This is a genomic window from Nocardia sp. NPDC051570 (genome assembly GCF_044454005.1).
In the GTDB taxonomy this organism is placed as follows: domain Bacteria; phylum Actinomycetota; class Actinomycetes; order Mycobacteriales; family Mycobacteriaceae; genus Nocardia.
The window spans coordinates 1-54,835 of the sequence record NZ_JBITDI010000024.1 but is presented as its reverse complement, the minus strand read 5'-3'; the positions used below and the strand labels follow the sequence as shown (position 1 = coordinate 54,835).

Here is a 54,835-nt window from a genome sequence, read left to right as displayed (position 1 = left end):
ACTTTCGGGAGGCTGATCGCAATGACGAATTCGATGACGAATTCTCAGTCGGAGATCCAGGGCGTCGATGACCCGTATCGGGATTCGACGCTCGTCGTCGACGAATCGGATTCCTTCTTCTTCGACCATCCGCTCGACCATGTGCCTGGGATGTTGTTGTTCAGTGAGCTTCTGGATTTGGCATCGAGCGCGGAGCACGCTCGCGAGGAGTCGCTGCCGGGACGGGTCCGGGGAGAGGTCCGGTGCACCAAGATCTGCGAGTCCGACCAGCCGACGACCATGAGATGTGTGGCGCGAGAATCGGGTTGGCGGACGACCGCGACGCAGGGCGGATATGACGTCTGTGTCGCCGACTTCGAATTCGTGCGCCCCGCCCCGATGGTCTGCGCGCTCGGCCGGATCATCGCCGCCGTGCCGGCCCCCGCCGAGCTGGTGCACCGGCACCGGTCCTCGAACATCCTTGTCGGCCAGGCGTATCCGGGCCCGGACGGAGCGCCCCAAGCCCCGGTGCTGACTCCGCCGCAAGGGCATCCGCTGCGGGTTGCCGAGCCGGAGTACCGCACGCCGGTCGAGATCGCCGAGGCCGCACGGCAATTCGGGATCTACCTCGAGCACACCGAGGCCGGGGCGCCGCTCGACACCCGAATGCTGGCGCTCTCGATGACGATCGATATCCCCTTCCGGGTGCCGCGGAGCGTGCCGCTGCTCCTCCGCTGCACGCAGCATCAGAATCCGACACGGCGGGCGATCAGCTCGATCGCGTTGATCGACGCGGTTACGCAGACCCAGCTCGGCACGCTGACCGTGATATCGACCAACGTCAGTCCCGGCGACTACGCGCGGATGCGAGCGACAGCATGAACCGGCGAACCCTGTTCCTCGCTGTGCCACAAGCGCTGTCGTTGTTCGGCGTAGCCATGGCAATCGCCGGGATCGTGCGGTACTCCAGGCCTGAGCATGCGGGCGCCGTCGGAGCCACGGCGACCGGACTGTTCGTGATCTATCTGGCGTGGTTGATTGTGGAGTGGCGGATCACCTTCCGGCACATCGGTGGTGAGCCGAGCGAGGGATGGACGTTCTATCCCTACGCACTGGGGCGGGCGGGAGTCGGCGTCGGTGCGGCCGTCGGACCGCTGCCGTGGTCCGGATGGTCGCCGCTGCTCCTGCTGCCGGTCGTGCTGTTCCTGGCCGGGATCGCCGAACGGCAGGTCGCGATCGGCACATTGGGCCGCTTCTATTCCCATCATGTGGTGCGACAGGACGACCACAGCGTCGTGACACACGGGGTGTATCGGCTGGTCCGACATCCGGCCTACGTCGGGATGTTGCTCGCCAACGTCGGCTTCACCGGGTTCTTCCTCAACCCGTTCACCGTGGTCTCGCTGCTCGTGCTGGTGTTCGGCGTGGTTGCGCGCATCCGCGTCGAGGAACGGGTCCTGTGGACGATCCCCGCGTATCCGCAGTACGCGCACGGTCGGGCGCGGCTGCTTCCCGGAGTGTGGTGACGTGGACGCCGTCGAGATGTTGACCACGACCCGGACAGTGCGATTGCGGCTGGACCTTTCCAGACCGGTGGACTTGGACGTCGTTCGGGACTGCGTCCGGATCGCCCAGCAGGCACCGACCGCGGGCGACCGGGAGGCGGGGTGCTGGATTGTCGTGACGGACCCGGCACTGCGAGCGAAGATCGGCGCGGTCTACCGCGAGGTCTTCGAGGCCAGATATGCCGGTGCCGACAACAACACCCCGCTGGCCCGTAGCGCCCGGTACCTCGCGGAGAACCTCGGCGCGGTCCCGGTCTTGGTACTGCCCTGCCTGCACGTACCCGGTCGTCGGCTACCCACCGGCAGCCAAGCCGGGAGGTGGGGATTGATCCTGCCGTCGGCCTGGAGCTACATGCTCGCGGCTCGATCGGCGGGATTGGCCACCGCGTGGACGTCCCTGCACCTGGACGCCGAGGACGAGATCGCCGCGATCCTCGAGCTGCCCCCCGACGTCCGTCAAGCCGCGCTCATCCCGACCGCGCACCCGCTGGGGAACGGATTTCGTCCGGCGCGCCGGCGCCCGGTCGATGAGATTCTCCACATCAACGGTTGGCAGGAGGCCACGCCATGACGATCTCCGCGGCATCGCCGACGCATGCCTTCAACCCGCTTCAGGTGGGCCACAAGTTCGCCCGCCTCGAGCAATTGCGCCGGGCCGACTTCCCCGTACCGGAATTCTTCTGCCTTCCGGCCGCGGAGTTCGACCAGGCGCTCGAAGCGATCCACGATCAATTGCCCGACCGCGGTTCGGATCCGGTGACGTGGTGCGCCGCCGCTGCGCGGGCTGTGGCCGCGGCCGTGCCGACGGGTGACCTCGCCGAGCGCCTCCTCGCCGAGTTCGACGCGGTGATCGGTGTCGGGGAGCTAGCTGCCGTCCGGGCGTGCGTGGTCCCGGGGCTGGATGGGGTCGGTGAGGACACCGCCTCGGATCCGTTCGCCGGGATGAGCGAGAGTTTCCTCTATGTGCCCCGCTCCGATCTGCTGTCGGCGGTGGCGCGATGCTGGGCATCGGCGTTCAAACCCGAAGCCGTCCAGTACCGGCTGCTGAAGGGCATCGATCCGACCGGTGCCCGGGTCGCCGTGGGTATCCAGCGCATGGTGCTGGGCACGCGATCCTTCGTCGCCTTCACCCGGGATCCGCGCGACCTCGACAAACATGTCGTCATCGCGGCGGCCCATGGCATCGGCGAGGGTGTCGTGCAGGAGAAGGCCGATATAGACCACTTCTTCGTCGATCGCGCGACCGGCCGGGTTCGGGCGCGGACCGTGACCAAGCGGTGGATGGTCGGCCCGCCGCCGGAGCCACGGGTCCCGGTGCCTGCCGATCTGGCCGACACTCCAGTGCTCACCGAGCAGCAGGCTCGGTCGGTCGCGGAGCTCGCGCAGCGGGTGGAACGGTATTTCGGTGTGCCCCAAGACATCGAGGGGACCTTCTCCGGAGACGGTGCGCTGCACCTGGTGCAGGCCCGTCCGATGGTGATCGCGTCCGATCCGGACGAACGGCCGGTCTACTGGGGCAATCACAACATCACCGAAAGCTATCCCGGCATCTGCGGAGCACTGACCTACTCCCAGGCTCGCATCTTCTACCAGGCCGCGTTCACCGATCTGTATCGCCGACTGGGCATCTCGGAACGCAAGCTGCGAGCCAATGGCCACCGGTTGGCCAGGATGGTCGGTTATCTCGACGGACACGTGTACTACCGGCTCGACGATTGGCAGGTCCTGCACGACCAGCTGCCGGTCTTCGACCTCGTCCGCGCCGACTGGGAGGAGTCCATGGGCATCACCGGCCCGGCGCGAGGTGAGCGCCGCTGGTCCACTGGCCGCATCGCGGCTCACCTGCCGGTTGTCCTATGGCACGCGGCCGGGCATCGGCGTCGGATCGCGCAGTTCTTCCGCTGGTGGGATCCGCTCATGGCAGAGGTCTACGCGGTCGAGGGCCGGTCCCCCGACGATCTCATCGCCCTGTATCGCCGGGTGTGGGCCGAGGCCGATCGGCATTGGGGTGTCACGCTGACGAACACGCTGTACACCGGGTTGGCGCTGCGCGCCGGGACCGCCCTGCTCCGGCGCTGGACGGGCGGCGGGCCCGAGCTGTTCGTCGCCCTCTTGTCGGGTGGGCCCGAGAACCGGTCATTGGCCGCGGCACGTGCGGCCATCGCGCTCGCGGAGCAGGCCGCGGCGATGCCGCAGCTGCGCGCGGCGATGTTCGCCGCCCGGACCGATGACGACGATCGTCGGATCTGGGAAGACATCGACGCCGGACGGTACGGCGCACAACTGACAGCGGCCGTTCGGGCGTACCTCGATCGTTACGGGGACCGCGCACTGCACGACCTGAAGCTCGAGGAGCCGACGCCCCGGCAGCGGCCCTGGATGCTTGTCGGCGTGCTGCGCCCATTCGTCCGGCAGGGTACGACGGTCGCCGACAACCGTGCGGCCGAGGCGGCGACTGCCGCGGATGCGAGACAGCAGCTGCGTCGAACCTGCCGAAACCCGCTGCGACGCTTGGTGATCAACAGGCTGCTGGCGGTTGTGCGGTGGTGTGTCAAGGCCCGGGAAGACTCCCGCTTCTGCCGGACTCAGCTATTCGGTATTTCCCGAGAGGTGATGTGGCAGTTGGGCACTGAGCTCGCCGAGGCGGGCCAGCTGCGCGACCCCCACGATGTCGTCGACCTCACCGTGGAGGAGGTCATCGGCGCCTTCGACGGGACGCTCGCGGGTCCGAGTCCGGAAGCCCTGGCGGCACTGCGGCGATCGGAACGCGAACGCCACGCCGCGCAGGCGCCGCTGCCGATCCTGATGGCAACCCCCAGGAATCGGCCGCTCGCGGTCGGCCTGCGCGAGGCCGTGCCGATCGGCATCCCGGCCGGCGACGACCCACCCGGGGCACTGCATGGTCTGGGGTCCAGTGGCGGACGCGTCCGCGGCCGGGCCCTGGTCGTCCTGGACCCGGCCGTCGCTCCCGACACCTGCCGGGACCGGATCCTGGTGGCCCGCGAAACCGATCCGGGCTGGCTGCCCCTGATGATCGCGGCCGCCGGACTGATCGTCGAGCGCGGAACCCTGTTGTCGCACACCGCCATCACCGGCCGACTACTCGGCGTGCCCACCGTGGTGGCCGTACCGCAGGCAACGATCCGCATCCCCGACGGCGCGTGGATCGAGCTCGACGGGAGCACCGGCACCATCCGCATCCTCGACGACCCGCCTCCCGACAAGACATTCGAACACTGACCGAACGGAGACCGTCATGCACTACCCGTTGCAAGATCGGCCCGGGGTCGCGCTCGATCCCGACTATCTCGAACTGCTGCGCAAGGAGCCGCTCGTTCCGGTGGAGCTGGCCGGTGGCAGGCAGGCTCTGCTGGTCACCCGCCACGCGGATGTCTGCACGGTGGTGACCGACCACCGGTTCAGCCGCGAGGCGTGGAATCACGGCACCCTGTTCGCCCGGCGCAGTGACGGGCTGGCGCTCCTCGCCAGCGATGCCCCGACACACACCCGGCGACGCGCGGCCGTGCAGGGCTGGTTCACGGGACGCCGGGCCGCGGCGGCTCGTCCGCGGATCGAGCAGTCGGCCGAGCGCCTGATCGACGAGATGGAGCAGGCCGGTCCGCCGAGCGACCTGATCGCCCGGTTCATCCAGCCGCTGTCGTACGGGGTCACCTGCGACATGCTCGCGGTTCCGACCGCGGACCTCGAGCTGTTGCTCCCGTCGATCACCGTGATGATGTCGATGGGCCGGTATTCGAAGGAGGAGGTGGACGCGGCCCACAACACCACGTACACCTACTCCGAAGGCCACGTCGCCCGACTCCGTCATGCCATGGACACCGGCGCTCCCGGCCACGACCTCCTCACCGCACTACTCGCCGCGGGCGAGCTGTCGGAGGAGGAGATCATCACCTTCGGCTTCGGGCTGCTGATCTCCGGCGGCGAGACCACCACCCATTTCCTGTCCAGCTCTATTCTGCAGCTGCTGTCCCAGCCCGGCCTGGCAGAGACGCTGCGCGACAACCCATCACAGATCCCCGCCGCGATCGACGAATGCCTGCGCTGGGTCTGGTTCGGAGTCTCCGGTGGTCGCCCGCACGTGGTGCTGGAAGAGGTCGAACTCGCGGGCGTACGACTGGCCCCCGGGCAGGTCGTCATCCCGATGGCCGAACCCGCGAACCGCGATCCATCGGTATTCGAGGAACCCGACGAGTTCCGGCCGGACCGTTGCCCGAATCCGCACGTCGGCCTCGGATACGGACGCCATCGGTGTCTGGGCGCCCCACACGCCCTTGCCGAGATGGAGATCGCGATCGCCACCCTGCTGCGCCGGCTGCCCGATCTGGCGATCGCGGTCGAACCCGAACGGCTCGATTGGCGGGACAAGATGTTCATCCGCGGCGTCTGGTCGCTGCCCGTCACCTGGAGCGTGCGATGACCGGGCCGAACACCATGACCACAGGCGACCTGGACGCATGGGGCGCGAAGTTCGAAATCGGCTGGCGCAGCCGGGATCCCGAGGCGATCGCCGCGTTGTTCACCGAGGACGCATGGTATCGCCAGGGGCCCTTCGCTGCCCCGATCATCGGACGGGAGGCGATCCTCGCGCAGTGGACCACGACATTGAACCGGCAGGGCGACCCCCAGGTCTGGGTGTCCGAACCGATCCTAGCGGGCGACCGCGCCGCCGCGGAATGGTGGTGCGTCGCACACGATCCCGTCACCGGCGTACCCCGCACCGCCGCGGGCTGCGTGACGGTCTGGTTCGCCCCGGACGGACGATGCCGCGGACTGCACGAGTACTGGCACGGACAGCCCGACACAGCTCTCCCACCCCACGGCACCTGGCCGCATCGCCGCGCTGAAACCGAAACACGATGAGCGCCCCCGCTTCTGACACCGTGTCGACCTGGGCCGTCGCGGACGTACTGTTCTCCCCCGAGCAGGTTGCCGCCGTCGAGGGCGTCATCGAGCACCGGCTCGGCGGCGTGAGCCGGATCCGGCTGGCGTTCCTCGGTGGCAGTCTCGCGGTCGGGCTCGGGCACGGTACCTCCGATGTCGACGTCTACGTCGTCGGCGACGGCCTGCCCACCGGCGAGATCGTGCACACCTACGACGGCATCCAGGTCCACGTGAACCCGATGACCGCCGATAAGGTGCGTCGGCTGCTCGACCTCGGTACCCGGTTCCGCGCCACCGGCGCGGACCGCGAGCAGGTCGGGATCGAGTGGATGACCCTGAACGCGCTGATCCGGCTCGCCACCGGTATTCCGCTGCGTATCGGCGAGGAATGGCGGCAGGCCTTGTCCGCCTTCGATTTCGACGTGGTTCGCCGGATCCTGATCGTCCGCAACGGCAATATCTGCGCGGCCATGGCCGAGGACGCCTTCGGCGCGCTGGAGATCGGCGACCTGCTCACCGCCACGACGGCGGCGGCCATGGCACTGGAGGCGGCGGGCGAGGCTACCCTCGCCGCCGCGGGCGATGTGTACTTCGGCCCGAAGTTCCACTACCGGCGGCTGGCGCGGACGGCAGCGACCGCGCCCTGGCTCGACCATCTCTGGCAGCTCGACCACCGCGACCTGCACCCCGCCCGGGGTGCGACGGCGCGGGAGGTGCGGGCCGTCGTCGAGGAGCGGCTGTGGGCCGCCGGGCAGCTCATGGCCAGTTGTGTTCTCGACGGCTGGGACAAGCCCCTGTCGGAGCTCCCCGCGCCGACGCGGCCCGGCGGCGACAGTGTTCGGCGCGACGTTTTCTTCATTCCGCTGCGATTCGCCGATGGTTGGGCGCTGATCGGGCCCGCCGAGGGCTACGAGGTCAGCGAGGCCGTAGTCCGCCTGTGGCGGGCGCTCGATGGGCGCCCTTCGACAGAGCTGACAGCACAGGATGTTCCGGCAGAGATCGGAGACATCGAGGCAGCGGTGGCGAGTCTGGCCGCGGTCGGCGCGGTCGAGGCCCTCCCGGTCGGCACCGCGGAGCCCGACCCCCGCTACGTCATGGTGGCGCCGCACTTCGGCTGCCACCCTAAAGCGGCGGGATCATGATCGTCGCGATCGTCGGAGCGGACGGCGCGGGCAAGACGACAGTCACCCGCGCCGCCGCCGAAAGACTGGGTACGAGCGCCACTGTCGTCGACCGCTGGGACATCGTCGGCAGTCCTCACTACCCGACCGCAGCCTTCCTCGAGGCCGACGTTCGGCGGGTCCGCAGCTGTGCTGTCGGCATGGCTCCGGAGTCCCGCCTGCTGTTCCTTTTGTGGGCCGCCGTCGCGTCCGTGACAGATCGTGTGGCCGAATCGGAGACGGACTCGGTGCTACTGCTCGACGGCTATTGGATGAAACACGCTGCGAGCGAGATCGTCTACGGCATGGACGAGTGCTGGGTAGAGGCGGTCGGAGCCGGGCTGCCGGGCGCCGACCGCGTCGTGTACTTGCGCTCGGATCCACAGACCGCCTGGGACAGGATCGGTGCCCGGGCCGTGCCGTACGAGTGCGGTCTGGATCCGAGCTGCGCCCAGTCGAGTTTCCTTCACCACCAGGGGAGGATCCACGAAATCTTCGACTCCTGGGCGAATCGGCAGAATTGGGCCGTCGTCGATACCAGGCGGCCGTTCGCACCGGTAGTCGACGCAGTGGTCGAAGCCGTCCTTGCATGATTGGTTCGGTTAACCGGCAAGCAGTTTGGCGAGCTCGGTATACATCTCGGTGATCGCGGCGTCGATGGCCGGAGATACGCTGGAGAAGTTGAGAAATCCGTGGATGAGCCCGGCATAGACATGCAGGGTCACCGGCACACCGGCAGTGGCGAGCTTATCCGCGTAGGCCGCGCACTCGTCGCGTACCGGGTCGAATTCGGCGGTGGCGATGATGGTCGGGGGCAGGTTCGTGAAATCGTCGGCCAGCAGCGGGGAGGCCGGGGCGTGATCCTTCGCGGTGGGATCGCTGGAAAGGTAGATCCTGGAGAAGATCTCGTCGTCGACCGGACTCATCACGTTCCCGGTGATACTGATATCGCGTGACGCGTAGTGAGTGCGGCCGGAGAGGTCGGTACTGGGGTAGGCCAGCAATTGTGCGTCCAGATGCCTGCCCTCGTCACGGAAGCCGAAAGCCACACCTGTCGCGAGGTTTCCACCCGCGCTGTCTCCGGCGATTGCGAGCTTTCCGCCGCCGTAGTCGTCGATATGGTCGGCGACCCACCGAGTCACCGCCAGGCAGTCGTCGTATGCGGCAGGGTACAGATATTCCGGGGCGCGCCGGAAACCGACATCGATGACCGTCACGTTCGCATCCCGGCACAGCCTGCGGCTGACGTGGTCGTAGGTGTCGAGGTCACTGAGGACGAAACTGCCGCCGTGGCAACAGACCACCGCGGGCGTCTCGCCGATCACATCCGGGCGATAGACCCGTACCGGTACTCCGGCCAGGGTGTCGTCGTGGACCGAGCCGACCGCGAGCGGTGGGTTCGGGGCGAGGGACAGCGCCAATCGTTGATGCGCGACCCGCTTCTCGTCGAGAGACAGCGGATCCGCCGCCGACGGGGAGTCGGCAACCTGCTTGATCAGTGCCCTGATACCGGGATCCAAAGGCATTGCTCCACCGTCCTTTCGGAGGCATTCGGCGCGCGGTACGTCCAGGTACCACAATAACGACGGTACGCTGATGTACCATCGGTGCGCAAGGCCAGATTCCCGACACCGAGGCGATCACGTGACAACCAAGGAAACCGGCAACGACCAGAGCGTCGTGGGCGACCCGGCAACGGATGTGTTCCGGCGCCGGCTGCTCGAGGGCCTTGCCGCCTCGATCGAGGAGCGTGGGTACCGCGACAGCACGGTCGCCGATGTCGTCCGACATGCCCGGACCTCGCGGCGGACGTTCTACCAGCACTTCGACGGCAAGGAAGCGTGCTTTGCCGCGCTGCTCATGGATACCAGCCGCCAGATCCTCGCGTCGGTCACCGCGGCGATAGACCCGACCGCGCCGTGGACAACGCAGATTCGGCAGGCGATCGAGGAATGGTTCCGCGCGAACGAGGCGCGGCCGGCGCTCATGCTGGCGTGGGCTCGAGACGCGCAGGGCCTGGGTGCGGCGTCCCGCCCACTGCAGCTGGACATGACCGGAGGGTTCGCCGACCTGGTTCTGGCGGTGTGCGATACCGACGAATTCCGCGCGACCGGTGCGGCACCGGTGTCGCTGCCGCTGGTCATCCTGCTCCTGGGCGGCCTGCGCGAGCTGACGACCACCATCGCCGAGCAGGGTCTGCCCATGAGCGATATCACCGAGGTAGCGGTCGACGCCGCGATCACACTGCTCGGTCCACGGGCCTCGTGAGCCACGATGCTCAGGGCCGCGGACCGAACCCCCGCCATTGCGGCCCCGCCAGCTTCAGATGCGCGGGGTCGGGCAGCTTGTGTGTGCCGAACAGGAGCTGGGCGTTCCGGCCGAGAATGTTGTCGCGGGCGGTCTCGGAGAGCCCGTCGATGGTCATGATTCGCCCCGGTGGGTCGAAATCCCAGTGCGGCCAGTCCGAGGAGTACAGCAGCGTATTCCCGGCGTCGATCATCTCCAGCGTCTGCGCCAAGGCCTTCGGGTGGGAGACCTCGAGGGGCTGGGAGGTGTAATACATCTGCCGCATGTATTCGCTGGGCCGTTTCGTCAGCAGCGGCGCATCGGACGTGCGCAAGAGGAATTCATGATCCAGGCGCTGCATGAGGAACGGCACCCACGCGAGACCGCTCTCGATCCAGATGACCTTCAGCCTCGGAAAGCGTTCCGGCAGACCGTTGAACAGCCAGTTGCTGAGGTGAGCCATATTGCAGGTGACGAACGACATGGCGTGCACGGTGGTGAATCGGTTCATCGTGCGCGTCCACGAATCACCCCAGTTGGGTCCGGCGTGGAAGCCGAGCGGCAGGCCGACCCGCTCCAATTCGGCATAGACGGGCATGTTCTGGTTGTCGTGCACACCGAAGGAGCGCTGACTGGTGATCAGGAATCCGAGCACATCGGGGTGGTCGTGGTAGAGCCGGATGGTCTCCACCGCCGCGTCCGGATCGCTGATCGGTAGCGACAGCATGGATTTGATCCGCGGATCCTTGCCCAGCACGGTGCCGACGAACCATTTGTTGTAGGCCATCGTCAGCGCCACGGCGATGCCGTCGACCGGATGCAGGCCCAGATCGAGCATCGTCTGCGGGAACACGACCTGATAGTCGAGACCGAGCGACTCGATCGCCCGCTCGGTGACGGCCACGGTGTGTTCGGAACCGGACGGTACCGGTTCGTTCCGTTCGGCCGAATGCGGGATCCGCCCACCGATCTCCTGGAACCGCAGACCCGGCGCATGGCTGGTCAAGGCGAATTCGGCGCCGCCGGGAACGGATCCGGCGATGCCCTTGCCGTAGTCGCGCAGCACCTGGTCGTCGAGGTTGTCCAGGACCTCGCTCCACTCCAGTGATTCCTCGTGGTGGGAGTCGATGTCGACGATCAGCCGATTGCGCAGGTCGTAGGTGTCGATATCACGTGCCGCGTTCGCGAGGATCTCCCGGGTATCGGACTGAAAACCGAACTCCTGCACCGGATTCACACGAACACGCTGTCGTTCGGGTGCCGCGGTCATGACGGGTCCTTCCTGTCGTGGTCCAGGCGCGACAGCCACAGCGCGAGGTCGAAGGTGTTCAGGTTCTGCGCCCGCATCAGGGCGGCGATCAGCTGCACCGCGTCGGTCGCCGACATCGCGCCCGGCTCGATCGCGACCTCCCGTCCGGCCGCCGCGCACGATGCGGCATACAGCCGGGCGGTGTCGGTGACCAGACCGGACAGCGCGGTCGACGTCAATTCCGCAGGAGAACCGGTCCACAACCGGTCGACGCATTCGTGCAGTCGAGTCGTCGCGTCGAGTAGGTCGCCGCCGCCGATCATCGTGTCAGACGCTGACATAGATCTCACCGTCCCGTTCCCGCACATCGACCGATGTGAGCCGCAGAGTGGAGATGCCCGCGTGGACGCCGGTGGCGATGACGAATTCGGCGCCGTGCCAAGGGCATACGATATGCATCTCCGAACGGTCGTAACCCATCCCGTGCGCCTTCTTCTCCGCGTCGATGTTTTCGCGCACCTTCGGCATGACCCGGCCTTGGCACACCGGCCCGCCCTGATGCGGGCACACATTGTCGTAGGCATACAGCCGGCCCTGCACGCGGAAGATCCCGATAGTGCGATCCCCCACATCGACGACCAACCTCCCGAGCTCCGGAATGTCGTCGGTTCCGCCGACTCGAACTGCGGTGATGCCGGAAGTGGTCATTTGCGAGATCCCTTCTGTTCGACCGAATCCGATGAGCCATTTCTCGGTACGATTACGTACCAATCGACGGTACGCCGATGTACCATCGCGGACAAGGGGCCGACTCCGCTACAGGTCGCGACTGCGAGTCAGTCTGAGGTAGATCTGTTCACGCGCGGCTCGGGCTTCGGGTGACGGAGTCAGAACCCAGACATGAATCATCTGCGGTGCCTCGTAGTATTCGAGGTCGGTCCCGATGAAAGCGGGCGCCATGTTCGCATACTCACGTGCCTGACAGTTCAGAATCTCGTGGGTCCCACTCAACAGGAGCACTCGGCCGAGATCGTCGTTGTTTCCGAGCATCGGACTGACACGCGCGTCGGTCGGCGGCAGATCGCCGCGGTACAGGTCACCGGCGTAACGACATCCGGCCGGGCTGAGGAATGGGTCCACCTTGTCGAGCTCATCGAGTTCCGGCTCGGCGAATCGCGTATCGAGCGTGGGGGACATCAGGACGGTCAGATGCGGATTCGGCACGCCGCGGTCGCGCAGGATCTGCGCCACCGACAGCGTGATCGTCCCGCCCGCCGAGTCGCCCATGATGCTCACATTTCCCGCACCCTCGTCCGCGATGATCCTCGCCACGATATCGGCGATCATGTCCGGCACGAATTCGCCGGTGCCGTCCGGCGCCAGCGGATAGAGCGGAATGACCACGCGTGCGGCAGTATTCGTGATCAAATCCCCGCAGAAGAACCAATGACCGGCCGACATCCCCAAGACGAAAGCACCACCGTGGGTGAAAACGACGGTGCGCTCGGGCTCACGGTCACGTGGGGTCGCGGTATGCACCACCCACTCGTTGCCACGTGGATCGATGATCGCCGTAGTGCCGACCTCGAATTCCGCTACGAAATCCTGCGGTGGATCGTTCGATGCCGGATGTGCGCGCACCTGCTGGACCGCGGCTCGCGCGGCCTCGACCGACGACATCATCTGCTTCACACCCGACTTACGAACCTCGGCGGCGAACCGCTGCGCCTCCGGACTCGGGTGAAAACGGTCCGTCATTTCCCGACCCTCCGATCCTGGTGGGACATCGAAATCGTCATGCCCGCCCGTGTCATCGCCACGGACTCCACTCGATTCGAATTTAGTCATGGTACCTTACTAAAAGCCGAGTGGAAGCCAGGGTGAAAGATGTCCGCCGAATCACGTGCACCGGGGCAGCAACCGTTGCCTGTGTTGCTCGAACAGGTCAGGGCCCTCGCCATCGACACTCTCCATGAGCGCATGACCGCGCAAGGGTTCCGAGGCATCAGCTACCGGCACGGACACGTCTTCCGGTTCATCGACGATGACGGCTCGCGGCTCACAGATCTCGCCGAACGCGCCGAAATCACCAAACAGGCGCTCGGCGAAGTGGTTACCGAATTGGAGCAGCTCGGATACGTCGAGCGGACAGGAGACCCGCGGGACGGTCGCGTGAAGATCATCCGCCTGACCGCGCTGGGCAGAGATTGCCAGGCCGCGGGCACGCGAATTCTCGCCGACATCGAACGCGAGTGGGCACATCAGGTCGGCCGCGAGCAGTTGGCCACCCTGCGCACGACGCTGGAGCACCTCCTTCGAACCGAGGGCGCCCCACCCCGTTACCGGTGAAGAACACCGACACCAGGAGACAACCCCGAATATGCCGAGATCCCAGCCGAATTCGATGGGGTCCGGTGCGCGGGTACGGCGGTACGGGTGGCGAAGGTGGCGCGGTATTCCTTGGGTGTCACACCGACGATGCGGCGGAAATGGTGGCGCAGTAGCGGTCCGGTTCCCATTCCCGTTGCCCGGGCGATCTGCTCGACATCCAGTGTGGTGTCCTCCAGCAGCTGCTGGGCGTGGCGGATGCGTTGCAGGGTGAGCCAGCGATGCGGGGTGGTGCCGGTTTCGGCGGTGAAGCGGCGCAGCAATGTTCGGGTCGACATGTGCGCGCGGCGGGCGAGCTCGGCCGTGGTGTGCTCGACGGTCAGATCGTCGAGGATGCCGTCGAGAACGGGCCGCAGGCTGATATCGGCGGTGTCGGGCACCGGCCGTTCGACGAACTGCCGCTGCCCGCCCTCCCGGTGCGGCGCGACGACCATCCTCCGCGCGATCAGATTCGCTGCGGCGGAACCGATTTCGCGACGAACCAGATGGAGGCAGGCATCGATGCCCGCGGCGGTGCCCGCGCTGGTGACGATCGATCCGTCGTCGACGAACAGCACGTCCGGATCGAGGTCCGCGCGCGGGAACCGGCGCCGGAAATCCTCGACGTAGCGCCAGTGCGTGGTGCACCGACGCCCGTCCAGCAATCCCGCGGCACCCAGGAGGTAGGCGCCACTGCACACCGACAGCAGCGTCGTCCCCCGGCCCGACGCGTCGCGCAGCGCGTCGATGACGGCCGGTGGATAGTCGCCGCGCACCGCGGCCGCCGGGACGACCACGAGATCGGCATCGACCAGTCCGGCCAATCCGACCGCAGGAACAAGTGCGAATCCCTGGTCACAGCGCAGCGGCTCGCCGGGGCATTCGCCGCACACCCGGAAATCGAACGACGGGCCGCCCTCCGCGGTGCGGTCGACGCCGAAGACCTCGCAGACCACACCCAGTTCGAACGGGGTGAAATCCTCGACCACGATGGCGGCGATCGTGTGCAGCATGGCCTCACGCTAACCCCGAGCGACGGTTCCTTCGCGGTGATAGAGCTTGGACACGATCATCCAGCGCCCCTCGACCGACAGCAGGTTCAGGAAATCGACCATGATGTCGTCCCCGAGCCGGAGCCGCACCTTGGCGAGCGCCATCTCCGGCGAGAGCGCATCGATCCAGAGCACGGCGTCCTCGCGCGGCGCGCCGTTCTGCTCGGGTGAGCGCCGGGCCCGCATGAGCACCCGGTACTCCTCACGCGGACGCACCACCACGACACCGTCCTGTGCGGAATAGAGCACCGCCGCCGGATGGAACACCCGGTCGAACAGGTCCATGCGCTGCGTATAGAGCAGATCGAAGTAATCCCGCAGCAGTTCCTCGATACCGGCGGTGGTGGACTTTTCGGCGGTGCTGGTCATGGCTCATCTCCTCGATACTTGTCGACCGTGGACGGGCTGCGCCGCGATATCGGCGCCTAGTGATTCTCAGCAATCGCGGTAGCCGTCACCAGTGGCGAAAATGCCGTCCACTGACAAGAAATTGCCACCTGCCGATACCGGTGTCGCTTCTCACAGACGAGGACACACGTGTTTCGCGTCACGTCGAAATAGACTGCAGCACAACGTATTTCCCGCAACTCTTCACTCGGACTTTACAGTCGCGCACGGCTGGCGAAACATCTCGGCACCACTCTCTGTCCATGAGGCGATCCCCGGAACGAACTCGTGTCGGCGCCCTGGCATGCGAAGTGTGCGGTCGTCTGCCCCACCCCCGCCGCGCACGTCTGACGCTGGCCAAGCTCGCCGCGGTATTCCCCGTCGAACTCGCGCTGCATGCGCTGGTCGTGCACTACCAGCTCCCCTATCTGCTGACGGTGCTGGCCTTGACCGCGAGTACCACCATTCTGATCATCTGGGTGGTGGAGCCGTCGGCCATGCGGTTACTCGCTCGATGGATGCACGGTCCGGATCTACGCCACCGCGACCGTCTCGATCAGGCCGCCGAGTTGTGGCGCATTCGAGTGCGCATCAGGGACACACCCGGGCAACTGCAGTCGCTGGCCAAACATCTCGCATACATCCGCGTCAACATCCTGACCGTGCACGTGCACCACCTGGGCTACGACGTGCTCAACGAACTGGTCGTGGCCACCCCGGCAGGCACCACCGCCCGCACGCTCACCGATGCGGTGACCCGGGCCCGCGGATCCACGGTAGGGGTCTGGCCGGCCACCGCGGTGACATTGATCGATGGACAGACCAAGGCCCTGACGCTCGCGGCACGAGTAGTGTCGGATTCGAGCGAATTACCGCTGGCCATCGCCGAACTCCTGGGTGCGCACTACATTCTGTCCCCGAGCGCGCCGGATCCCGCACCCGATGACAGCGGCACACTGCTGGAACTCACCCAGCCGGCCGGCGCACCACTGCGATTCCATCGTTCCGGTGAACCCTTCACACCCGCCGAAATCGCCCGCGCACACCGCCTCAGCGATCTTGCACAGATCCTCGCACGGCGCGACTGAGCATTCCCTGCGACCGGTCACCGCCCACGGCCCGTGGCCGGTTCAGTCGGAAGCCGCGTGTGACTGCGTGCGACGCCGCACCCAGCCCTGCAGTGGCGCGGTCAGAACCAGGAGCAGCAGTGAATACAGTCCGGCCGGCGGGAACGACAGCGTGACAATCAGCGCGACCATGGTGAGACCCACCGGGATCCATTGCGCGGCAAGAACTGTCGTCATGCGCAGGTCGGCGAGCAATCCGGCGCGGTGGAGGATGATCTCCTCCAGCCGTGCCAGCGACATGACCACGATGATCACGGTCACGTAGATGCCGGGGGCCAGTCGGTCGCCGTGGCGAGAGTAGGCGTCCAGGGCCGTGGCCACGGGAACGATCACGATGCCCGCCAGCCACAGCATGTTCACCCGCATCAGCAGCGGGGTGTAGCCGGTGGCGCGCTCGTAGAGTCGGTGGTGGTGGCGCCAGAACGAGCTGATGACGACGAAGCTGATACCGGCCGCCGACAGCGCGGAGCTGTTGTCGGACAAGAATTCCGCGGTGGATCGCGAGGACACTTCGCGAGCACTGTCGACCAACGGCAGCACGATGAGAGTGATGGCGATGGCGACAACGGCATCGCTGAAGGAGATCAGACGCTCCAGCCCGCGGTCGGTACGTCCGGAGACGGGATCGGCATCGGTCTGCTCGCCCACGTCGCCGGCCCCTATCGGGGCAAGACCTGCCGGGACTTCCCGGCGCTCACCCAATCCATCGCGCGCTCACCGAATGCGATGCCGACGAGTCGGTCGAGACATGTTCGCCCACAGGGCTGTTTCCGGAGCCCGCGGCGATCAGCACATCGGAACGCAGATACCACCGGCGATGCTCGATCGCGACCACGTGTACCGCTCGGTCGACGGAGCTGACCGCCCATGGTGCGCAGTCCGCACTGCCGCAACTACCGAATTCGATCCGAACCGTATGTCCGACAACGCCTTCGACCAACGCATGGCCCGAGGCGGCCGGAACGATCACGTTCCCCTCGGGCAGCAGGTGGCAGATCATCGGCACCACACACCCGTCATCGATCGAGACAAGTCCGATCCGGCTCGCCGGACAAGCGCCCGGCCCGAAACGACACGGCTGGTTTGTGTTCATGAAGCCCCTCCGGGCTGAGATGACGCTCGATGAGCGAGAAGGGTGTTCAGGTCAGTGCTCGAAGGCTTTCTTCACCTTCCCCCCAGCCTGTCCGAGATCGCCGGAGACCTGATCTGCGCGTCCTTCGGTCTCCATGCGAGAGTTCCCGGTGAATCTGCCGAAGAGTCTCGTGATCATGCCTTTGCCGGCTTTGTACCTGTGCGTGAACATCGCGTTGGTCATTCCGTGCTCCCATCCCGCCGGAGACCGCGGGCCGATGGTGAATTCGGTCCTCGAATCGGATCCGGCAGACCTCAAGTAGACGCTCCTACCCGCCGGGTGTCAACACTGTAGGCCTACGGTGGTAGGTGTCATGATCAGACCGGCCGAGACAACTTGTCTCGCAACGGATTCACGGCTTCGGACAGGACACTCGGAGGTTAGGGCATGACATTGGGACTAGATGGCGTTGCGGCGGGTCTAGACTGTGGGCGGACCGAGCATCGATCCGTCCTTGGGCCGCACAGCAGTGGTCCTGGACTCCATACGTCGGTCACGAACTCGCCAGTAGAGCGACACAGCGTATGTGCCTGGTCCCCGCACATCGGTCGAAGGTGCCACTTCCTGACGCTTTTATGGCCGTGCCGAAATCGAGGAACGATCATGACTGTTTCCACGAAACTACCCGCACGCCGTGTGCTGGCCCGGATTATTGTGACGGGATCGCTCGCCGTGTTACCGATGGGCGTGTTCGTCGCGCCGGTGCTGGCCGCACCACTGACGTTGGTGGACGACAATGGCTGGCAACAAGACTGCGACCACTCCGGCCAATTCAGTTGGCAACAGAACCGAGGCCAATGGCAGATGGGTGACTGCGACGGAGGTCGCGGCCACTGGGAGCAGCATGGCAACGGCGGTCAGTGGCAGTGGCACCACGACCGCGACTATTCCCCGCCGCCTCCCGCACCGATGTCCCCGTTCGGCAGCGGCTAACCGACAGACTCGTCGCCACCGGCGGCCAGGCACTGAAACTGGGCAGCGACAAGCTGAAATAGGCTGTAGTGCAACGGCGCTGCTCACCGTGTGGGCTCAGATGCTGCCCTTGCGCTCGATCACCAGAATCCGCGCCTCCGGGACCGGGTGCGCGACATGCTCATCGCCGACCTCGGCAAAGCAGATCTGTCCGGGAGTCAGCCGTTGCACCCGTTCCTCGCCCTGCTCGCGGTAATGCATGTCGACGGCGCCATCTAATACCACGAACACTTCCGGACCGTCGTTGACATGCCAGATGTAGGGCCGATCGGTCCAATGCAGCCGGACCGTGGCGGTGTCGATCTCGGTGATATCGACAGCACCCCATGGACGATCAGCGGTGAACTCACCCGCATCGAGGAAACGCACAGCCGGATCATGCCACCCACGACCGCCTCGGTCACAATGACGAGGATCCGATTCAGGTCCGGCTCTGCTGGGTGAAGACGAAGCCGTCCTCACCGTTGGGGTCGACTCCGGTGTCGAGGACTCTGTCGTCCAGAAATGCGGCGGCCCGCTGGTCCAGGAAGATCCGTGATCCTTCGACATCCAGGACACGGTCGTATTCGCCCGGCGTCGCGGTGACCGCGAGTCGCAGGGTCTTGGCGCCGCCCGTCATGGAGATGCGCAGCCCGGCATCGAAGGGGGTGCCGTCCGCGGAGGTGATACTACGAACGACCTCGATGGCAGTGGGGGTGAGCATCAACATGGTCTGGTTCCTTCCCGCTGACGGCGTTCTCCCACGAATAGCCATTGGCTGCTTCGCGAAACGTCAGCCTTCCGAATCGGCCTCATTCCCCTGCTCGGAGCGGTGGACGCGATGTCGCCGCCCGGCGTGGTGAGTTCAGCCGTTGAATAGCTGGGCGAGCACCTCGCGGGCGGCGGCGTCGCGGGCGGCCAGTTTGTTCAGCTCCTCGGCCAATACCACGAGCCACTCGTCGATATCGATCTGCCTGCGGCTGATCACCACACCGCGCACGACGCTGCGCACCTCGGCCTCGACACCGCCGCGCCGACCCTGGCGCAGTTCGAGTTCCCGCTCCGGCGCGTGCACCCGGACGGCGACGGCCTGACCGGGCTTGCCGCTCATCCGGTCGGCCATCGTGCGCCGATAGTCCACCTCGACCATGCCCTCGGGCAGTGCGTCGCCCAATACAGTGGTCAGGACTCGACCATAGGATTCGACGTCGCTGCGGTCGGCCCGCAGCGTCGCGATCATCATGTGCATATCCCAGAGCGGGCTGAGCCCTCCGTCGGTCATGAGTCCACCAGCGGCAGCACGAGTTGCGGCTTGGCGATGTGGTGGTCGTCGCGCAACGGCCGAATGGCGGTACCGATGGAGAAGAATTCGGTGGTGTGCCCGCCCCAGCGGTGCGGCAGCGACAGCAGCTGTACCCCGACGATGCCCTCCGCGTGCAGGCTCTCCGCCTCCGCCTGCATCCGGGACATGGCAAGCTCACGCGCGTCGTAGAGCGCCTCGGTGAACTGCGGGATCTCCACATTCTGTCCGATATTGCCCATCGCCTGCCAAAACCGTTGATGCGCAATGTGATACACGCACGTACCCATCACCATGCCCAGCGGCGCATATCCGGACTGAATCAGCGTCCAGAAGTCCTGGCCGGACAGATCGGAGGTGAACGGTTTGTTCCGGTTGTTCCGCCAGGCGCCCGGCTCGTCGGCCTTCACCGCGGTACCGATCGCGATGAACTCGGCGAGATCGCTACCGAACTCCTTGAATTCGATATCGAGCCGGACACCGACGATCCCGTCCGCGCCCAGCACGTCGGCCTCGGCTTCCATCCGGGTCATCGCCAATTCCCGCGCGTGATACATCGCGCCCGACAGCGTATCCAGCTCCTGATTCTTACTCCACCGGCCGAATTGGAAGCCGACATGGTAGATACTCGAGCCCAGCACCATACCCAACGGGCGGAAGCCGGCCTCACGGACCAGCAGGAATTCGTTGACGCTCAGGTCCGAGGTGAACAATGTGGTGCTCTGGCCGGGTCGCATCTCGCTCAGGCGGCGCATCGCATCCTCGGGAATGCTCTGCGGCCCTTCGGGACTGCTCATTCTCACCTCTGCTTTCTCGTGATGGGCTGCTGCGACACAGGCCGCAGAGGTATGACGGTCAGAGCATTGCCGGGGGCTCGCGGGCCGGTGTGGAACCGGGATATCGCGGTGCCGAAGACCTTCGACTCCGCGCCCAGCAGGATGGCGTTGTTGTCCTCGCGCTCCCAGGTTTGCAGCTGGACATCCGACACGATGGCCGCGTCGGCGTGAGCATCGCGGGCATGGCGTTCGAAGGTGTCCCGGGCCAGGTGGCGAACCCGGGTGATGAGCTCGGTCGGACCGGCCACCTCCATATTGCCGGACATGATGCTCATCTGGTTGCGGCTGCGCCAGTCCAGGTACTGCGCCTGAACCGCGATGCCGATGGCGATCCGGGCCGGCACCCACCCGGCATGCATCAGCTTTGCCACGTCCTGACCGGGAAGCGCCGTGGTGAACGGCTGCCGGGGCCGGTGCCGGGACCGGGCTCGCACCGCGGTGCCCAAGGCGACGAATTCATGGTTGCTCTGGCCCAGATGACCGCAGGTCAACCGCACTGCGACCACGCCGTCCGCGCCCATCGCGGACGCCTCGGCGACCATCCGGGCGAGAGCGGTGTCGTACCCGCGATACAGCGCCTCCACGTAGGGCCCGAAGTCCACCGCGCCCAATCCGTAATAGGACATGCCCACCCCGTACCCGGCCGCCCCGATCCAACCGATCTGCTGCACGATGCAGCCCATGACCTCCCCCACCGGGGTCAGCCCCACCGATTCGACACCGACCGCACCGGCGACCGGCAGCAGCGAGGTGCGCACTCCGGAGGACGAGAATCGGGCCAGCCGCTCGCGCGCCGCCGCCGGCAGCCACACACCTTCCCTGCCCGTCACCGGCAACCTCCTACTCGCACTGCCCGATCCGACTCCATCCTTCCACGCCGTCCACGGTCGGCCGACTCGATCCGACGATCACATCAGGAGGACGTTCCAGACGAACGATCGTCCCGCAGCAGCCCGTTCGACCAATGTGCGGGCGTTCCAGCGCCTGCGGGTCACGGTGTTCCGCGGCCAGGGCGCCGGAGCTGCAGGACCCGAACGCCGCGGAGCGGGACTTCGCAACTGCCGCAGACGGTCCGACATGAAACCTGGATTCGGATCGGGCCCCGGCGGAAGCCGTTTCAGCGGACGCCCGGCCGCAATACCTCGGCGATTCCCCACTTGTGCAACACCTCCGGCACGCGGACGCTGCCATCGTCCTGCTGGAACTGCTCCAGAATCGCGGGCAGCAGTCGGCTGGTCGCGAGCCCGGAGCCGTTCAGCGTGTGCACGAAGCCGCCCTTGCCCTGGCGAGGCCGATAGCGGATGTTCCCCCGTCGTGCCTGGTAGGCACGGGAATTCGAGATCGAGCTGACCTCCATGTATGTCTCGACGCTCGGCAGCCACACCTCCACGTCGATCGTCTTGGACATGGCGCCGCTCAGATCCTCGGCCGCGAGCTTGCTGACCCGATAGTGCAGGCCCAGGCCCGACACCAGCTGCTCCGCCTTGGCCACCAGCTCCTCGTGTGCGGCGTCGGAACGGTCCGGATGCGTGAACTGCACCATTTCCACTTTCTGGAACTGGTGACCACGCAGGGTTCCTCGCTCGGTCGAGCGGTACCCTCCGATCTCTCTGCGATAGCAGGGCGAATAGGCGAAATACCGTAGCGGCAGAGCCTCTTCCGGCAGGGTGTCATCTCGGTGCATACCGATGAGTGCGGTCTCGGAGGTAGGAATGAGGAATCGGCCCGCTGTGTCGGAATCCGCTCCGACGTGGAACACATCCTCGGCGAACTTGGGGAACTGACCAGCGGCGTATCCGGCTTCCTGGCCGAGAATATGTGGGGGCAGGATGAATTCGTACCCGTCGCGCCGGTGAGCCTCGATGAAGTAGTTCAGCAATGCCCACTCCAGCATGGCGCCGTCGCCGGTGTACACCCAGAAACCGGTACCCGACAGTTTCGCCCCGCGGGCATAGTCGACCAGCCCCAGGCTTTCCGCGAGTTCCACATGGTCCTTCGCCGGGAAATCATGCCGCGGTTGCCGACCGGCCATGCGGAGCGTCTCGTTGGCCTCCTTGCCGCCGGGCGCCACATCCTCGTCCGGAAGGTTGGGCAGTGGGTCCAGAAACTCACGGCGCGCGGAATCGAGCTCGGCGAGCCGGTCCTCGAGCTCGGTGATCCGAGCCCCGATCTGCTGAGACCGCGCCCGAACCCGGTCGAGTGCACCCGCATCCGCGGTCGCGTGAGCAACCCGCCTGGACAGCGACTTGCGTTCGGCGCGAAGCTGTTCGATCTCGGTGTGCGTCCGGCGGAACTCACCGTCGATCGTCAGGAAGGCGGACAGATCGACGTGCACCGCACGTTTGGCCAGAGCTTGCCGAACCTTCTCGGGTTCCTTGCGAATCAGCGCGATATCCAGCATCGGTGGCGGCACTCCACTCCGTTGTCGGGCCGGAGGTTCCGGCGTCGACCCTGCGGAGCGTGGGCGAGCAGGGTAACTCGCGGTGCCACCACGCCTTCGCCGACAGTGCGGCCTCGATTCGGCCCGATCACGGGGGCAAGCCGTCAGGTCATTGAGCCGACCGGGGCCGACCGTTCCTACCTGCACTCGGGAGTGGATTCATCCCAGGGGATCCCCGGGACTACTTGTCTCCGTCAACGCTGTGAGATCAGCTTAATGAGCACACCCCTACGAGAGCAATCGCGTAACACCCGCATGACGTGAGCGGTTCGTGCGGAAGTAATGTCGGACGACTGTTGTTCCACGCGAACAGGGACCTCACCACCCGACGAGGAGCTGCACATGGCCGCCGAAGAAGTCCTGCTCAGCACATCGAGGCTTCGTCTCACCCCCTGGGCTGCGGCGGACGCGCCTGCGGCACTGGAGATCTTCGGCCGCCCGGAGGTCGCCCGCTGGCTCACCCCCGCCGTCGAACCGATCCACTCCGAAGCCGACATGCGGACCGCTCTCGAACAGTGGGCCACCGACGACGCAGTGGCCGACACTCCCGTCGGCCACTGGGCGGTCCGGCGCCGAGACGACGACGCTGTCGTGGGCTCGATCACCTTGCGCCGGATGCCCCCACACCACGAAGATCTCGAGCTCGCCTGGCAGTTCACCCCGGAACACTGGGGACACGGCTACGCCACCGAGGCCGCGCGAGCCGTCGCCGCGTGGGCGTTCGGCAACTCCGCACGCGAGTTGTTCGCGGTGATGCGGCCGGCCAATGAGCGCGCGAAGAAGCTCGCTCGCCGGTTGGGTATGCAGTGGGTCGGCGAGACCGACAAGTACTACGACCTCAGACTCCAGGTGTTTCGGCTGCAACCTTCCGAACTGGTTGTGCCAGCGGAGGGCTGAAATCGCGATCCGCGCCGAATCAGCAGTGGTGCTGTACGAGAGTCGCGAGGTTGGCCGTCTTCGCGGTGGTCGCGGCGATCGCGCCGCCCCCTGCCGTGAATCGTGTCTCGCCTCGGCGGATGGTCTCCAGAATCCGCACGCCGTCCCATGATTCGAGGATCTGCGGCTCCGGCAGGGCGAGCGGATTCACCGACAGGATCACCAGATCGGCTTGTTTGCCGGTTTCGATACTGCCTTTCCGGTTCTCTTCGAAGTACTGATAGGCGGCGTTGGTGGTGATCGATCGCAGCGCATCGGGCACCGATACCCGGTGATGTTCGCCGATCACCTTGCCCGACCGGGTGATCCGGGTGGCCTGGCTGGACAGGATGGCGATCGAATTGGCCAACGCGACCGGCGCATCGTGGTGCGCGGTATAGCGCAAGCCCTGTGCCAGTGCCCAGCCCGTCGGCGAAATGTTCTGTGCGCGTTCCTCACCCAGTACCGTCTCGCGATACCAGTCGCCCCAGTAGAAGGTGTGCATGGTGAAGAAGGAGGGGATGATGCCGAGCCGGGCGAAGTCGACGATCTGGTCCTGCCGCGCGGTCTGCGCGTGGATCGCCACCGGGCGCCGATGCGCGGCATCCGGCTCCCCCAGCCTCCGGCACGCCGCCTCGACCGCCATGATGAACTGATCCACCGCCGCATCCCCGTTGACATGCGCGATGACGTGGATGTCACGCCGAAACGCCTGGTACACCTGCTCTTTCGCGACGTCGTCGGTCACCGTGCGGTAGCCGCGGTATTCGGAGTCCTGCTTCGGCGGTGGGGTGAGATACGGCTCGGTCAGCCATGCGGTCCGCCCTTGCGGTGAACCGTCCAGCAACAGCTTCACTCCCGCCAGCCGCATCCCCCGGTAGTAGTTCGCGGCGATGTCGAGCCGGTCCCAATCCGCCTCGGTCTTCAGCTCCGACGCCTTGATGTACGCGGCCAGATCGATCTGAAATCCCGTGGTGCGCTGGAGGACCCGCAGCGTATCGAGCAGCTGACGAGCCGCGCCGCCTTCCTGTGCGGTGGTGAATCCGAACCGGCTGTACTCGTGGCGTCCGACGGCGTAGAGGCCGGCACTGTCGGTCGGCGACAAGCCCGCCACCGCCTTGTCGAAGGCCGGATTGAACGCCGTCTCCTCGAGCACACCGTCGGGGGTCCCGTAGGGCTCCAGTTCGTCCTCGCGCCCGATGTGACCGCCGTCGGGATCGGGTGTGGCGTGGTCGTATCCGAGCAGTTCCAGTGCCCGATCGTTGACCGCGCCCAAATGCGCGGATTGGTGTACGGCCAGCACCGGCCGCTCGGTGGACACCCGATTCAGATCCTGGCGCGTGGGATGCCGCCCGATCAGCGCATCGTCGTATCCCATCCCGACGATCCACTGCGACCGCCGCCCCACATCGGATTGCCCCCACTCCGAAAGCTTTCCGACCACATCATCGACCGAACCGACCGAACCGTCCGGCGCGGCAAGCAGATTCGCCACCAGCGCCTGCAATCCGACACCGCCCATATGACCGTGCGCGTCGATGAACCCGGGCAGCAGACACGCACCCGCGAGATCGTGCATCCACGTCCCGCTGCCCTGCCATTGCGATCGGGCCTCGGCCAGATCCCCGACGAATACGATCGTCTCACCCCGAATCGCCACCGCTTCCGGAGCTGACGCCTGATCCTCGACCATCGTCACGATGGGACCGTTGAAGAAGATCCGATCGGCCTTGCCGTCCGGGGTCCCGATATCCATGCCTGTCATTGCCAACCTCTCTACGGGCGAGCGCCACCCGAGAGACCGTCGCAACCCGCCTCGGCCTCACGAAGCGGCCTCCCGGCGGCGGTGCCGACGAAACACGAACCCCCTCATTGTCTTTCGCACACGGCCACACAGGTGGCGGAATCACCCAACTTGTTCCACCCCACTGCCACCGTGTCCGAAACGGTGAGGGACGAATCCCTCGGTTTCAGGCGGGAAGGTGCTCGGCGCGGTCGTTGCGGAGGGCGTAGTCGACCGCGGGATCGGCGGGCAGCTTCCAGTCCGGGCCGACGAAGTAACTCGCCGCGGTCTTGTCGTCGTTCACGAGATATTGCAGCCATGCCAGGGTGATGCCGGCCATGGGGTTGTGCGCCACATCGTCGAGCGGAGTGAGATGGGTGGCGTTCTTCACGGTCACGATGAAGGCCGGCGCGTTAGTGGCGAGGGGATATTCGAGCCACAGCGTCATGAGGTGCGGAACGACGAAGTCCATGGACCCGGCGAGGTACAGGGTGGGGACGTCGAGAAGGAAGGACGTGGAGTACGGCGACGGCTCGGTAGGGACCGCGCCGATGATCCGGAGATCCGGGTCGATCTGCCGATAGACGGTCGGCGGGATGCTCGCACCCTCGATCGCGGCGGCGCCGCCGCCGGAATGACCGCCGATGACGGTGCGGCTCAGATCGACCTTGCCGAACAACGCGCTGCCGGGATCATGATCGGCCTGGGACAGGGCCGCCGCTCCCGCGATCGGAATCTCGGGCAGCGAGTTCAACAGGTCGTGGGGGATCGCCACGACGAAGCCGTTGCCGGCCCAGAGGCGGGCGCTGGCATCGTAATTGCCGGGGTCGGCGGTGGAACCGGGACCCCACACGATCGCCGGCACCCGCGACATCGTGGCGATGTCCTTCGGATAGTAGAGATCCACGCCGAACAGTCCGTTCTGCGTGCAGGTCAGATCCGACGGCTTGCCCATCAGGCGGAACACGACTTCGGCCACGGCGTACACGCCTTGGCACGGGACTACCGCCGCCGTGCTCACCGGCTCGTGGTCGCCGGTCGGGGCGTATCGGCTCAGCGGGAGGGTACCGGGATCGAACGGGTCGGCGGATGCCGCAGGCATACTCGTCGAGACCCCGGCGAACAATGCTCCCGCCGCGAGAGCGGCGGCGTATGCAGCGAATCGCATGATGACCCTTTCAGGTGTGCCCGGCACGCGCGCGTGAACCGTGATATCGCCGGAAACCTGGAAACGGTGACCATTCGAATCGAGTTATCAGGCTACATTCGCACGGATTATTTATCGGTGTGATCTTTCGCACCGCGACAAGGATGGGTTCACGCACGATCCGCCCCCGAATACGGTCTACTACACCGGCGCCGTCCCCTCACGGGACGTTCCGTTGCCCTTTCGATGTCCATGCACGCTGTCCAATGTCTGTAATCGACCATCGGGCAGAGGTATTCGACGTGACCAACCCCTTCAGATGGAGCGCCGCCACAGCATCACGAGCCTTCTTCGTAGTCAGATCGGCAGCGCGCGCCAGCTGATCGACGGTCAATGTGCCGCCTGGCGCGAGAACGGCCAGGACTCGGAAATCATCGGCTGCGCTCATCGAGGTCCCCTCTCGCATCTCCCGCGAAGTCGGTGCACGTCAGAGGTAGGACAGTGAGGGCACATCGGCACCGATCCGTTGGAGTTGCCGGACCTGGTGGATGGGGATGTTCTGCCACGGGGTGGGTCGGGTGATGGCGTGGTCGCCCGGTTCGTAGCAGGCGGCTCGCACCTGGTATTGGTACTGGTAGGTGACCGCGAGCGCACGCTGCCCTGCCAGATGGATGGGGATGACCGTGATCGGATGCATGCCGATGATGCGCAGCTGAATCCGGGTGTCGGCATCGATACGGAGTTTCTTGCCGCCAGAGACCGCGATGGTGAGTTCTCGATGTCCGAGCCCCGGTTCCGAGGCGAGAACGGTGGCCGACCATGGCCCGATCGAGCCGGGAGTTCGATCGGGATCGATCAGAAGCGTTCGCCAATAGGAACCGGAGGATCGGTAGTCCGGCTGTCCGGGGGCGGGGAGATCGGGAGTGAGGCCGATGGCGGAGAATTCCGCCTGAGAACGCACTCCGAGATAGATCCTGATGGTTCCGAACTCCCTATCCACACTGGGATCGATCGACGCCGGTGAATCAGGGATCGGTAACCCGATACTCCCAGAAGGCCGCTGCCCGCGCACGGTCCGCACCGCGCCGACCATCCCGGCGGTACCGGCCAAGAGCAGCAACGGAATTCGGTCATCGCACCAGCCGCCATCGGGTGCGGAGTTGGTAGTTATCTGTGGTGGCCCAGCGGGTAGAGCCGCATCGGCGCCTGCCGCCGAGACGAGACCGATTGCGGCCGTGCCGAATACGGTGATCACCGCGCGGCCGTATCCGCGGCTCGGACTCATCGGCGACTTCTTCGGGTGGTGCGGATTCGCGCCATAACGGTGTCCACGCCCCACCAGGTGAGCCGGCCCGCGAGCGACATGTAGAGAAAGAACGCGCAGTAGACCAGAATCGCACTGTAGTCGGCGGCCCAGCGGGGAAGGTGATCGAGCGAAGCGAGCGCGGCGATCACCAAGGCCACGCCGAGCACGATCGCCGGGATGGCCAGTGGCTCTGTGCGGGAATCGAATTCGGGTAGCGGAGCACGCGCCGCCGATTCCTCGTACCGGCACCTGCCGGTCGAGCGGATACCCGGATTGCTGTTGGCCATTGCGGGAGGTCCTTTCCTGCGCACCTCTGCCGGATCGGGACGACTGACATCGGCCCGAGCGCGTCTTTCGATGTGCGGGAACTGCATCCACATCACCGATAGCTACAGGATGACTGGAGGAGTATGAGAAACCCGTGAAGCACTGGGTGTGACGAGTTCCGGCGCTCGGTCGACCAGCTGGAAGCCGACGCCTGCAACGCCTTTCACTGACCTACGTTCAGTGCGTCAAGCCGGATACACCGTAGAAACTCAGGGGTGACTGAGCGGGGGCGGTGGCAGCGTGATCGCTGCGATGGTGCCGCCACCCGCGGCCGGCTCCATTGTTGCTGTGCCGTCGTGCAATTCGGCGATCCAGGCGACCAGCGCGAGACCGATGCCGCTCCCCCGGCCACTGGTGACGCCTCGCGCGAACGGGTTGCTCGACAGCGGCGGAGTCAGTCCGGCGCCATAGTCGCGCACACTGACCCGGCCCTGTGCGACATGCACCTCGACGGGTTCGCTCGGATTCACCGCGCCGTGGGTGATCGCATTCTCGAGCAGATTGCGCACCGCCAAGCTCAACAGGGTCGGATCACCAACGACCACACTGGGTTCGGCGTGCAGGACGATGTTCTTGTCGGGGAATTCCTCGATCATCGCCTCGGTGAGCTGATCGAGCAGCAGCTGTATCCGCTCCATGGTGGTGACGCCCGCCTGCATCCTGGCGCGCGCGAGCAATCCCGCGACGATGCGTTCCATCCGGTCGCCCAGCGCTCTCGCATCGGTCAGCGCGCGCTCCACTTCGGCCTCTGTGCGTTCGCGGGGCTCGCTGACCAGCCGCAGCGTGGTCAGCGGCGTGCGCAGCTCGTGTGCGGCGTCGCCGAGGAAACGTTCCTGTTCGTCGACCATCACCACCGCCTGCTTGATGCTGCGCCCCGACAGCAGGTGCGCGACTCCGGCCGATGCGGCGACCAGTGCCAGTCCTCCGGCTACGAGGCCCCACAGCAGCAGTGCGCGACCACGGTCGTGCGCACCGGGATTCGTGCCGGCGATGATCACCGTCTGGACATCGGGTAGGTCTTTGAAGGTGAGCGCCTTGGCCTCGAGTCGAACGGGCCTGCCCACGCTGTCGATGTCGTCGCGGTAGATGACCCCGCGATCCTGGAATGTGTCGTCGGCGAGCGACGCGAGGCCGTTGTCGTTGGGCAGCCACGAGCGCAGGTGCCCGAAGGCCTCTTGCCACTTCATGTCACCGTTGGCGGTGGTGAGGATGACGACCGCGGTCTCGCCGTTGGCCAGATCGCCGTCTTTGATCTGGTTGACGTCGAGGGTTTTCGCATCCTCCTGCAAGGTGACCGCCTCCCATATACCGCTCGCCACGCGATCGAGGGAATCGTCCACGGCGGTCGAGCGCGAGCGCGCATCGATGGTCGCGGCGACGAGCCCGAGGATGATCAGGCAGACCGCGGTGATCGCGGTGATCAAAGCAGTCAGCTGCCAGCGAGTGCGACGTAGCCGAGCCACGGCCGGACGGGCATCGGACGTGGAGATCACGGTGCGAATGGTTGGTGTCCGATCACGAAGCCGGTGCCGCGGACGGTTTCGATCACCGGGGGAGCTCCGAGCTTGCGGCGCAGTTGCGCGATGACGGCGTCGACCACGTTGGAGGCGGGCTCGGCCATTTCGTCCCAGCAGCATTCGATGAGTTCGGACCGCGAGACGACGGTGCCCGCGCGCGTCGCGAGCAGCTCGAGCACGCCGAACTCCTTGGCAGTCAACGATCGCAGGATGCCTGCGCGAACGACGCGGTGCCGAGGGAAGTCGATGTCGATATCGCCGAGGACGAGGTGAGCCGGGGTCGGCTGCTCCCGGCGGCGGCACAGGGCGCGGAGGCGGGCGACCAGTTCGGGCAGCGCGAAAGGTTTGACCAGATAATCGTCGGCGCCGTGCTCGAATCCGGCGATGCGGTCGGCCAATCCGTCGCGGGCGGTGAGCATGAGCACCGGAACCCTTTGTCCGGCCTGGCGTTTGGTCGCGACCAGCGCCAAGCCATCGCCATCGGGCAGGCCGCGATCGACGACCAGGCAGTCGTAGGTGTTGACAGCGATCTTCAGATCCGCCTCCACGAGATTCGGTGCCAGGTCTACCGCGAATCCGGCCGAACGCAGACCGGCTGCCACTTCATTGCCAAGACGCTCGTCATCCTCTATCACCAGAATTCGCACGAGCTGAGACAATAGGGTATCCCGCTGCGCTCGTGAAGTTCCGGTATTTGCCAGACCCCTATTCGCCGAACCGAACGAGACCATATGGTTCGCATATTTCTGGGCGAGGCAGGACGCAATTGTCCTAAAAGTTCCACTGCACGTTCGTAAACCCGAACCGCGCATCATCGGAATTGTCACGGAAAACAACAGCGGGATCTCGCCCCCTCAGGGGCGAAGCGGTGGCGAACTCGGTTGCCGCCGATGGCCGGTGGGATCTGCTGGATCCAGTTCGTCGGCGCGCCGGAGGATCCGTCGTGCGGGGTCGCCGGTGATCCAGCCTCGCTGGCGCCACCACGCGCTCGCCGAGCGAAGTGCATACCGGCGGACGTTGAGTGTCGACGGCGCCGCATACCCCCATCGCTGGACGAACCATTCACTGATGTCATCGATGATCGGTTCGGTGTCGAGGGCGGCCACGGGCAGCTGCGGCCCGAGCCGGTCGACCAAGCCGCGCAACACGACTCGGTAGGAGCGCGCGGTGTTCGGATTGGCGATCCGGTGGACATAGGCAGCTACCGCGTTATCGAGGGTCGGCCCGTTCGCGGTGTCGAAGCGGTGCACGATTTCACTCCTACCTCCCCATGCCGGAATGGATTTCGAGCGCCAGGCTGCCCGAACGATCGTGAGACTTTCGTGAAAGCGTGGCTGCGCTGTGAGCAGGTTCACCGCAGGTATCGCACCCTGGACGAACCGGTGACACGCGGGCGGCGTTTTCCGTTCACCCGCACGCCACTCCGACGCTCGAGGATGCATTTGTCCATTTTGTCCAGTTGATAGGAGTGTGTGCGTGACCGGTTCGATCAAGCGACGCGATGTTATTGTCGGAATGGGCGCTCTAGCAGGCGCTTTCGCCGCCGCGCCGTTCGTATCGCCGCCCGTCACGCGGGCCGCGCCGAGCGGCCGGGAACTCCGGATACTGAACATCAACATCTGGCAGGCCGGTGACAACATCTCCGGCGGAATCGATCTCGTCACCGATCTGATCATGTCCACCGACGCGTCGATCGTGACGCTGACCGAGGCGTTCCGTGGCGCGACCGACCGCATCGCCGACGCTTTGAAGCGCAAGGGTCGCACGTATGCGAGTGCGCCGTCCGATGACACGGGAGTCCTGTCCGTATTTCCGATCGAGTCGTCGTCCACCACCCTCGGATGGATGACGCGGGCGCGGTTGACGGTGGATGGGAAGCCGCTGTCCGTATACGCGGCTCACCTCGAATACCGTTGGTACGCCACGTATCTGCCGCGCGGATACGCACCCGGCAGCGTCGGCGACGAATTCGCTCAGTACGGCTGGTCGAAACTCCCCAACGGACCGGTCACCGATCCAGCCGTGGTCCAGCGGGTGAATATCGCGTCCGGCCGACCCGACACCATCGGGAGATTCCTCGACGACGCCAAATCCGAGATGGCCGCCGGGCGTTCGGTGATCCTCGGCGGGGATTTCAACGAGCCTTCCGCCCTGGACTGGACCGCGGCAACGGCTCGGGTGTTCGACCATAACGGGGTGGTTCTGCCCTGGGAAAGCACCCGCCGACTCCAGCAGGCGGGCTTCGTCGACGCCTACCGATCCAAGTATCCGAATCCGGTGACCCATCCCGGATTCACCTGGCCGGCAAGTAATCCCGAGGCGCCGGTGAACAAGCTGACCTGGGCTCCGGAGGCCGACGAGCGAGACCGGATCGACTACATCTTCACCAGTCCCGGCGCCGGACTCGCGTTGAGCGCGGTCGGGCTGGTCGGCCCCCGTGCATCGATCGTCCGCAGCAAGCGGATCGATGAGAATACCCAGGACAACTTCATCGCCACCCCGCAGCGCTGGGTTACCGATCACAAGGCCGTACTGGCCACCTATCGGCTGACCGACCCGGTTCCGGGCACCGGATCGGCCGGAAGCTGATCGGCGTTCTCCCAGCCGGGACGGAGCTCGCTCCCATGGTCCGCACAGCGGGCGTTCATAGCGTCGGCCCTGTTGGCGAAATGACGACCAGTGAGGCTGCCCATGAACCGCAACATATCGAGGTTCCGCACCGCGGTGGTACCCGCCGCGGGCCTGGGAACCCGGTTTCTTCCCGCGACCAAGACCGTGCCCAAGGAACTGCTGCCCGTGGTCGACACTCCGGGCATCGAATTGGTGGCCGAGGAGGCCGCGGCGGCGGGTGCGGATCGGCTGGTGATCGTCACCTCGCCCGGAAAGAGCAGTGTGGCAGCACATTTCGCGGAGGATCGGGAACTCGAGAGCACGCTCGCGGAGCGCGGAAAGTCCGCGCTGGTGGACAAGATCCGGAGGGCGCCGGGTCTGCTCGCGGTGGAGACGGTGACCCAGCACCGTCCGCTGGGCCTGGGCCATGCCGTGCTGCAGGCCGAGCAGGCGCTCGCGGACGACGAGACGTCGCTGGCGGTACTGCTTCCCGACGATCTGGTGCTGCCGCGCGGTGTGCTGGACACGATGGCACGAGTGCGCCGGCAGTACGGGGGCAGTGTGCTCTGCGCGGTCGACGTTCCACGCGATCAAGTCGGCGCCTACGGCGTGTTCGATGTCGAACGCGTGCCCGGTGATCCGAATGTCTTACGGGTCAACGCCATGGTGGAGAAACCGGCCGTGGCGGACGCACCGTCGACCTTCGCCGCGGCGGGTCGCTATCTGCTCGACCGTGCCGTCTTCGACGCACTGCGCCGCATCTCCCCCGGCGCGGGTGGTGAGCTCCAATTGACCGACGCCGTCGCCCTGCTCATCACCGAGGGCCATCCGGTACATGTGGTCGTGCATCGCGGCATCCGGCACGATATCGGCAATCCGGCCGGATATCTGCGCGCCGCAATCGATCTGGCGTTGGAGCGCGAGGAGTACGCCGACACACTGCGAGACTGGCTGGTGCACCGACTCGGCCTGGACGGTTCGCGTGCACCGGAGGCGGCGTGAGGTTCAAGCACGACATGGTCGTCTACGGGGTGCACGAACTGCCGGTGACATGGTGAACCCGGAAGGGTTCGTCATCCGGGAGAGGGATGTGTCCCTCCATAGGGGTAGAGCAAGATCAGCCACTGAGCCGATGCGAACCGGAGCATGCACTCCTTAACGTCGAGTCGGTCGTTTCGATCGAGAGGGACAAGTGTTGAGTGCAGTGGCCACCACAACGCCGTCACCGGAGGCAAGGGAGGATACGCGGCCGCACCGAGTGGGTTGGAATCGGTTGACTCGTATCGTATTCCGGTTCACCTTCCTGTATTTCGGGCTGATCTGCCTGGCGATGCCGTTGGCCTGGTTCGTGTATGCCGGATGGCTCGTTCCCCAGTTGGCGAGCACCGTCGCGGACTGGCCCGGGCATGTGCTCGGTCCCCTCTGCGAGTGGGTGGGTCGGCATGTCTTCGGTGTCGATGCCCGCTGGCACGCCACCGACGGTGGCGACCGGATTGTCGACTGGATACTGCTGTTCTGTGTGCTGGCAGTCGCGGTGTTCGGGACGGTGGCCTGGTCGGTGCTGGATCGGCGTCGCCGGGAATACCGGCGGCTGGGGGGCTGGTTCGCTCTGATCATCCGTCTCGTCGTGGCCGGACAGATGTTCTACTACGGCACCGGAAAGTTGATTCCGGACCAGATGCAGCGGCCGGCGCTGTCGTCGCTGCTGCAGTCGTATGGAGACCTGACTCCGATGGGTGTGCTGTGGGCGCAGGTCGGCAGTTCACCGGTCTACGAGATACTGCTCGGCGGGGCGGAGATGACGGCGGGGATCTTGCTGTTCGTCCCGCGGACCGCGATCGCCGGAGCACTGCTGGCCCTGATCGACATGGCGATGGTGTTCACCCTGGACATGACCTTCGACGTGGATGTGAAGATCTGGTCGGGCCACCTGATGCTGATGAGTCTGGTCCTCTTGGCCCCCGAGGCTCGCCGGTTGGCGAATGTGCTGGTACTCAACCGGACAGCCCGGCCCTCCACAGCACCGTATCCATTCCATACCGTCGAGTCTCGACGGATCGCGGCGGCGGTACAGGTTGCGCTGTGCCTGTGGGTGTCGACCTCGTTCGTCTACTTCGGCTGGAAGAACTGGTCCGAGTACGGCGACGGTCGTCCGAAACCACCGTTATACGGAATCTGGACGGTGCAGGAGTTCACCCGCGACGGGCAGGCCGTGCCGCCGCTACTGACCGATCCGGATCGCTGGCAGCGCATAGTGTTCGACGACTACCCCGGTTTCATGGAGTACCAGCGCATGGACGGGACACTCGTACCCACACACGTCGACGTCGACACCCGAGCACACCGCCTGCAGTTGACGACCGCCGACGCGCTCCCGAAACCACGCTCGGGTCCGCCGTCGCAGCAGCCGCCGCAACCGTTGGGTACCTTCACATTCCAGCAATCCAGCCCGGACCGGCTACGCCTGGACGGTGAACTCGAAGGCCACCCCGTCACCGTGACTCTGGAACGGTTCGACGAGAACCGCTTCCCGCAGCGCAGCCGGGGCTTCCACTGGAGCCAGGAGTACAGCTTCTTCTGACGCGGGGGCTCGACAGACCCCCCGGGACCCCCTCGCCGGTCGCGCGTTCCGATTGAATGCGTGGTTCGGTGCGAGACACAGTCTGTTCGCCAGCAGCGCCGATCCCGAAATCATCACAAGGCCGATCGTGCCGACGAACACTGTGCCTCCCCTGAACGAAACCTGCGAACCAGCCGCCGATCACCCGACCCGGCAGAGCGGATGCCTGGGCTACCGGGCCCGGATGCCCGGGTTGGCATGGTTGTTCGGTAATCGTGCGGCACTGGCGATCCGCCCCGAGTTATCCGGTACGCGGTAGCCACCCCGGTCCGCAGCGAGTTCCCAGCCCGTTATCGCCGGCCGTGCAGGCAGGTCGACGACCGTAGATGTCGTCCACACCGCGGATACGTCCGGGTGCGCTTGCTTGTGAGAGGTCCCCGAATGAATCTGGCGATCGTGCCGGCCCGCGGCGCCGGGAGTCACCCGGCCGAGGCGGGCCCGGCAGGCGTCGGCGACCCGCGGGCACGTGAATCTCAGCGTCGTTCAACAGGATTCGCGTTGCTCGCGGTCACCGTGATGCTGTCGCCGTGGGTGGTGTCCTCGCTCGGAGAGCTTGATCATGCCGTGGTCGAATTGCTGGGGTTCGGGCTGGTTTTCGTGCTGTCGCGGGTGGTGTTGCTGGCGGCCGGCATCGGGCTGCTGGCCAATGCGGTCGTGGTCGTGTGCCGGGAAGGGATGCGGGTCGCCACCGTTGTCACCCCGGTCGTGGGCCTGGGGCTGCTCGTGCTGTCCATGGCGATCCGGGATGTCGTGCACCCCGGACCGGATACCCCCGCGTGGCTGTCGATGTCGGCGGGGGTGATCGTTGTCCTGGGCGTGTTCGTCGTTGCTCAACTGGTGGCTTTCACTGTCTACGCGGTGCTGTACGCCCGGCTTCCGCTGCGCACCGGCAGCGACGTCCTCGTTGTCCTCGGCTGCGGGCTCGATGGTGCGCGTGTCACGCCCTTGCTCGCCTCCCGCCTCGACCGGGCCGCGCGGGTCTACCGGGCCGAGATAGCGGCCGGCGCCGATCCGATCGTGGTCGCATCCGGCGGCCGAGGACCCGGTGAAACCGTTCCCGAAGCCGATGCGATGGCCGATTACCTTGTCACCGCCGGCATTCCGGCACCCCGGATCATCCGCGAGCGCAGGTCCCGAACCACCGAGGAGAACCTGTGTTGTACGGCCGCCGAGATCCGAGGGCGCGGCCTGCGTTGCGGCGGCAGTCGAATGATCGTTGTCACCAGCGATTTCCACGTATTGCGGGCCGCGATGCTGAGTCGCCGTCTGGGTATCCGCGCCCGTGTGATCGGTGCGCGCACGGCATACTACTTCGTGTTCACGGCCTTCTTGCGAGAATTCGTCGCGTTTCTCGCCCTCCATCGCCGCACCAACATCGTCATCGGCGTGCTGCTGATCGTTCCGGCCGTGCTCGGTTACTTCGCGACCATCACGTAACGGCTCCCGGCGGGCATAGACCGGACGTTCTGCACCGCAGCGCATCTCGCCCAACCGACCGCGCGCCCAGCGGCCTCATACCGACGTTTATCGCCGTCCGAACCTCCAGCGGCTGCTGGAGGAGTTCGAGTAATCTAGAGCCCAGCACGAGGAGAGGATGTGAAACATGGACGGTGACTTCATACCTGAAACCGACAATATTCAGCAGATCTTCGATGTCTTCGCCGAAATCAGCAAGCTTCCTGAAACCTCCGAGTCGATGTTGACCGACGTCTATTTCAGTGACTTCCCCGAGGCCAGTAGCAGGATTTTCCGGATCTATCGCACCCTTCCGCTGCACTACCACAACGACTGCGACGAACACCTCTACATAGTGAGCGGTGAAGGAGTTTTTCACCTCAGCGGCGAAGAAAGCGACGCTCGGCCCGGAATGTTTCTCCGTTTCGCGCGCAGAGAGATCCACGGATTTCCCATGATCACAAAGCATCCCTTCGTCGTGTTGTCCGTCGATGTACCCCGTCGACGCCCCGACGACATCGTGTTCGTGAACCCCGACGACGGTGATGCCAAGAGTTTCATGGCGCGAAACAGCGTGTAGGACAGGCGAAGACCGCGCCGGGAAGCGGAATGGCTGACCGGCAGTTTCTTCATGGACGCCGTCTTCCCCAGCCGCGGGTTCGAGGTCGTCACCTGCGCCGGTCGGGGTTTCGGGGCGGCATGAAACCATCGACTCCGATTTCGCCGCGTCGCCGAGAGCTGCGACAATGGTCGCATGGTCGAACTCGTACTGATCCGGGGCGATATCACCGAGCAGGATGTGGATGCGGTGGTGAACGCGGCGAATTCGTCACTGCTCGGCGGCGGGGGCGTCGACGGAGCCATTCACCGCAAGGGTGGTCCGGCGATCCTGTCCGCGTGCCGTGACCTGCGGGCGTCGCATTACGGGAAGGGCCTGGCAACCGGGAAGGCCGTCGCGACGACCGCCGGTAATCTGCCCGCACGATGGGTGATTCACACGGTCGGGCCGGTGTGGTCGGCGCAGGACGACCGATCGGAGCTGCTGGCCTCCTGCTACAGCGAATCACTGCGGGTGGCAGATGAGTTGGGCGCGCGGACGGTTGCGTTCCCGGCCATCTCCACCGGTATCTTCGGCTGGCCGATCGACGACGGTGCCCGCATCGCGATCGAGACCGTGCGGGCCGCCGACACCACGGTGCGGGAGGTGCGTTTCGTATTGTTCAGCCAGGATGCCTATGACACCTTCGCCGCGACAGCGTGATTCCCCGACGCCTCTTCGTCTTCGGCGGGCTCGGGTGGTTCGAGTCGACTCCGTGGTTGGCTTGCTCCGATACTGCGCAGGACCGTCGACTTCCGGTGGCCAGACGAGTCCGACTGCTCTGTTCGTGTTTCAGGTCGTGCCGGTCAGGTGGCGTCGGTTCGGGCGGCGACGATTGCGAAGGTGGTGAAGGGCGTGCGGAAGCCGCCGCCCATCGCGTCGATGACGGCACCGACCTCGGTCAGCACCTCGGCCACCTTGTCCGCCGGGAGACGGGTGAGTCCACCGGTGGTGGGCAACAGGTCCAGCCATTGGTCGCGGGTATAGGACCGCTCCCAATCGAATTGCAATTGCTCGGGATCACCGAACCCACCCGCTTCCCGGATCGCCTCGGCGTACTTGGTGAACCCTCCCTGGTACGCCTCGCGGAGTGATGTCCCCTGCGGGAGGCCGACCGGCGAATCGGGTGCCACCCGCCGATGGACGGCCGTGAAAGCCGCGGCCACATCAGGCGGCGGCTCGAATACATGCGCAAACACCGCGAGCCGACCGCCGGGGCGCAGCACCCGCGCCGCCTTGGCCGCGCCCGAGACAGGGTCCACCCAGTGCCAGGACTGCCCTGCGATCACCGCGTCGAACCTCCGCCCGGCGGGTTCCCACGCCTCGAATGTCGCGACCTCGACCTCGATGCCGCTGGCGCGGGCGAAATCGGCCATCCGGGTATCGGGTTCGACGCCGAGTACCGTGCAGCCTGCCGCGCGGAACTGGCGCGCCGCGATGCCGGTACCGCAGCCGACATCCAGGACATCGGGGCCAGGGGCGTCAGCAGCGATGCGTTCCACCAGTGCTGCGGGATAGTGAGGACGTGCCCGGTCGTAGCGGTCGGGGTCCTCGCCGAACGACTCCGCGACCTGTCGCAGTCGATGAGATTCGGGCCGCGACGACCCCGGCTGATCTTCGATGTAAGGCGCATTGGACACTCACCCAGGCTAACCTCGATTCCTCAAAGCCGTTCGATGCCCGGCCATTTGGCCGCTATCCGATATTCGGCACGAGGGTGAATTGGTAAGTGCTGTCAGCCAACCAGTTTGGGGGATGATCAGTTCCGCGGTTCACGAGGACGATCTCAAACGCCGATACCGATCGGTCGAATTGTGCAACGTTACATCGGATTCGCCCGGATCGGTAAGGCTGGCCTTGACTCGAATGAACCCGGACCTAATGTGACTCGGCCGCTGCGTCGCCGGACTCTACCCTTCGGTACTGGTCGGCGTCGGATCGGAACGAGGACGGGGAATTGCGGTAATGAGTGGATGGAATACGGTGCGGGACTGGGCTATTCGATCTCGTGCCGGGCTCGGTGCGGTATGTGTGGTGGCGGTCGTGGCGGGTGGCGCGATGGCGGCCCCGGCTGTGGCTGAACCGGATAAACCGGGGATGGGGACCGTGCTGGCGCCGAACGGCCGCTCGCCGGTCAATCTGCGGTCCGGTCCGAGCCTGCGGAGTTCGAAGGTCGGCAGAGCTCGTCATCGCGATCGGGTGACGATCGTGTGCACGGCGCGCGGCGACCGCGTCACGAGCAAATGGGGTGCCACCGATGTGTGGGACAAGCTCGACAGCGGCCGGTGGATCAGCGACGCCTTCGTCGACACGGGGACCAACGAGCCTGCGGCGCCGGACTGTTCGGGCGGCGATCCGAAGCCGCCTAAACCCCAGGAGCCCACGAAGCCCCAGGAGCCCACGAAGCCGGACGAGTCGGCGAAGCCGGGCCCGGGCGCGGGTGAGGGCGAAGCGCAGTGGGAGAAGCAGGTCCTCGACCTCGCCAATGCCGAGCGACGCAAGAAGGGTTGTCAGCCACTGCGGATGGATGAGCGTTTGACCCGGGCCGCGCGCCTGCACAGCCAGGACATGCGAGACCGACGGTACTTCGATCACATCAGCCCCGACCGCCGCGACTGGATGCAGCGGGCGAAGGCGCAGGGATATCAGGACGAGGTCTCGGAGAACATCGGCATGGGGCAAACCTCGCCGCGGGAGATCATGGACGGCTGGATGAGCAGTTCTGGTCACCGAGAGAACCTGCTCAACTGCTCCTGGAAGTCGGCCGGAATCGGTGCGGCGAAAGGCAAACCCGGACGCGGCAATTCGCTGCTCGACACGGGGCCATGGTGGACCATGATGTTCGGCGCACGCTGATCACTGTGCGCCACAGGGTGACGAGCCGGAGGTTTCCCGGACTGCCTCCCGAGCCCGCGTGCGCCTCGCAGCGCACCGGGCTCTCCGCGAATCCCTTCGGGCAGAAGAGGTTTCCTGATGCCGCGCTCGGCCACGGCGATGCGATCTTCGTCGGCGGAGAATCAGTGGGGCACGCGGGCGATATCGGGCTGCTCCGGCCCGTGCGGGATGTCGAAGGTGTCCTCGCCGGTGCGCAGCAGCCGCAGCACCACACCGGCCACATAGTCCGGGCTGTGCACCACCATGCCCGGCCGCGGCGTGGCGCCGAGTGTGAACATCCCGTCACCGAACTCGGTCGCGGTCATCGAAGGCAGCAGCAGCGACACCGCGATCCCGTCACCGGCCAGTTCCTCCCGCAGTACCGCGCTGAGCATGTTCACCGCCGATTTTGTCGACGCGTACGCGCCGGATCCCGTCGCCACCCGGCGCGTGGTGCCCGAGCTGACGTTCACAATCCGACCGAACCCCTGCGCCCGCATGGTCGGCAGGACAGCCTGCGTCACCCCGACCAGACCGACCACGTTGAGTTCCAGAATCCGCCCGAACTCGTCCAGGTCGACATCGGCCACGGGACCTTGCAGACCGGCCCCGGCATTGTTCACCAGTCCGTCGATGCGGCCATGCCGCGCCACCGTTGCCGCAACCAACTCGCGCACCTGCGCCGGGTTGGTCACGTCGGTCGGCACCGCGAGCGCCCCGCCGAGCTCCGCGCTCAGCTCGGTCAACCGCTCCGGCCGCCGCGCCGCCAACACCGGATACGCCCCAGCCGCGTACAACAACCGCGCCGTGGACTCCCCGATACCGGACGAAGCCCCGGTAACGATCACCGTCTTCCCGGCCAACTCGATAACATCGGTCATGCACCAACGTGTACCAGATCGCAGCGCCGGACTGGTCTGTTCGGGGTCACGTCTCGTCGGAGAGCACCCGCACCCACAGCGATCGGCAGGGCGGACCCGAAATCTGTTGCCCCGTCAGCAGATCGAACGTCGAATGGTGCAGCGGGCAGGTGATCCGCAGCGCGCGGCCGTTGACGTGGCCGAACCGCAGCCTGCCCTTGCGATGCGGGCAGGCGGCCTCGATGAGAATCCGGCGGTCGCCCACCTCGATCAGCAACCGTTCCTCGGTGGTCTGGCGGACCTCCGCCTCCGGACCCGAATCCTCCATCGCTACACCCTGTTCCGCGCCTTGGCGATCGCGCGGTCGGTGGCCTCCGCCACGACCGCACTGGTCAGTTCGACACCGACCCATACCTTGCCGAAATCCACCGGCCGCTCCAGCTCCAGCGCACGGATGGCGGTCCGCATCTGCTTGCTGTGGAAGGTGTCGATGTACAGATGCTCGGTGTAGTACTTGCGATTGACGATGTTCAGCCGCTCGGCGGCGGCCGCATAGCACCGATACGCGTACAGCACACTGGACTCGAAGTAGGCGTAGGCGCCGAGGAAGTACTCGGGTGCGGGTGCGCGGGCGGCCAGCCAGTGGAACAGGTTGACGTAGGCGAAGCTGGACTCGTCGGCCAGTGCGACGTAGTCGGTCAGCTCGACCGGCATGCCCAATTCGGTGACCAGTGCCCGATACAGCGCGGAATGCTCCAGTTCGTCGTTGCCACAACCGAATTCGTCCACCAGTACCCGGAACACCGCCATCCTCGCCCTGGCCGGCAAGCGCGGGATGATCGCGAGATGGGACTGCGATTCGACGAGGCCGTCCACCGCGAACTCCGCGACCACGATCTTGAACTGCTCGAGCGTGGCCTGCTCGGCCAGAAACCGCTCGTTATCCGTCGGACTCGCGGCCTCCTCGTCCCGCAGCAACCGGCCGAGCGCCGCCATCAGATCCGCTCGCGAGTCCAGTCTCGGCGCCCGACGCTCGATGTCGACGGCCCGGGCGACCACCCAATCCTGTTCCAGCGCCAGCATTTCGGCATAGTTGTCGACGTCGAGAACCGAGCGGTTGAGGCAGTACAGCCGCCGCTGCCGGCGATCGGTTCCGGTCATGTCAGCTCACCCGTTCCGCGACCGTGTCGTCGGACAGCACGCCCCGGCGGCACAGCTCCCGCTTGACCCACCGGTACCAGTCCTCGCGCAACAGCCCGTACCGCTCGCAGGCCGCGTCGATCTCGGCCTGCCGCTGCGGTGTCGGGTCCGTCAGCATCGAATTGCACAGCGCGGGTTCGAGATTGGCGAGTGGTCCGATGAATCCGGCGATGCCGTCGGCGTGGATCAGCAGATTCTCCCAGCCCTCGAATACCGGGATCCCCGGCAGCGCCGTCACGATCTCGCGGGTCAGCTCCGCCGATCCGCTGGACTCCTTGATGCCCACCACATCCGGCAACTCGCAGATCCGGCACAAGGTGTCGACCTCGATGCTGTTGCCCGACAACGCCGACTCGTTGTACAGGAACAGCGGGACCGCCACCGATTCCCGCAGGATCCGGTAGTGCTCGTAGATCGCCTCCTGGGTGAGCCCGGCACCGAACGGGGTCGTCACGACCACGCCGTCCACTCCGAGGACCATCGCCCGCCGCGCGCGGTCGACCACCTCGGCGGTGGTGGCGAGCTGAACCCCGGCCAGCACCGGCAGCCCGCGCGAATGCTCGCGGGTGAGCGCGACCATATCGGTCCACTGGCGCTCGCTGAGCAGCCAGCCCTCACCCGAGCTCAGCGTCGGCATCAGGCCGGTGACCTCGTCGCGGACCGATTCGATCAGTGCGGCCACGCCCGGCGCGGAGACGACGCCGTCGGCGTCCAGCGGCGTGACAAGGGGGACAATGATTCCTGAGTACATCTCGTCCTCACACCCTCAGAGCCAGCGAATCCTGGTACAGCAGTTCCAGTCTGTCGGGAAAGCCCGACGCGGACGGCTCCGGAACCGAGCGGACGGGCAGGTCCGCACGATCCCGCAGCCTGGGGTTCGCGGTGTAGAGCACCGCCTCTCGGCGCAGCACCATGCCCAGCAGCAACCGTTCGCGCATCGGCAGGCCGACCAGTTCCGGTGTGTACAGCGAGGTTCGGACGTCGTCCTCGTCATAACCGAGACGGTCGATGCGGGCGTCGGTGTGCAGGTTGTCCATGAACGGGTAGTAGGCGTCCTGAGTGTCGCGGGGAAACCCCCACACCACATCGTCGCAACGCCCGACCTCCTCGAGACTCATGATCAGCCGCTCGCCCAGCCGCTGCGCGAAGAAACCCTTGCAGCAGTGGCGAAGTGCCTCGTCCCGGCTGTGCATGCCCAGGAAAGCCCAGGCGTCGACGACGATGTCAGCGCACATGATCGGACAGCACCTCGCGGATCAGCCGCAGCGCGGCGGCGAAGGTCTCCGGCTGCCGGGCCAGCGCGATGCGGATGTAGCGCTCACCGCGGCCGGGTTCGTCCCAGTAGAAGTAGGTACCGGGCAGCACGTAGACCTCGTGTTCCAGCAGCAGCGCCTGCAGTCGGGTCGCGGTGATCTCCTCGTCGGTGATCCGGAACCAGGCCACGCTGGTGTTCACCACCGGTTCGACGTGTTCCAGGATCGTGCCGTCCAGATACCGCGCGGCCACCGTGCGGTTCCGGGAGATCACGTCGCGGACCGAGGCGAATCCGTCCTCGATGGAGTCCTCGACGTACTGCGCCAACATGTTCAGCACGAACGGAGACACGTTGAGCAGCACCGCGGTGTGGATGTTGTAGACCGCCTCGCGGATATCCTCGCTGACGGTGATCATGGCGCACTTGGCGTCCTGAACCGGCCAGGTCTTGCCGGTGTCCTCGATCGCCATGTAGGTGACGCCGGACTCCTCCAGCAGCTCGTACACGTCGAAGCGGTCGAAGCGGTCGTCGCACAGCGCGAAGGCGGCGAAGCAGAAGTCGATCACGAGCAGAGTGCCGGTGTCCTTGCACCAGCGCACGACCTCCTCGAAGCCGCGGCGGCCGTCCTTGAGCAGACTGAACCCGGTGGGGTTGTTGGGGTCCACCAGATACAGCGCGCCGGTGCGCACCTTCCCCAGCCGCCTATAGATCGCGTCCGGATCGGCGAGGTCCTCCTCTGGCAGGGAGCTCACCTCGATGCCCATATGCTTCAACAGATCCGCGAGATTGTCGAAGCATGGCTCCACCAGTGACACCGCTATATCGCGCTGTGCCATATACATCGCGACGACCATGGTGGACACGCTTGCCGAATAGGAGAGCAGGGTCTTGTCCAGCGCGGCCGCCGTCGGCTGCCCGTGCAGTGTGAAGAAGGCGTCGGTGAAACGCTTTTCCATGGATTTCTGCAGGTTTTCCTCGGATTCGTACCAGAGCTCGGGCAGGTTGGCGACTATTTTGTCCTGCGTCGGCGATTGGCGTTGATGGGTATGCGCGTCGGCGAGGTTGTACTTTGTTCGCAGCGCCTTGATCTCATGTTGGGTGAGATCGACTGGCGTGGAGACATCGTGAGTTTGCTGGTGCATGCCGGAAATCTCCCAGGGCAATTCGTGGTAGTGGCCGCACGAAGCAAACTACGGATTTCACGGACGAACCGTCTACCGTCGTTATGACGAATTCGGCCCTCATCATTTCGGCGCGATCGGCGCCGGCGCCGCCGCGGGCACGGCCATCCCCACCGTGATACCGATCCCGACCACCACGCTGCCCACTATCTGCGGCAGGCCCAGCGCACCGGTGCCGACCACCGGGGCGGCGACGGCGGAGGCCACCGGAATCAGCCCGGCGAACAGGCTGGCCCGCTCCGCACCCAACCGCTGGATGCCGGCGTAGTAGCAGATGAAGGCCACCGCGGTGATCGCGATCGCCAGATAGCCCAGCGCCAGCGCCTCCCGCATGGTCGGCGGCCGCAGCAGCGAGCGCGGGAGCTCCACCACCAGCGTCAGCACGGCCATCTCGACCGCGGCCAGCGCACACACGTAGGTGGACACCACAATTGGGCCCAGGCGCGGCAGCACCGGCACCGCGAGCACCGTGAACGCGGTCTCGCCGAGCATGGCCAGCAGCGCGAAACCGAATCCGGCCGGCGATGTACTGCCCAGCCCGATGACCACCGCGGCGCCCACCACGACCAGCAGCGCGGCGCCCAGCATGGGAGTGGACGGCCGGCGCCGGGACATGATCGGACCGGCCAGCGCCACCACCAGCGGGGTACCGCCGACGACGACGCCCAGCGCGGCCGGCTCCGAGGAGCGCAGCGCGGCCAGCGAGGCCAGATTGAAGCCCACCAGACCGGTCGCCGCCAGCAGGGCCAGCAGGCTCAGTTCCCGGACCGTGGGGCGGGGCGGCCGCGTGCGGCTCCACAGCAGGATCACGCCGAGGGCCACGGCGCCGACGGCGAATCGCAGCGTCTGGCCACTCAGAAACGGATAGTGCGTCAGCAGACTGGTCGCCGCGAACGAGGTTCCCGCCAAGGCGGTTCCGATGGCCGTCAGCAGCACTCCGGGTAAGGATTTCCCCTCCATGCGAGTACTTTACCGTCGGCCGACCGGTCCGCCGTGGGTACTTTCTGCGGATCTTCGATCGGTCGAAAGTACCGGCCGCGGATCGGACCGGAATTCCTCACAACGACGGTCGACTACCGGCGGGCATTGTTCTTACGCTCATCGAAACCCCTTTCCCGGGTAATGCGGGATTTCCGTTGCAACGCCATCCATGAGCGAGGCCGACCAGATGATCAAGCAAGTTGTCCTGTCCCACAACGATTTACCGACCGCGTGGTACAACATCGTGCCCGACCTGCCGGCCCGAGTGCCGCCGTCGCTGCACCCACAGACGCTGGAACCGCTGACGCCGGACGACCTGCTTCCGTTGCTGCCCAGCGGAATCGTCGAGCAGGAGTTCTCCGAACAGCGCTGGATCGAGATCCCCGACCAGGTGCGCGAGCTCTACCAGATCTGGCGCCCCTCCCCCATGTACCGGGCCACCCGGCTGGAACGCGCACTCGACACCCCGGCCAAGATCTACTTCAAGTACGAGGGCGTCTCCCCTGCGGGTTCGCACAAACCCAATACCGCTGTGCCGCAGGCGTATTACGCCGTGCGGGACGGCGTCAAGCGATTGACCAGCGAGACCGGTGCGGGCCAGTGGGGGTCGGCGCTGTCGTTCGCGGGCGCGCTGTTCGGCCTCGAGGTCACGGTGTACATGGTGCGGGCCTCCTACAACCAGAAGCCCTACCGCAAGATGCTGATGCACACCTGGGGCGCCACCGTGTTCTCCTCGCCGACCGATCGCACCGAGGCGGGCAGGGCGGTGCTGGCCGCCGACCCCGACTCACCGGGCAGCATCGGCATCGCCATCAGCGAGGCCGTACAGGACGCGCTCAGCAGGGACGACACCCGATTCGCGTTGGGCTCGATCTCCAACAACGTCCTCCTGCACCAGACCGTGATCGGCCTGGAGGCCAAGAAACAGTTGGAGATCTTCGGCGACTATCCGGATGTCGTGATCGGCTGTGTCGGTGGCGGTTCGGGGTATGCGGGCCTGTCGTATCCCTTCATATCCGACATGTTGACCGGGACACGGACGGGCACCCGGTTCGTCGCGGTCGAGCCGGACGCCTGCCCCAGTCTGACCCGGGGCACCTACGCCTACGACTATCCGGACACCGCGTCACTGGGACCGGTGCTGCCGATGTACACCCTCGGCCACGGCTTCATGCCCGCACCGATCCACGCGGGCGGCCTTCGCCATCACGGCAGCTCGCCCACGATGGGAATCCTGGTGGAGCACGGCCATATTCGGCCCCGCTCCTATTCACAGAACGAAGTCTTCGATGCCGCAGTGCGATTCGCGCGCACCGAGGGCTTCGTCATGGCTCCGGAGTCCGCGCACGCCATCCGCGGCGCGATCGATGAGGCGTTGGCGGCCAAGGAAACCGGCGAGCAGCGCGTCATTCTGACCCACGTGTCCGGCCACGGGCACTTCGACATGGCGGCCTACGAGTTGTTCCTGGCCGGGACCCTGGAGGATCACGTGCCGACGAGTCAGCAGATCGAGAAAGCACTCGCGGACCTGCCCGACGCCAAGGTATCGGCCTGAGCCTCGGGTGGCGTGGGCCTTGTCGAAAGGCCCACGCCCACACCGCGGTTCAGGGAATCGCGCGCCGATCGAGGTGCACGATTCCGCTCTCGTACGCGTAGATCGCCGCGCTCACGCGGTTGCGCATGCCGAGCTTCGTCAACAGGTGCTGCACATGTGATTTCACCGTGCTCTCGCTCAACACCAGGATCTTGGAGATCTCCGCATTGGTGCGGCCCTGGGCGAGCAGCCGCAACACATCGGATTCACGGCGGGTGATCGACTCCAACTGCTCACTGCTCAACGCGGCGTCGAGCAGTCCGACGGCCGACTCGGCCGGCCGAGTCGGGCCGAACGACGGGGACAGCGAGTATCCGGCGGCCACCATCCGAAGCGCCAGCACGAACTCCTTCGGAGTGGCCTGGCGCATCAAGGTTCCCACGGTGCCCGAGAACGAGTGGGCCGAGCCGTCGGTGACGATCACCAGGAACCGTCCCGGCCAGTGCGGGCATTCGGCCCTGAGGTGATCGACGACCTGTTCGGGCTCCAGCGCCCCGGAATGCGCGTTGACGACCACCACATCGGGTGCGTCATCGTTGATCTGCCGCACCGCGGTCGCCACATCGGACACTTCGTCTGAAATGTCGATATCGGCATGATTGCCGATTATGGCCCGCACACCGGCCCGGGTAATCGAACAATCGTCGAACAGCATTACTGTGATGGTCTCGTCGAAGTTACCTGAGTCCATGGATAGGTTCCCCCCTCACGCGGCGTTGCGACCGAGGCGGTGGACTCGACGAGGACCGAGCGCACGACGTCGAGAACAATCGGTCACCCATAATTAATGCCGCCCCACAGGCATACTTCAAACGTTTAAGCCAGGATGCAAACGTCGGCGATCTACAAAGGAGAGCGGCCTCGAGTGCGGCTCGGAAACCCATGGCCCGCCGAGTCATTCGGCATATGCCGCGACCAGCGCCGCCGCCGCGGTGGCGGCCTCGTGTTCGGCGCCGGAGAGCGGATCCGCCAGGTCGGCGAACACCCCTTCGGTCAGGAACACCGCCTGGCCGTGGGCGCATGCCGCAATCGCCAACACCAGCCTGCGCGCCCGATCGTCATCGCCGCACAAGGCGCGAGCCGGCACGGACAACTCGGCGAACAGAGCCTGTCCGGCCTCGGCGAGCGGAGGGAAGCGGGCCTTGTCCAGTCCGGCGGCGAAGGTGAGTGTGAACAATGCCGGTCGGTCCGCGGCGAACCGGACGTAGGCCGCGGCGAAGGCTGCCAACTGCTCACCCGGATCGTCTACTTCGGCCATGGCGATGCGATACCGCTCGCGCTGTTCGGTGAACGCGCGCAGCACCAGGGCCGCCAGTAGCGCGTCGCGGTCGGCGTAGTGCTTGTACGGCGCGGCCACGCTGACCCCGGCTCGACGGCTGGCCTCGGCCATCGTGACACCGCCGATGCCCTTGGTAGCCAGTAGCTCCAGTGCGGCTTCCTCGAGTACGCGCCGCAGGTCACCGTGGTGATGTCCGCTGGGCCGCTTGACGTTCGGTGACATGACGCTAAGGTTAGTGTCACTAACCAGGTGAGTGCAACTAACCTTTGAATTCGGAGGCCACCATGTCCGACGTCGATCTCGGTCTGGATGTACACCACACCAGCTTGTCCGTCGCGGATCTCGATGCGCAGCGCGCCTGGTACCAGCGAGCGCTCGGCTTGTGCGAGGTCATCGAGGAGTTCCAGCTCGACGAGCCGGCGGTGCGGACGGTCGTGCTGCAATCGGGTTCCGGTGTGCGCCTGGAACTCATCGAACGAGCCGGCGCGAGCAGGGACCGGGCCTACACCGATCCGTTGGATGCCGCGAGTGTCCTGGGATTCGGGCATTGGGCGGTCTCGGTGCGCGATCTGGATGCAGCGTTCGCCTCCATCGTGGCGGCCGGTGGTAGCGCGGTGTGGCCGCCGGCGGACGCGGTGCGGCCAGGGGCGCGGTTCGCCTACATCAAGGACCCGGAAGGGAACCTCATCGAGCTGATTCAACCACCGGCGACAGTGTATTCACTTGGGCCCCAGCACTAGCCGTGCTGAGCCGCCTTCAAGTGCGCGATCTCGTTGCCCCAGACCGAGTGTGCGCCACTGTCACCGATTCGGTAGACCTGGACCACCGACGAGACCCCGACGACCACCGCGAGTACCGCGACCACGACGGTGGCAACGATCCGGCGTCCAGCGCGGCGGCGTTCGGCAATATGCAACGCCACCAGAGCGACCGCGACCACCAGCAGCGCGACCGAGAAGTAGATCATCATGTCGCCGCGCGCGGCGTGCTCACGCAAGAGCGGATCCGGGTTACGCCGCAGGTGATACAACCACTCCCCGGCATGTGTGGTGATCGGTGTCAGCACCGTTGTGACGATCGCCAGGATCAACGTGAACCAGACCAGATGCCCCCGGCGGGCGGCGGGCCATACCGCGCACACGATCTCCAGCGCAGCGGTGAGCGGTGCGAGAACCACCATGAAATGTACGAACAGGACGTGTGCCGGCAGGTTGTTGATGACGGTCATCGGGCTCCTCGACCAATAGCAGTACCGCAACGCCTCGGCGTCGGATCCGCGCGGTGAAGTCCGCAGCGGTGTTGAGCGGCACGGCGGTCCTGATCGTAAGCCCGGCAACACTTACCGCTCGGGTGAATCCACATACGGGCCGACAGTCGCCGCGCTTCGTGCCGGATGCGGGCGCTTTTCAGCTGGCTCGGGTGATCAGTGCCGTGATCTTCGCCGAAATCTGCTCGAGGGTGGGCATATCCGCGATTTCTGTGGCGACTTGTGTTGCGGCTGTGCGGTATCGGGGTGTGGTGAGCAGTTCGGTGATGCGGCGCGCGGTGATCTGTCGCGGCCGCAGAGATAGTCCCGCGCCGCGGCGTTGGACGAGTTCGGCGTTCCATCGGCGGTCTCCGGGAGCCGGTGTGGCGATCTGGGGTACCCCCGCTCGCAGTGCCGCGTAGACCGAGCCCGCGCCTCCGTGGTTGATCATGGCGGCGCAGGCGGGCAGAACGGAATCCAGAGCGGTCCAGCCGACGGTACGGACATTGCCGGGTAGGGCGGAATGTTGGATTCGGTGGTTGGGGCGGACGATGACGAATTCGGCGTCGATGTCACGGGCGGCTGCGACTGTCGAGGACAGCATGGCGTCCGGTCCGTCTCCGAGCATGGTGCTGCGGGTGACGAGAATGCGGGGGCGCTCCGGTGTCTGCCTCAGCCACGCGGGTGGGGTGTCGCCGATGGCATAGGGCACGTATTGCATCGGCCATCCCGGCACCGAGACGATGCTCGGCGGAGCGATCGAGATGGTCGCGCCGCGCGGGCCCGCATGAGGGTGGCCCAGTCGAAGCAGGATTTCGGCTGTGATGTGTTCACCGTTGTCGAAGGCAACGTTGTGCAGGACCGACGGCACCCCTAGCCGGACGCCGGCGACGGCCGCGGCGGCTGCGAAGGGTTCGTGCACGATGATGTCGGGTTCGAACCTGTCCGCCAACCGCGTCAGCGGCTCGAGCATGGGTTTGTTGGTGGCAGCGAACACACGCCCGGCGCCGGCGGCGTCCGCCATCCCCGAGGCGGCGTTCAGGGCTGCGCGAGGGTGCAGAGCCAGGGCGCGGACAACGGCTCGAGTGAGTCCGAAAGGGGGCCAGACGTTCTCGACCGCCACACCCGAGTCGCGAGCGGTGACGGCGTCGCCGCCGGTGGCCACCAGCACGGTGTGCCCGGACGCGTGGAGGTGGCGGGCCAGGGGCATCATCGGAAACAGGTGTCCGATCAGGGGTGTCGCGACGAACAGCACTCGCACTGGCGTTTCCTTCGATCCGCACCTGCAGCCAAGGCGTCGCTTCGGGCCTGGGCTCGGGATTATTGTGGGTTGGCGGGCCGAATGTCGTAGTCATGCCGCGGGTTTGACGGTCGGATCGTTACGTGGGGTGATCCGATGGATGCGGAGGACAGGACACTGTCGACGCCGAGCGACCCGCTCGCAGCGGGCCGCGGTCTGGTGGTGTTATCCCCACATCTGGATGATGCCGCACTGGCGGTCGGGGCGTTGATCGCCGCGCGAGCCGCGGCCGGTGCGCATGTGGAGGTCGTATCGGTGTTCACCGACGGCCCCGCACCCGACGCCGTGTCCGGTCGGCGCGCGGCGTTCGGCGACTACGCGACCAGACGCATCGAAGACGACAGAGCCATGGCGGTTCTCGGTGCTCGCCAGCGGCGGATGGGGCTGTGGGAGCGGATGTTTCACGACCCGGCCCTGCCGACCCCGTTGCACCTGTTCCGGACGCCCGCCACACTGTCGGGGTTCACCGAACTGGCCGCGATCGAGCGGGAGATAGCGGCCATTCTCGCGGTGCCCGGAGTGGATTTGCTGGCCCCGCTGGGGATCGGGAACCATGTGGACCACGTGGCGGTGGCGGTCGCGGCCATGCGGTACGCGATGACCGGTCGACAGTGTGATCGGGTGTTGTTCTACGAGGACTTCAATGCGTTGTCCGAGCGTTGGCGGCGCCGACATCCCGTATCGCGAACGGCACCCTATCCGTGGCATTCGGCACCGGGATGGGCCAGCCCGATCGCCGGAATCAAGATGGAGGCCATGTCGCTGGTGTCGCGAGGCCCCGCATCGAGCGACTATCTGCGCGCGAGCCGAAGACCCGCCGTGACGTGGACACCGCACATCGCGGCGGTGGCGCTGGAGAACGAGGACGCGAAAATCGGTGCCGTTCGCGAATACCGCACCCAGACCCGGGTGCTCGGCGGAGAGAAACAGATATCGGCGATGATTCGGCGATCACGTGCTCGTCGTGGCGGTGAGGTCCTGTGGCGCCTCCGGCCGGGCGGGCCTGCATGAGCAGGGGCGGACATCACGCCGTCGCACGGTGTGCCGGTCGGATCGGCGTCGTGCTGACCGTTCTGGTGACCTCGGCCGCGGCGGCCGCGATCGCGGCCGCCCAGCCACTGTCCGATAGTTCGGTCGCGAGGATCGATCACATCGTCGCGCGCACCGATCGCTGGTTGGAGGTGTTCGTCGACTCGCCGTCGATGAATCGGGTCGTGCAGGTCGACGTTCTCCTGCCGGCCGATCCCCGCACCCCCCGCCCGACCGTGTACATGCTCCAGGGCGGTGACGGGGTGGAACCCGACCAGAGCGACTGGACCTATCAGGGTGGCGCCGTACAGTTCTTCGCCGACAAGGACGTGAACGTGGTCCTCCCGGTCGGCGCCCCGGGCAGCTACTACACCGATTGGCGCAGCACCGATCCCGTGCTGGGCAGGCAGAAATGGGAAACGTTTCTGACCAGGGAGATACCCCCGCTGTTCGACGCGAGATTCCACGGCAACGGAGCCAACACGATCCTCGGCGCGTCGATGGGCGCTCAAGCGGCAATGATCCTGGCCGAACGGACCGGCCATCTGTATCGTGCCGTCGCCGCATACAGCGGGTGCTACTTCACCAGTGATCCGTTCGGGCAGGCCGAGATACGCTTCATCGTCCACTCGAAGGGCGCGACGCCGGACAACATGTGGGGCCCCGGCAACGATCCCGACTGGGTGGCCCACGACGTGATGATCAACGCGGCGGCACTGGCCGGTAAAACGGTTTATGTCTCCAGCGGGCCCGGGGTGCCGGGTCCGCACGAAACACCGGACAACCCCGATCTACTCGATGCCGTATTCGGCGGCGGCCCCATCGAATCGGTCACCCACTACTGCACCGTCCGGCTCCAGAATCGACTCCGGGCGCTCGCAGTGCCCGCCACATTCGACTACACCCCAACCGGGACACACAGCTGGCCGTATTGGACCGATCAACTCGCCGCGAGCTGGCCGTATCTCGCCCACGCCCTCAGCCATCCCTAGCCGGGCACCTGCTCGAGGCCCGCCCCGACTACCCGGTCGCGCGGATCACCGGCGTACCGTGGCACGGTCCACGACGTCGCCCATCAGAACACCGCAGTGCGGAAGGATGCCTCGACATGATCGATCATGTCTATATCTCGGTCACCGACATCGAGAAGTCGCTGGCCTTCTACGTCGAGGCACTGAAACCCGTTGGCTGGCGCGAATTCGGGAACTACGACGCCACGTCCGGACCCGACAACGTCCCGGATCTCTTCGGCCTCGGCGACGACACATACATCTCCGGCACCGGAGTCGGTTCGAGCATCTGGCTGCGGCAGCGCAAGCACGGCGAGACAGGCCTGTACCTCGGCATCGTGTGCGATACCAACGAAGCTGTCGACGCCGCCTACGTCGCCGCGATCAACGCCGGTGGCATCGACGAAGGCGGGCCGGCGGACCGGACGTATTTCGCACCCGGCTACTACGCCGCCAACGTCGCCGACTTCGATGGCAACCGCCTGGAGTTCGTGCATAAGGCCTGGAACCCCGCGCGCTAGGCGTACCTTGACCTTGCTACTCGGTGGGCGGCTCGTCGAAGCTGGGCGGGAGGTCCGGTGTGCTCGTGAATTGGCCTGCCGCATGCCGATAGGCGCTCCAGCCGTCGGCCTCCCACCATGAGCGGAGCACGAAGACCAGTTTCGGGTTGTGCTCCTCGTCCTCGAGCCACGCGCGGCGCGCGATGACCTCGAACTCGGCGGCGGCGTATTCGAAACGATCATCGACTCGCCCGGAGTACAGGGTGTCGAGCTCTCGAACCTTCTGTGCGGCCGGTGTTTTCCCTTCTGCCGCGACGATGATCCGCAACCCGGCCCAGTAGAGGTCGTACACCATCTCCGCATCATTATCCGATCCGAGCGTCTCCGCGATCCTCTCCAAGGCAAACAGCGACGTGAGCAGATGCAACACCACGAAGTCGCCGGGCACGGCCAAATACAGCAGCGTCACCGCATGCCGAACTCAGTCGCGCCGTTCGGGTCCCGGCAGTGCGGCAACCCACACAGGTGTATCGGCCAATTCGGGAATGCCCGCATGCGCGATGCTCGCGACCCGAGCCTGCAGACCCGAACGTTTCAGCTCCGGACTATCGACTATCGAACGTCCACGCACAGACTATAATTCGAGCCGTTACGGGGGTTCGAACTGATGTCTCATCATCTCCAGCTCACCCATGCGGACACTACTTTCACCTGGCACGACCGTGTCAGCGACTGTCACCGCGGTTCTATTCCCCACTGCGCGTATTGATTTCGCCGCGAGCGATCATAAACCGCAAGGCTGGTATCTTTTGGCTCTCCGCTGAGCTCTATGTGCTGACTCACTTGGAAGTTGTTGTGTCACTTAAAATATCTGCGCCCATGGAGGCCTTCTCCACGCGTCGCTCGACCAGCGGCGCGACCTCGTCGGGCCGAGATCGGGAAACGACAACTTTTCATCTGCTACTTCAGCGCATTGATCGCTGATTCGATGCGATCGAGGACCTGGTTCTCCGCGAACGCCACTGAACCGACCTCGACATCGTCGAACCCACCGTAGGACCGGATGCAGCCTTGCTTGCTGCTTTCGCCGCTGCCGGAGCTTCTTTCGCGGCGGCCTTGGCGACGGTGCCGACCAACTTACCGTCCGGGATCATCCCGACGGCGGCCGCAGCCGCACCCGCCTTGTCACCTTGCGCCAGGTGCCCGACCGCCGAGACCCCGGATGCTACCGACCCGATAGGACCGGGCACATATGTGGAGTCCGGCTCGAGTTCGGGCATGCCGGTCGACCGCCCGTGCTGGTCATGGTGTCGGGCTATTCACGGATCATCGCCGCGACGATGATCCCTACCCGCCAAAGCCCGGACCTGCTGGCCGGGCATTGGGCGCGCGATGAACGGCTCGGAGCGCGCAGTAGCTCACTAGTACTCCAGCCGGACTTCGTTGGTGACGGCAGCGCTGGTGGACGGGGCTGCTGGTAGCAGGGCGGCCACCGCGTGATCATGTCGTGTTTGT

Annotated in this window: 62 protein-coding genes; 25 read left to right on the top strand and 37 right to left on the bottom strand. The window is 65.9% G+C overall.

Annotation, left to right across the window (positions count from 1 at the left end):
• Positions 1-33: 33 nt before the first annotated feature.
• From ACIA76_RS38730 to ACIA76_RS38695, 8 genes are read left to right on the top strand one after another with little or no spacing between them, the layout of a single operon-like run.
• Positions 34-861 carry an AfsA-related hotdog domain-containing protein gene (locus tag ACIA76_RS38730; RefSeq protein WP_397159677.1) on the top strand — a complete coding sequence of 276 codons (828 nt, stop codon included), beginning with the start codon at positions 34-36 and terminating at the stop codon, positions 859-861.
• Complete coding sequence (locus ACIA76_RS38725) at positions 858-1,505, top strand: methyltransferase family protein (RefSeq protein ID WP_397159675.1); 648 nt, start codon at positions 858-860, stop codon at positions 1,503-1,505. The genes ACIA76_RS38730 and ACIA76_RS38725 overlap by 4 nt, the downstream gene beginning before the upstream one ends.
• 1 nt (position 1,506) lies before the next feature.
• Positions 1,507-2,115 carry a nitroreductase family protein gene (locus ACIA76_RS38720; protein ID WP_397159673.1) on the top strand — a complete coding sequence of 203 codons (609 nt, stop codon included), beginning with the start codon at positions 1,507-1,509 and terminating at the stop codon, positions 2,113-2,115.
• Complete coding sequence (locus ACIA76_RS38715) at positions 2,112-4,784, top strand: PEP/pyruvate-binding domain-containing protein (RefSeq protein ID WP_397159671.1); 2,673 nt, start codon at positions 2,112-2,114, stop codon at positions 4,782-4,784. Before ACIA76_RS38720 ends, ACIA76_RS38715 begins: the two co-directional genes overlap by 4 nt.
• A 16-nt stretch (positions 4,785-4,800) precedes the next feature.
• A complete protein-coding gene (locus ACIA76_RS38710) occupies positions 4,801-5,982 on the top strand; it encodes a cytochrome P450 (protein WP_397159669.1) in 1,182 nt (393 codons plus the stop codon).
• Positions 5,979-6,425, top strand: a complete 447-nt coding sequence (locus tag ACIA76_RS38705; protein WP_397159667.1) for a nuclear transport factor 2 family protein — start codon at positions 5,979-5,981, stop codon at positions 6,423-6,425. The genes ACIA76_RS38710 and ACIA76_RS38705 overlap by 4 nt, the downstream gene beginning before the upstream one ends.
• Complete coding sequence (locus ACIA76_RS38700; protein WP_397159665.1) at positions 6,422-7,588, top strand: hypothetical protein; 1,167 nt, start codon at positions 6,422-6,424, stop codon at positions 7,586-7,588. Before ACIA76_RS38705 ends, ACIA76_RS38700 begins: the two co-directional genes overlap by 4 nt.
• Positions 7,585-8,199: a hypothetical protein gene (locus ACIA76_RS38695; RefSeq protein WP_397159663.1), complete on the top strand. Its 615-nt coding sequence runs from the start codon at positions 7,585-7,587 to the stop codon at positions 8,197-8,199. Before ACIA76_RS38700 ends, ACIA76_RS38695 begins: the two co-directional genes overlap by 4 nt.
• A gap of 9 nt (positions 8,200-8,208) precedes the next feature.
• Here ACIA76_RS38695 and ACIA76_RS38690 read toward each other — a convergent pair whose 3' ends face one another.
• Positions 8,209-9,132, bottom strand: a complete 924-nt coding sequence (locus ACIA76_RS38690) for an alpha/beta hydrolase (RefSeq protein ID WP_397159661.1) — start codon at positions 9,130-9,132, stop codon at positions 8,209-8,211.
• 118 nt (positions 9,133-9,250) lie between these two features.
• Here ACIA76_RS38690 and ACIA76_RS38685 point away from each other — a divergent pair, with 118 nt between their 5' ends.
• A complete protein-coding gene (locus ACIA76_RS38685; RefSeq protein ID WP_397159659.1) occupies positions 9,251-9,874 on the top strand; it encodes a TetR/AcrR family transcriptional regulator in 624 nt (207 codons plus the stop codon).
• A 10-nt stretch (positions 9,875-9,884) separates the two neighbouring features.
• Here ACIA76_RS38685 and ACIA76_RS38680 read toward each other — a convergent pair whose 3' ends face one another.
• From ACIA76_RS38680 to ACIA76_RS38665, 4 genes are all read right to left on the bottom strand, one after another.
• Entirely contained in the window at positions 9,885-11,162 is a 1,278-nt protein-coding gene (locus ACIA76_RS38680) for an amidohydrolase family protein (protein ID WP_397159657.1), read from the bottom strand.
• A complete protein-coding gene (locus tag ACIA76_RS38675; RefSeq protein WP_397159655.1) occupies positions 11,159-11,482 on the bottom strand; it encodes a hypothetical protein in 324 nt (107 codons plus the stop codon). The genes ACIA76_RS38680 and ACIA76_RS38675 overlap by 4 nt, the downstream gene beginning before the upstream one ends.
• Positions 11,469-11,849: a Rieske (2Fe-2S) protein gene (locus tag ACIA76_RS38670; RefSeq protein ID WP_397159653.1), complete on the bottom strand. Its 381-nt coding sequence runs from the start codon at positions 11,847-11,849 to the stop codon at positions 11,469-11,471. The genes ACIA76_RS38675 and ACIA76_RS38670 overlap by 14 nt, the downstream gene beginning before the upstream one ends.
• Before the next feature lie 108 nt (positions 11,850-11,957).
• Positions 11,958-12,899, bottom strand: a complete 942-nt coding sequence (locus ACIA76_RS38665) for an alpha/beta hydrolase fold domain-containing protein (protein WP_397159649.1) — start codon at positions 12,897-12,899, stop codon at positions 11,958-11,960.
• Positions 12,900-13,121: 222 nt separating this feature from the next.
• Between ACIA76_RS38665 and ACIA76_RS38660 the strand changes: the two genes are divergently transcribed.
• A complete protein-coding gene (locus tag ACIA76_RS38660; RefSeq protein ID WP_397159647.1) occupies positions 13,122-13,490 on the top strand; it encodes a MarR family winged helix-turn-helix transcriptional regulator in 369 nt (122 codons plus the stop codon).
• Here ACIA76_RS38660 and ACIA76_RS38655 read toward each other — a convergent pair.
• Both ACIA76_RS38655 and ACIA76_RS38650 read right to left on the bottom strand, forming a co-directional pair.
• On the bottom strand, positions 13,481-14,521 hold the full coding sequence (locus tag ACIA76_RS38655; RefSeq protein WP_397159645.1) for a GlxA family transcriptional regulator: 1,041 nt from the start codon (positions 14,519-14,521) through the stop codon (positions 13,481-13,483). The genes ACIA76_RS38660 and ACIA76_RS38655 overlap by 10 nt on opposite strands.
• 9 nt (positions 14,522-14,530) lie before the next feature.
• The gene (locus ACIA76_RS38650; protein WP_397159643.1) at positions 14,531-14,929 is read right to left on the bottom strand and encodes a nuclear transport factor 2 family protein; all 399 of its coding nucleotides are present in this window, start codon (positions 14,927-14,929) and stop codon (positions 14,531-14,533) included.
• A gap of 281 nt (positions 14,930-15,210) precedes the next feature.
• Between ACIA76_RS38650 and ACIA76_RS38645 the strand changes: the two genes are divergently transcribed.
• Positions 15,211-16,035 (top strand): amino acid-binding protein, encoded by an 825-nt coding sequence (locus tag ACIA76_RS38645; protein WP_397159641.1) that lies wholly within the window; start codon positions 15,211-15,213, stop codon positions 16,033-16,035.
• Between the two features lie 42 nt (positions 16,036-16,077).
• Here the strand turns inward: ACIA76_RS38645 and ACIA76_RS38640 are convergent, their stop codons facing one another.
• The 3 genes from ACIA76_RS38640 to ACIA76_RS38630 are packed head-to-tail and all read right to left on the bottom strand — an operon-like array spanning position 16,078 to position 17,389.
• The gene (locus tag ACIA76_RS38640) at positions 16,078-16,722 is read right to left on the bottom strand and encodes a TMEM175 family protein (RefSeq protein WP_397159639.1); all 645 of its coding nucleotides are present in this window, start codon (positions 16,720-16,722) and stop codon (positions 16,078-16,080) included.
• Positions 16,723-16,768: 46 nt separating this feature from the next.
• Positions 16,769-17,167 carry a hypothetical protein gene (locus ACIA76_RS38635; protein WP_397159637.1) on the bottom strand — a complete coding sequence of 133 codons (399 nt, stop codon included), beginning with the start codon at positions 17,165-17,167 and terminating at the stop codon, positions 16,769-16,771.
• Between the two features lie 51 nt (positions 17,168-17,218).
• Complete coding sequence (locus ACIA76_RS38630; RefSeq protein WP_397159635.1) at positions 17,219-17,389, bottom strand: CsbD family protein; 171 nt, start codon at positions 17,387-17,389, stop codon at positions 17,219-17,221.
• A 420-nt stretch (positions 17,390-17,809) separates the two neighbouring features.
• Between ACIA76_RS38630 and ACIA76_RS38625 the strand changes: the two genes are divergently transcribed.
• Positions 17,810-18,139, top strand: coding sequence for a hypothetical protein (locus ACIA76_RS38625; protein WP_397159633.1), 330 nt, complete (start codon positions 17,810-17,812; stop codon positions 18,137-18,139).
• Between the two features lie 96 nt (positions 18,140-18,235).
• On the opposite strand, the gene ACIA76_RS38620 is transcribed toward ACIA76_RS38625, so the two are convergent.
• From ACIA76_RS38620 to serS, 6 genes are all read right to left on the bottom strand, one after another.
• Entirely contained in the window at positions 18,236-18,547 is a 312-nt protein-coding gene (locus ACIA76_RS38620) for a cupin (RefSeq protein WP_397159631.1), read from the bottom strand.
• Between the two features lie 52 nt (positions 18,548-18,599).
• The gene (locus tag ACIA76_RS38615; RefSeq protein ID WP_397159629.1) at positions 18,600-18,887 is read right to left on the bottom strand and encodes a hypothetical protein; all 288 of its coding nucleotides are present in this window, start codon (positions 18,885-18,887) and stop codon (positions 18,600-18,602) included.
• A gap of 135 nt (positions 18,888-19,022) precedes the next feature.
• Complete coding sequence (locus tag ACIA76_RS38610; protein WP_397159627.1) at positions 19,023-19,439, bottom strand: hypothetical protein; 417 nt, start codon at positions 19,437-19,439, stop codon at positions 19,023-19,025.
• Positions 19,436-20,212, bottom strand: coding sequence for a heavy metal-binding domain-containing protein (locus ACIA76_RS38605; protein ID WP_397159751.1), 777 nt, complete (start codon positions 20,210-20,212; stop codon positions 19,436-19,438). Before ACIA76_RS38605 ends, ACIA76_RS38610 begins: the two co-directional genes overlap by 4 nt.
• Positions 20,213-20,256: 44 nt before the next feature.
• Entirely contained in the window at positions 20,257-21,123 is an 867-nt protein-coding gene (locus ACIA76_RS38600; protein WP_397159625.1) for a heavy metal-binding domain-containing protein, read from the bottom strand.
• Positions 21,124-21,410: 287 nt separating this feature from the next.
• Positions 21,411-22,706, bottom strand: a complete 1,296-nt coding sequence (gene serS, locus ACIA76_RS38595; RefSeq protein WP_397159623.1) for a serine--tRNA ligase — start codon at positions 22,704-22,706, stop codon at positions 21,411-21,413.
• Positions 22,707-23,075: 369 nt separating this feature from the next.
• Between serS and ACIA76_RS38590 the strand changes: the two genes are divergently transcribed.
• Positions 23,076-23,630, top strand: a complete 555-nt coding sequence (locus ACIA76_RS38590; protein WP_397159621.1) for a GNAT family N-acetyltransferase — start codon at positions 23,076-23,078, stop codon at positions 23,628-23,630.
• 19 nt (positions 23,631-23,649) lie between these two features.
• Here the strand turns inward: ACIA76_RS38590 and ACIA76_RS38585 are convergent, their stop codons facing one another.
• The 8 genes from ACIA76_RS38585 to ACIA76_RS38550 form a co-directional block, all read right to left on the bottom strand.
• Positions 23,650-25,413: an amidohydrolase gene (locus tag ACIA76_RS38585; protein ID WP_397159619.1), complete on the bottom strand. Its 1,764-nt coding sequence runs from the start codon at positions 25,411-25,413 to the stop codon at positions 23,650-23,652.
• Between the two features lie 205 nt (positions 25,414-25,618).
• Positions 25,619-26,599 (bottom strand): hypothetical protein, encoded by a 981-nt coding sequence (locus ACIA76_RS38580; RefSeq protein ID WP_397159617.1) that lies wholly within the window; start codon positions 26,597-26,599, stop codon positions 25,619-25,621.
• A gap of 199 nt (positions 26,600-26,798) precedes the next feature.
• Positions 26,799-27,026, bottom strand: coding sequence for a hypothetical protein (locus ACIA76_RS38575; RefSeq protein WP_397159615.1), 228 nt, complete (start codon positions 27,024-27,026; stop codon positions 26,799-26,801).
• 39 nt (positions 27,027-27,065) lie between these two features.
• Complete coding sequence (locus ACIA76_RS38570) at positions 27,066-27,863, bottom strand: hypothetical protein (protein ID WP_397159613.1); 798 nt, start codon at positions 27,861-27,863, stop codon at positions 27,066-27,068.
• On the bottom strand, positions 27,860-28,171 hold the full coding sequence (locus ACIA76_RS38565; protein ID WP_397159611.1) for a hypothetical protein: 312 nt from the start codon (positions 28,169-28,171) through the stop codon (positions 27,860-27,862). Before ACIA76_RS38565 ends, ACIA76_RS38570 begins: the two co-directional genes overlap by 4 nt.
• Positions 28,172-28,420: 249 nt before the next feature.
• Positions 28,421-29,704: a sensor histidine kinase gene (locus ACIA76_RS38560; protein ID WP_397159609.1), complete on the bottom strand. Its 1,284-nt coding sequence runs from the start codon at positions 29,702-29,704 to the stop codon at positions 28,421-28,423.
• Positions 29,701-30,375, bottom strand: a complete 675-nt coding sequence (locus ACIA76_RS38555) for a response regulator transcription factor (protein ID WP_397159607.1) — start codon at positions 30,373-30,375, stop codon at positions 29,701-29,703. The genes ACIA76_RS38560 and ACIA76_RS38555 overlap by 4 nt, the downstream gene beginning before the upstream one ends.
• A 207-nt stretch (positions 30,376-30,582) precedes the next feature.
• Positions 30,583-30,978 (bottom strand): hypothetical protein, encoded by a 396-nt coding sequence (locus ACIA76_RS38550; RefSeq protein ID WP_397159605.1) that lies wholly within the window; start codon positions 30,976-30,978, stop codon positions 30,583-30,585.
• 265 nt (positions 30,979-31,243) lie between these two features.
• Here ACIA76_RS38550 and ACIA76_RS38545 point away from each other — a divergent pair, with 265 nt between their 5' ends.
• The 6 genes from ACIA76_RS38545 (at position 31,244) to ACIA76_RS38520 (ending at position 37,674) form a co-directional block, all read left to right on the top strand.
• Complete coding sequence (locus ACIA76_RS38545) at positions 31,244-32,317, top strand: endonuclease/exonuclease/phosphatase family protein (protein WP_397159603.1); 1,074 nt, start codon at positions 31,244-31,246, stop codon at positions 32,315-32,317.
• A 102-nt stretch (positions 32,318-32,419) separates the two neighbouring features.
• Positions 32,420-33,340, top strand: coding sequence for a UTP--glucose-1-phosphate uridylyltransferase (locus ACIA76_RS38540; RefSeq protein ID WP_397159601.1), 921 nt, complete (start codon positions 32,420-32,422; stop codon positions 33,338-33,340).
• Positions 33,341-33,611: 271 nt separating this feature from the next.
• On the top strand, positions 33,612-34,919 hold the full coding sequence (locus ACIA76_RS38535; RefSeq protein WP_397159599.1) for a DoxX family protein: 1,308 nt from the start codon (positions 33,612-33,614) through the stop codon (positions 34,917-34,919).
• Between the two features lie 420 nt (positions 34,920-35,339).
• Positions 35,340-36,395, top strand: a complete 1,056-nt coding sequence (locus ACIA76_RS38530) for a YdcF family protein (RefSeq protein ID WP_397159597.1) — start codon at positions 35,340-35,342, stop codon at positions 36,393-36,395.
• Between the two features lie 166 nt (positions 36,396-36,561).
• The gene (locus ACIA76_RS38525) at positions 36,562-36,993 is read left to right on the top strand and encodes a cupin domain-containing protein (protein WP_397159595.1); all 432 of its coding nucleotides are present in this window, start codon (positions 36,562-36,564) and stop codon (positions 36,991-36,993) included.
• A 174-nt stretch (positions 36,994-37,167) separates the two neighbouring features.
• Positions 37,168-37,674: an O-acetyl-ADP-ribose deacetylase gene (locus ACIA76_RS38520; RefSeq protein ID WP_397159593.1), complete on the top strand. Its 507-nt coding sequence runs from the start codon at positions 37,168-37,170 to the stop codon at positions 37,672-37,674.
• A gap of 143 nt (positions 37,675-37,817) precedes the next feature.
• Here the strand turns inward: ACIA76_RS38520 and ACIA76_RS38515 are convergent, their stop codons facing one another.
• Positions 37,818-38,651 (bottom strand): class I SAM-dependent methyltransferase, encoded by an 834-nt coding sequence (locus tag ACIA76_RS38515; RefSeq protein WP_397159591.1) that lies wholly within the window; start codon positions 38,649-38,651, stop codon positions 37,818-37,820.
• Between the two features lie 325 nt (positions 38,652-38,976).
• On the opposite strand from ACIA76_RS38515, the gene ACIA76_RS38510 reads away from it, so the two are divergent.
• Entirely contained in the window at positions 38,977-39,867 is an 891-nt protein-coding gene (locus ACIA76_RS38510; protein ID WP_397159589.1) for a CAP domain-containing protein, read from the top strand.
• Positions 39,868-40,028: 161 nt separating this feature from the next.
• Here the strand turns inward: ACIA76_RS38510 and ACIA76_RS38505 are convergent, their stop codons facing one another.
• The 7 genes from ACIA76_RS38505 to ACIA76_RS38475 all read right to left on the bottom strand — a co-directional run bounded on the left by ACIA76_RS38505 (position 40,029) and on the right by ACIA76_RS38475 (position 45,341).
• Positions 40,029-40,766, bottom strand: coding sequence for an SDR family oxidoreductase (locus ACIA76_RS38505; protein WP_397159587.1), 738 nt, complete (start codon positions 40,764-40,766; stop codon positions 40,029-40,031).
• 46 nt (positions 40,767-40,812) lie between these two features.
• Positions 40,813-41,073 carry a Rieske (2Fe-2S) protein gene (locus ACIA76_RS38500; protein WP_397159585.1) on the bottom strand — a complete coding sequence of 87 codons (261 nt, stop codon included), beginning with the start codon at positions 41,071-41,073 and terminating at the stop codon, positions 40,813-40,815.
• Between the two features lie 2 nt (positions 41,074-41,075).
• On the bottom strand, positions 41,076-41,906 hold the full coding sequence (locus tag ACIA76_RS38495; protein WP_397159583.1) for an iron-containing redox enzyme family protein: 831 nt from the start codon (positions 41,904-41,906) through the stop codon (positions 41,076-41,078).
• 1 nt (position 41,907) lies between these two features.
• The gene (locus ACIA76_RS38490; protein ID WP_397159581.1) at positions 41,908-42,696 is read right to left on the bottom strand and encodes a dihydrodipicolinate synthase family protein; all 789 of its coding nucleotides are present in this window, start codon (positions 42,694-42,696) and stop codon (positions 41,908-41,910) included.
• A gap of 7 nt (positions 42,697-42,703) precedes the next feature.
• Positions 42,704-43,180 carry a DUF6190 family protein gene (locus ACIA76_RS38485; RefSeq protein ID WP_397159579.1) on the bottom strand — a complete coding sequence of 159 codons (477 nt, stop codon included), beginning with the start codon at positions 43,178-43,180 and terminating at the stop codon, positions 42,704-42,706.
• Entirely contained in the window at positions 43,170-44,342 is a 1,173-nt protein-coding gene (locus tag ACIA76_RS38480; RefSeq protein ID WP_397159577.1) for a pyridoxal phosphate-dependent aminotransferase, read from the bottom strand. The genes ACIA76_RS38485 and ACIA76_RS38480 overlap by 11 nt, the downstream gene beginning before the upstream one ends.
• Before the next feature lie 102 nt (positions 44,343-44,444).
• On the bottom strand, positions 44,445-45,341 hold the full coding sequence (locus ACIA76_RS38475) for a DMT family transporter (RefSeq protein WP_397159575.1): 897 nt from the start codon (positions 45,339-45,341) through the stop codon (positions 44,445-44,447).
• Positions 45,342-45,531: 190 nt separating this feature from the next.
• On the opposite strand from ACIA76_RS38475, the gene ACIA76_RS38470 reads away from it, so the two are divergent.
• On the top strand, positions 45,532-46,917 hold the full coding sequence (locus ACIA76_RS38470) for a TrpB-like pyridoxal phosphate-dependent enzyme (RefSeq protein WP_397159574.1): 1,386 nt from the start codon (positions 45,532-45,534) through the stop codon (positions 46,915-46,917).
• A gap of 49 nt (positions 46,918-46,966) precedes the next feature.
• Here ACIA76_RS38470 and ACIA76_RS38465 read toward each other — a convergent pair whose 3' ends face one another.
• Complete coding sequence (locus ACIA76_RS38465; protein WP_397159572.1) at positions 46,967-47,647, bottom strand: response regulator transcription factor; 681 nt, start codon at positions 47,645-47,647, stop codon at positions 46,967-46,969.
• A gap of 204 nt (positions 47,648-47,851) precedes the next feature.
• Complete coding sequence (locus ACIA76_RS38460; RefSeq protein WP_397159570.1) at positions 47,852-48,457, bottom strand: TetR/AcrR family transcriptional regulator; 606 nt, start codon at positions 48,455-48,457, stop codon at positions 47,852-47,854.
• A 62-nt stretch (positions 48,458-48,519) separates the two neighbouring features.
• Here ACIA76_RS38460 and ACIA76_RS38455 point away from each other — a divergent pair, with 62 nt between their 5' ends.
• Complete coding sequence (locus ACIA76_RS38455) at positions 48,520-48,975, top strand: VOC family protein (protein ID WP_397159569.1); 456 nt, start codon at positions 48,520-48,522, stop codon at positions 48,973-48,975.
• Here the strand turns inward: ACIA76_RS38455 and ACIA76_RS38450 are convergent.
• Positions 48,972-49,463 carry a DUF2231 domain-containing protein gene (locus tag ACIA76_RS38450; RefSeq protein WP_397159567.1) on the bottom strand — a complete coding sequence of 164 codons (492 nt, stop codon included), beginning with the start codon at positions 49,461-49,463 and terminating at the stop codon, positions 48,972-48,974. The two genes, ACIA76_RS38455 and ACIA76_RS38450, sit on opposite strands and share 4 nt — an antisense overlap.
• A 178-nt stretch (positions 49,464-49,641) precedes the next feature.
• Complete coding sequence (locus tag ACIA76_RS38445) at positions 49,642-50,742, bottom strand: glycosyltransferase (RefSeq protein ID WP_397159565.1); 1,101 nt, start codon at positions 50,740-50,742, stop codon at positions 49,642-49,644.
• 135 nt (positions 50,743-50,877) lie between these two features.
• Here ACIA76_RS38445 and ACIA76_RS38440 point away from each other — a divergent pair, with 135 nt between their 5' ends.
• The 3 genes from ACIA76_RS38440 to ACIA76_RS38430 all read left to right on the top strand — a co-directional run bounded on the left by ACIA76_RS38440 (position 50,878) and on the right by ACIA76_RS38430 (position 53,341).
• Positions 50,878-51,792, top strand: coding sequence for a PIG-L family deacetylase (locus tag ACIA76_RS38440; RefSeq protein WP_397159563.1), 915 nt, complete (start codon positions 50,878-50,880; stop codon positions 51,790-51,792).
• Positions 51,789-52,802 (top strand): alpha/beta hydrolase, encoded by a 1,014-nt coding sequence (locus tag ACIA76_RS38435; protein ID WP_397159561.1) that lies wholly within the window; start codon positions 51,789-51,791, stop codon positions 52,800-52,802. Before ACIA76_RS38440 ends, ACIA76_RS38435 begins: the two co-directional genes overlap by 4 nt.
• 116 nt (positions 52,803-52,918) lie before the next feature.
• Complete coding sequence (locus tag ACIA76_RS38430) at positions 52,919-53,341, top strand: VOC family protein (protein ID WP_397159559.1); 423 nt, start codon at positions 52,919-52,921, stop codon at positions 53,339-53,341.
• A 16-nt stretch (positions 53,342-53,357) separates the two neighbouring features.
• Here the strand turns inward: ACIA76_RS38430 and ACIA76_RS38425 are convergent, their stop codons facing one another.
• Complete coding sequence (locus ACIA76_RS38425) at positions 53,358-53,789, bottom strand: hypothetical protein (RefSeq protein ID WP_397159557.1); 432 nt, start codon at positions 53,787-53,789, stop codon at positions 53,358-53,360.
• Positions 53,790-54,835: the final 1,046 nt, after the last annotated feature.

Coding starts and splice junctions, on each gene's coding strand:
- ACIA76_RS38610 (WP_397159627.1), bottom strand. CDS start 19,439: ATGACCGACGGAGGGCTCAGCCCGCTCTGGGATATGCACATGATGATC.
- ACIA76_RS38670 (WP_397159653.1), bottom strand. CDS start 11,849: ATGACCACTTCCGGCATCACCGCAGTTCGAGTCGGCGGAACCGACGAC.
- ACIA76_RS38630 (WP_397159635.1), bottom strand. CDS start 17,389: ATGACCAACGCGATGTTCACGCACAGGTACAAAGCCGGCAAAGGCATG.
- ACIA76_RS38575 (WP_397159615.1), bottom strand. CDS start 27,026: ATGAGCGCAGCCGATGATTTCCGAGTCCTGGCCGTTCTCGCGCCAGGC.
- ACIA76_RS38520 (WP_397159593.1), top strand. CDS start 37,168: ATGGTCGAACTCGTACTGATCCGGGGCGATATCACCGAGCAGGATGTG.
- ACIA76_RS38700 (WP_397159665.1), top strand. CDS start 6,422: ATGAGCGCCCCCGCTTCTGACACCGTGTCGACCTGGGCCGTCGCGGAC.
- ACIA76_RS38715 (WP_397159671.1), top strand. CDS start 2,112: ATGACGATCTCCGCGGCATCGCCGACGCATGCCTTCAACCCGCTTCAG.
- ACIA76_RS38565 (WP_397159611.1), bottom strand. CDS start 28,171: ATGGCCAACAGCAATCCGGGTATCCGCTCGACCGGCAGGTGCCGGTAC.
- ACIA76_RS38525 (WP_397159595.1), top strand. CDS start 36,562: ATGGACGGTGACTTCATACCTGAAACCGACAATATTCAGCAGATCTTC.
- ACIA76_RS38495 (WP_397159583.1), bottom strand. CDS start 41,906: ATGACCGGAACCGATCGCCGGCAGCGGCGGCTGTACTGCCTCAACCGC.
- ACIA76_RS38450 (WP_397159567.1), bottom strand. CDS start 49,463: ATGACCGTCATCAACAACCTGCCGGCACACGTCCTGTTCGTACATTTC.
- ACIA76_RS38570 (WP_397159613.1), bottom strand. CDS start 27,863: ATGAGTCCGAGCCGCGGATACGGCCGCGCGGTGATCACCGTATTCGGC.
- ACIA76_RS38730 (WP_397159677.1), top strand. CDS start 34: ATGACGAATTCTCAGTCGGAGATCCAGGGCGTCGATGACCCGTATCGG.
- ACIA76_RS38470 (WP_397159574.1), top strand. CDS start 45,532: ATGAGCGAGGCCGACCAGATGATCAAGCAAGTTGTCCTGTCCCACAAC.
- ACIA76_RS38485 (WP_397159579.1), bottom strand. CDS start 43,180: ATGTGCGCTGACATCGTCGTCGACGCCTGGGCTTTCCTGGGCATGCAC.
- ACIA76_RS38590 (WP_397159621.1), top strand. CDS start 23,076: ATGGCCGCCGAAGAAGTCCTGCTCAGCACATCGAGGCTTCGTCTCACC.
- ACIA76_RS38625 (WP_397159633.1), top strand. CDS start 17,810: ATGACTGTTTCCACGAAACTACCCGCACGCCGTGTGCTGGCCCGGATT.
- ACIA76_RS38710 (WP_397159669.1), top strand. CDS start 4,801: ATGCACTACCCGTTGCAAGATCGGCCCGGGGTCGCGCTCGATCCCGAC.
- ACIA76_RS38465 (WP_397159572.1), bottom strand. CDS start 47,647: ATGGACTCAGGTAACTTCGACGAGACCATCACAGTAATGCTGTTCGAC.
- ACIA76_RS38615 (WP_397159629.1), bottom strand. CDS start 18,887: ATGTTGATGCTCACCCCCACTGCCATCGAGGTCGTTCGTAGTATCACC.
- ACIA76_RS38530 (WP_397159597.1), top strand. CDS start 35,340: ATGAATCTGGCGATCGTGCCGGCCCGCGGCGCCGGGAGTCACCCGGCC.
- ACIA76_RS38605 (WP_397159751.1), bottom strand. CDS start 20,212: ATGCGCCGCCTGAGCGAGATGCGACCCGGCCAGAGCACCACATTGTTC.
- ACIA76_RS38695 (WP_397159663.1), top strand. CDS start 7,585: ATGATCGTCGCGATCGTCGGAGCGGACGGCGCGGGCAAGACGACAGTC.
- ACIA76_RS38505 (WP_397159587.1), bottom strand. CDS start 40,766: ATGACCGATGTTATCGAGTTGGCCGGGAAGACGGTGATCGTTACCGGG.
- ACIA76_RS38540 (WP_397159601.1), top strand. CDS start 32,420: ATGAACCGCAACATATCGAGGTTCCGCACCGCGGTGGTACCCGCCGCG.
- ACIA76_RS38455 (WP_397159569.1), top strand. CDS start 48,520: ATGTCCGACGTCGATCTCGGTCTGGATGTACACCACACCAGCTTGTCC.
- ACIA76_RS38725 (WP_397159675.1), top strand. CDS start 858: ATGAACCGGCGAACCCTGTTCCTCGCTGTGCCACAAGCGCTGTCGTTG.
- ACIA76_RS38665 (WP_397159649.1), bottom strand. CDS start 12,899: ATGACGGACCGTTTTCACCCGAGTCCGGAGGCGCAGCGGTTCGCCGCC.
- ACIA76_RS38440 (WP_397159563.1), top strand. CDS start 50,878: ATGGATGCGGAGGACAGGACACTGTCGACGCCGAGCGACCCGCTCGCA.
- ACIA76_RS38460 (WP_397159570.1), bottom strand. CDS start 48,457: ATGTCACCGAACGTCAAGCGGCCCAGCGGACATCACCACGGTGACCTG.
- ACIA76_RS38510 (WP_397159589.1), top strand. CDS start 38,977: ATGAGTGGATGGAATACGGTGCGGGACTGGGCTATTCGATCTCGTGCC.
- ACIA76_RS38705 (WP_397159667.1), top strand. CDS start 5,979: ATGACCGGGCCGAACACCATGACCACAGGCGACCTGGACGCATGGGGC.
- ACIA76_RS38475 (WP_397159575.1), bottom strand. CDS start 45,341: ATGGAGGGGAAATCCTTACCCGGAGTGCTGCTGACGGCCATCGGAACC.
- ACIA76_RS38435 (WP_397159561.1), top strand. CDS start 51,789: ATGAGCAGGGGCGGACATCACGCCGTCGCACGGTGTGCCGGTCGGATC.
- ACIA76_RS38500 (WP_397159585.1), bottom strand. CDS start 41,073: ATGGAGGATTCGGGTCCGGAGGCGGAGGTCCGCCAGACCACCGAGGAA.
- ACIA76_RS38660 (WP_397159647.1), top strand. CDS start 13,122: ATGACCGCGCAAGGGTTCCGAGGCATCAGCTACCGGCACGGACACGTC.
- ACIA76_RS38545 (WP_397159603.1), top strand. CDS start 31,244: ATGGGCGCTCTAGCAGGCGCTTTCGCCGCCGCGCCGTTCGTATCGCCG.
- ACIA76_RS38645 (WP_397159641.1), top strand. CDS start 15,211: ATGAGGCGATCCCCGGAACGAACTCGTGTCGGCGCCCTGGCATGCGAA.
- ACIA76_RS38655 (WP_397159645.1), bottom strand. CDS start 14,521: ATGCTGCACACGATCGCCGCCATCGTGGTCGAGGATTTCACCCCGTTC.
- ACIA76_RS38690 (WP_397159661.1), bottom strand. CDS start 9,132: ATGCCTTTGGATCCCGGTATCAGGGCACTGATCAAGCAGGTTGCCGAC.
- ACIA76_RS38675 (WP_397159655.1), bottom strand. CDS start 11,482: ATGTCAGCGTCTGACACGATGATCGGCGGCGGCGACCTACTCGACGCG.
- ACIA76_RS38680 (WP_397159657.1), bottom strand. CDS start 11,162: ATGACCGCGGCACCCGAACGACAGCGTGTTCGTGTGAATCCGGTGCAG.
- ACIA76_RS38490 (WP_397159581.1), bottom strand. CDS start 42,696: ATGTACTCAGGAATCATTGTCCCCCTTGTCACGCCGCTGGACGCCGAC.
- ACIA76_RS38635 (WP_397159637.1), bottom strand. CDS start 17,167: ATGAACACAAACCAGCCGTGTCGTTTCGGGCCGGGCGCTTGTCCGGCG.
- ACIA76_RS38580 (WP_397159617.1), bottom strand. CDS start 26,599: ATGCGATTCGCTGCATACGCCGCCGCTCTCGCGGCGGGAGCATTGTTC.
- ACIA76_RS38585 (WP_397159619.1), bottom strand. CDS start 25,413: ATGACAGGCATGGATATCGGGACCCCGGACGGCAAGGCCGATCGGATC.
- ACIA76_RS38650 (WP_397159643.1), bottom strand. CDS start 14,929: ATGACCAGCACCGCCGAAAAGTCCACCACCGCCGGTATCGAGGAACTG.
- ACIA76_RS38480 (WP_397159577.1), bottom strand. CDS start 44,342: ATGCACCAGCAAACTCACGATGTCTCCACGCCAGTCGATCTCACCCAA.
- ACIA76_RS38430 (WP_397159559.1), top strand. CDS start 52,919: ATGATCGATCATGTCTATATCTCGGTCACCGACATCGAGAAGTCGCTG.